A 57,671-nucleotide genomic window follows, 5' to 3' on the forward strand; every position below is an offset into this window, starting at 1 on the left:
CCCTAGTCGCCGAAGAAGGACTCTGGATCCGCTCCGGATGGGCAGGCAGGCCATGAAACACGCCCGGGTCATACACACTTTTTTGCCTATAAGCCATCGTTAACGCTGAAGGCCCCCGCCGAATCGGCGGGGGCCTTCATGGCATCGGCGGTTAATGCCGGTGAGCTTTGGAGCTGCTTCCTAGAGGGCGTTGACCTTCTTGGAAATAGCGGACTTGCGGTTAGCAGCGTTGTTCTTGTGAATAACGCCCTTGCTGACAGCCTTGTCCAGCTTGCGGCTGGCCGTAGCCAGAGCAGCGGTTGCACCGTCCTTGTCGGAGGACTCAACGGCGCTGCCGACTGCGCGGATAGCAGTCTTCAGCTCGGACCGGACAGCGATATTGCGCTGGCGGGCCTTCTCGTTGGTCAGGATGCGCTTCTTCTGGGACTTGATATTAGCCACGTATAAACTCTCTTTGTTGCGGACTGGTCGGTGAGGGCAGTCAGACCGGCCATTGACTGAGCGGCGTGGGGATACCGTAATGGCAGCCGGCCTGAGGTGCCCGTCGACCTGCGCGGACACACAGCTATAAATGTTAGCAGAAAAGCGCCCGGGGCTGCGTCCGCGGGGGGAGGCGGCGCGCCAAACACTAATTCCAGCCGCGCGTCTGTCTCAGCGCTGCCGCCACCTGGGAAAACTCACGTTCGCCCAAGACGGCTCCCTCGCGCCGGATATCCCGCGGGTCCAACTGCAGTACACGGTCGAGCTTCACCTCGCTGGGCCGTCCGCGGGAGTCCCAGGATCCATACCCTATGTCTACATAGTCCTCATGGCTGCTTGTTCCGTTGTTCCGGTCCTTGCTGGTCATCATCAATGCCAGCAGCCATTGGCCGTTACGACCTATCAGCAGCACCGGCCGGTCTTTGCCCTTGCTGTGGTCCTCTTCGTAAGGAACCCAGGTCCAGACGATTTCCCCAGGATCCGGTTCGCCGTCTGGACTGGGGGAGTAGGTCACGGAAGCCCTGCCGCGGAAGTCGCCGGGGTAAGGCACGCTCAGTCCTCCCCGGCCGCGTTCCGTTGCGCGGCCCGGCCGGCTGTAAGGCGCCCGCCCTCGGCCTGCAGCCGGGGGCTGGGATGTTGACGTGCGGTTGACCGCCCGGAAGACTTTTGCGGCACCGCGGAGCAGCCGGCTAATAGTGTTCACGTTGAAAGCCATGCACCAAAACTACCCGCCGAATCCGTACTTGCCGGGAAGAAACAAGGGGCATCTCATGGGAGACTGTTAACTTGGTATCTATCGAAGAGCCATCATCGAAGCCCCGTTAGAGAGTTAGGAAACCGCTGTGTCACCCATGGCCCGCACCGCACCGGTGCCTGCCGCCACAGATCCGGCGATCATCAGGAACTTCTGCATCATCGCCCATATCGACCACGGGAAGTCCACCCTGGCGGACCGGATGCTGCAGTTAACCGGCGTAGTTGAGCAGCGGGACATGAAGGCCCAGTACCTGGACCGGATGGACATCGAGCGCGAACGCGGTATCACCATCAAGTCCCAGGCCGTCCGTCTGCCGTGGGAACTCGACGGCAAGACCTACGCGCTGAACATGATTGACACACCTGGCCACGTGGACTTCACCTATGAGGTGTCCCGGTCCCTGGCTGCCTGCGAGGGCGCTGTTCTGCTCGTCGACGCGGCGCAGGGCATTGAAGCCCAGACGCTGGCGAACCTGTATCTGGCGATGGAGAACGACCTGACCATCATCCCGGTGCTGAACAAGATCGACCTGCCCGCGGCGCAGCCCGAGAAGTATGCAGCGGAGCTTGCCAACCTGATCGGTGGCGATCCCGAGGATGTGCTGAAGGTCTCCGGTAAAACCGGCATGGGAGTAGAGGCCCTGCTGGACAAAATTGTCCGCGACCTCCCCGCCCCGGTCGGCAATGCCGATGCCCCCGCCCGTGCCATGATCTTCGATTCGGTCTATGACACCTACCGCGGCGTCGTGACCTACGTCCGGGTGGTCGACGGTGAACTCAAGCCCCGCGAACGCATCCAGATGATGTCCACCAGGGCCAGCCACGAGCTGCTGGAAATCGGTGTCAGCTCTCCTGAGCCGGTACCGTCCAAGGGCTTGGGCGTTGGCGAAGTCGGCTACCTGATCACCGGCGTGAAGGACGTGCGCCAGTCCAAGGTCGGCGACACGGTCACCACCCTGAACAACCCTGCCCCGGAGTCCCTCGGCGGTTACGCGGATCCGAAACCGATGGTCTTCTCCGGTCTCTACCCGATCGACGGAGCAGATTATCCCGTGCTCCGCGACGCACTGGACAAGCTCAAGCTCAACGACGCCGCGCTGATTTACGAACCGGAAACCTCAGCCGCTCTCGGCTTCGGCTTCCGCGTGGGCTTCCTCGGCCTGCTCCACCTGGAAATCACGCGTGAACGCCTGGAGCGCGACTTCAATCTGGACCTGATTTCCACCGCGCCCAACGTGGTTTATGAGGTGACCCTCGAAGACAAGAAGGTCATTACGGTCACCAACCCCAGCGAATATCCGGACGGTAAAGTCTCCGAAGTCCGGGAGCCGATGGTTTCGGCTACCATCCTGGCTCCCAATGAGTTTGTGGGCGCCATCATGGAGCTCTGCCAGGGCCGCCGCGGCGACATGAAGGGCATGGACTACCTGTCGGAAGACCGGGTGGAGCTTCGCTACCGGCTGCCGTTGGCCGAAATCGTCTTCGATTTCTTCGACCTGCTCAAGTCCAAGACCCGCGGCTACGCCTCCCTCGACTGGAAGGCCGACGGCGACCAGGTCGCGGACCTGGTCAAGGTGGACATCCTGCTGCAGGGCGAACAGGTGGACGCGTTCAGCGCCATCACCCACAAGGACAAGGCCTACAGCTACGGCGTGATGATGACGGGCAAACTGCGCGAGCTCATCCCTCGCCAGCAGTTCGAGGTGCCCATCCAGGCAGCCATCGGCTCGCGCATCATCGCCCGCGAGAATATCCGCGCCATCCGCAAGGACGTGCTGGCCAAGTGCTACGGCGGCGACATCAGCCGTAAGCGCAAGCTGCTGGAGAAGCAGAAGGAAGGCAAGAAGCGCATGAAAATGGTCGGCCGGGTGGAAGTTCCACAGGAAGCCTTCATCGCAGCGCTGTCGTCCGACGAATCGAAAGACAAGAGCAAGAAGTAAAACCGAAGTGACTAAAATGACGACGACGACGGCGGTCACCTGTGCCTAGCATCCTGCCGCTGGGAGACCCGGCACCGGCCGATGGCTTGCTGCCGCCGCAGGCCGCTGCCGGCGCCCAGGACCGGGACTTCTGTCTCTACGTCCACATTCCGTTCTGCTCGGTGCGTTGCGGTTACTGCGACTTCAATACCTACACGGCCAAGGAGCTCGGGTCGGGTGCGTCGCAGGACGAATACGCCGGTACGCTCAACGCCGAACTCAATTTGGCGGCCATGGTGTTGCCAGCATCCGGGCTGCCCCGGCGCCCACTGTCGACGGTCTTTTTCGGCGGCGGTACTCCCACCTTGTTGCCGGCGTCGGATCTGGCGGCCATTCTGGCCCGTGCCACCGAACTATGGGGTCTGGCACCGGGGGCCGAAGTCACTACGGAGGCCAATCCGGACTCCGTCACGCCCGAATCGCTGCAGACGCTTGCGGCGGCCGGGTTTACCCGTGTTTCCTTCGGGATGCAGTCGGCAGTGCCCCACGTACTCAAGGTGCTTGACCGTACCCATGATCCGGAACGCGTTCCGCAGGCGGTGCGCTGGGCACGCGAGGCCGGGCTGCACGTCAGCCTGGACTTGATCTACGGCACTCCGGGGGAGTCGGTTGCGGACTGGGAAGCCAGCTTGGATGCCGCCATCGACTGCGAACCGGATCATATTTCGGCCTATGCGCTGATCGTGGAGGAGGGCACCAAGCTCGCTGCCCAGATCCGCCGCGGCGAAGTACCGGGAATTGACGACGACGACCACGCCACCAAGTATGAACTCGCCGAGGCGCGGCTGGCTGCCGCCGGCTTTGGCTGGTACGAGGTCAGCAACTGGGCCCGCACCGAAGCCGACCGTTGCCGTCACAATCTTTCTTACTGGCGTGGTGATGACTGGTGGGGTGCAGGCCCCGGGGCCCACTCCCACATGGGCGGCGTCCGCTGGTGGAACGTGAAGCATCCGGCCGCCTACGGCCAACGTCTGTCAACGGGAGTCTCTCCGGCGGCGGGTCGGGAAACCCTTGACGCCTCGACCCGCAAACTGGAACATGTGATGCTTCAGACCCGCATCATCGACGGTTTGCGGACACAGGAATTGGGCCCGCAGGGACGGAAAGCGGTAGCCGGTCTGATCGCAGACGGGCTAGTGGACGGACCGGCGGCTTTCGCCGGCACCGTCCGGCTCACCTTGCAGGGCAGGCTTCTTGCCGACGCCGTGGTCCGCCGCCTGCTGGAAGACTGACAGGCACACAGTGGATTAGCCCTTTCCGGGCGCCGACTGCCTGCCTAGTGGAGCAGGCGCAGATTCAACGAGTAGCGGTAGGGGCGGCCGCGGTTGACTGCGATGCCTGCCATCACGGAGAACACCGTGAGGAAGACCCAGATTGCGGCTGCAATGACGGCAAAGAAGCCGCTGATCACAGGCACCAGAATCAGGATGTTGGCAATAACAGCAACGATCGTTGGCGGAAGTGTGAAGTTCAGGGCTTCCTTCGACTCTTGGGCCGTGAAGGGGCCGCGGTCCTTGAAGATCAGGTAGATCACCAGCGAAGGAAAGCAGCCTAGGATGCCGCCGAAATGAGCCAGAGTGGCCCACTGACGGTCTTCGGACGGCGTCAGCGGCAGGGCTGAGGAAGAGGCGCTTTCATACTGCGTCCGGGGAGCCGGTTGACGATCCGGTTGCTTCTTGCGCGCGGGGTTGTCTGACACAGGACCTACCTCAGGAGAATTCGTTTTCGTTCTAATGGCTATTTACCTACGAAACTAAGATTAGCCGCAATGACCGGTAAACACCGGACTGGGGTCAATCTTCCGGCGCAGAATGGGGTTGCCGCCATGCGCATTCCTCAGGCGGTGAGGAAATCGATGACTTCTTCAACGCGTCCCAGCAGGGACGGTTCCAGGTCCGCGTAGGAGTTGACGCTGCCAAGCAAGCGCTTCCACCCGTCCGCGATGTCGATCTGGGTTTTGTTGGGCCACCCGAGGCCGGCGAGGATTCCGGTTTTCCAATCGGTTCCGCGCGGAACCACCGGCCATTTTTCCAGCCCGATGACGGCCGGCTTAATGGCCTGCCAGACATCCACATACGGGTGGCCGACAATCAGCACGTTGTTGCGTGCCGATGGAACTGCCATGGCGGCCTGGGCAATACGCCACTCCTTGGTGTCGGGCAGCAGGTGGTCTACCAGAATGCCCAGTTTTCGCTGCGGCCCCGGACTGAACGCCGTAACCGCCGAAGCCAGGTCATCGACGCCGTGGAGCGGCTCGACGACTATGCCTTCGACCCGAAGATCGTGGCCCCACACCTTCTCGACGAGTTCGGCATCGTGCTTGCCTTCGACCCAGATCCGGCTGGCCTTGGCCACCTGCGCGCGCAGTCCTTCTACTCTGACTGATCCTGAGGCCGTCCGCTGCGGACGTGCGACGGCGGCAGCGGCCATGGCAGGAACTACCTCCACGGGTTCACCTTCCAGCAGAAAGCCGAAGCCCAGGGGGAAGGAACGTTTCTTTCCCCGCCGGTCCTCCAGCGACACCAAGTGGACCCCGCCGGACTTCTCCACGCGCACCACCGCACCTACCCAGCCGCTTTCGACGTCCTCCAGTACCAGTCCGGGTTCGGCCCCGACCTTGCGAAGCTGACGCGACTTCGGAGCGGATAGATCCTGTGGTCCCCAGCCGTAGCTGCTCATCGGTTGTAGTCCTTCGGTCACGCAGCTATCGGGTAGCTGCTGGCGATCAGCGGAGCCGCCGATAGGTGCATGGCAGCCTGACAATGCTAACAACGTGCCAAAGGTATTAGACTTAGCACTTGGACGTGTTGAGTGCTAACCGGCATGTCTACTGCAGCCGTACGAAATCAGGAGGTGCCCAGTGAGCGAAGGCCGTCGGCTCGAGGTGCTGCGCGCTATCGTGGAAGACTACGTGCATTCGCGCGAACCCGTGGGGTCCAAAGCACTGGTTGACCGCCACCATTTAGGTGTTTCCTCGGCAACAATCCGCAACGACATGGCTGCTCTGGAAGAAGAAGGCCTGATTGTCGCTCCGCACACTAGCGCTGGCCGCATTCCAACGGACAAGGGCTACCGGCTCTTCGTCGACCGGATTTCGGATGTGAAACCGCTCTCCTCCGCAGAACGCCGTGCCATCCAAGCCCTACTCGAGAGCGCGGGCGACCTGGATGATGTCATGGATCGCACCGTGAGGTTGTTATCCCAGCTGACCAATCAGGTAGCCGTGATCCAGTATCCGCGGCTGGGGCGTGCTTGCACCAGGCACATCGAGTTTGTCCTGCTCGCACCGCAACAGGTCCTCGTTGTCTTGATTGCCGACAACGGGAAAGTTGAGCAGAGGGTCATTTCCCTGCCTGATCCCGTCACCGATGAAGAATTATCCGATCTCCGATCGGCCTATCTCTCCGAATTGGCCGGGCACCCCCTCGATTCGGTGGGCGGGCTGCTGCGGAACGGGTTGAAAGACGTCAGACCCGGCACGGAGGCTATCGTGCCACCGCTTTCAGCGGCCTTGGAAAATCTTGCTGCAGCCACACAAGAGGAACGTATCCTCATGGCCGGCACGGCCAACTTGGCCCGTTCCCCCATGGATTTCCCGTTGAGTATCGGACCCATCCTCGAGGCGCTCGAGGAACAGGTGGTCCTGCTTCGCCTGCTGTCGGAGATGCAGCAGGACGCCCGCGGGATTTCCGTACGCATTGGACATGAGAACCCGTACGGTTCGTTGGTGGAAACATCCGTGGTCGCAACAGGCTATGGTCCGGGTTCTTCAGCCAAGCTGGGCATCCTCGGTCCAACCCGGATGGATTATCCAACTACTATGGCCGCCGTGCGCGCCGTAGCCCGTTATTTGTCACGCATCCTTGCCGGATAGGCAGCCGGCCAACAAGCAGCAACATGGGCAGCGGGAGCCGCTGTCCGCAACCGATTCCCAGGAAGAGAAGTAATACAAGGTGAGCAACCACTACGACGTACTCGGTGTCAGCCGCGATGCCACTGCTGAGGAAATCAAGAAGGCCTATCGGAAACTGGCTCGCAAGCTCCACCCTGATGTGAACACCGGGCCGGAGGCTGCGGAACAGTTCAAGCAGGTCAGCCATGCGTACGAGGTGCTGTCGGACCCGCAGAAGCGGCGGGTATATGACACCACAGGCAATGAGAACGGCACGGACAGCGGCTTCGGCGGCGGCTATTCGGGTGCTGGGTTCGCCTTCCAGGATATTTTCGAAACCTTCTTCGGTGGGCAGGGCACTGCCGGACCGCCTTCGCGCACGCGCCGCGGACAGGACGCACTGATCAATGTCCGCATCGATCTCAAAGATGCCGTGTTCGGCGTCAACAAGAAGATCGAAGTGGACACCGCCGTCGTTTGCCCCACGTGCGACGGCAGCTGCTGCCGTCCCGGCACGAGCCCGCGGACCTGCGACATCTGCGGCGGTTCGGGCCAGGTACAGCGTGCCGTCCGCTCCATCTTGGGGCAGGTCATGACCGCCGCTCCCTGCGGAAGCTGCCAAGGCTTCGGCACGATCATTCCCGACCCGTGCAACGAATGTAATGGGGAGGGGCGCATCCGCAGCCGCCGCTCGCTGACCATCAAAATTCCGGCAGGTGTCGGAACGGGCACCCGGATCCAGCTGGCCGGGCAGGGTGAATCAGGTACGGCAGGCGGCCCCCAGGGCGACCTCTACGTCGAGATCCGTGTTGCCCCGGATAAGAATTTCATCCGTGAGGGCGACGACCTCCATGTGACGATGGCGGTACCCATGACGGCTGCGGCCCTCGGTACGGATGTGGACATGGACACGTTCGACGGGACGCAGTCGCTGAACATCAAGCCTGGTACCCAGGCGGGCGAGGTCATCACCCTCAAGGGGCTTGGGGTGACGCATCTGCGGGGCTACGGCCGCGGCGATCTGAAGGTCCATGTGCACGTGGAAACGCCCACCCGACTCGATTCCGAGCAAGAGGAACTGCTGCGCCAGCTGGCGGCGTCGCGCGACGAGCAGTTCACCGAGGGCAAGCTTGCGGGCAGCGGCAGCGGCGTTTTTGCCCGGCTGCGGGACAAGCTCGGCAATCTCTAACAGTGACCAATCCCGTTTTCTTCACCGAACCTGGAGCACTGGCGGAGGTGGCATCCGGTGAGGAATTCGTCCTGACCGGTGCCGAGGCCAGGCATGCTGTCGCGGTTAAGCGTCTGAGCCCCGGCGAGAGCGTGGACGTCGTGGACGGACGGGGCATGCGGCTTTCCGGAACGGTCGTCTCGACGGGTACGGAGAGCCTGACCGTCTCCGTCGAGACAGTTGCCCCGGAACCCGCGGCACCCTTCCGGCTTACGCTCGTCCAGGCGTTGGCCAAGGGCGACCGTGATGAACTTGCGATCGAAGCTGCCACGGAATTGGGTGTGGACGAGGTAGTTCCCTGGCAGGCCGAACGGAGTATTGTCCGCTGGCGCGACGCCAAGGCTGCCAAGGGGATGGCGAAGTGGGAATCGACTGTCCGGTCCGCCGCGAAGCAAGCGCGCCGCGCCACAGTTCCTGACGTCGCGCCGCTGGTTGATTTGAAATCGCTCTGTGGACGTATCGGCGAGAGCAGGTTGGCGCTGATCCTCCACGAGGACGCGCGGCTGTCGCTGGCAGAAGCGGTCCAGAGAAGCGGATTGGAATCGGAAGCAGACCTGGAGCAGAGCATTCTCATGATCGTCGGGCCCGAGGGCGGCATGAGTCCCCGCGAGGTCGAGCAGATGCGTCAGGCGGGGGCGGTGCTGGTGATCCTGGCCCCGCATGTGCTCAGGTCCTCAACTGCCGGGCCGGCCGCCGTCGCGCTGCTCAGCGAGCGGCTGGGCCGCTGGAACTGAACGCCGTCTGGCCCGCTTACCTGACCGTGAAAACCTTGCTGTCAGCATTCTGAGGCTCCTCGGTACGGCCGCTCGTGTCCTCGTGGAAGACCGTAACCCGGTATGTGCCAGGATCGAGCTCCTGGCTGAACCGGAACTCACCGGTTTCACCCGCAGCTGAGTCAACCTGCACCGTACCCTCTTCGAGGATGGTTCCTTCACCGGTGTCTTCCGCCGACTCCAGCCGCGAAATGCGCCAGGACAATTGGGATTCAAAGGCTACACCGCGCCCGTAGACCTCCACCCGTCCTTCAGCGGAAGCTCCATGCTGTGGATCAATGATCCAGATCGGTGCACTGAGATTGGCGTCGCGGGACATCGGCTCGCCGAGCTCCACATGACCGAATGCCTTGTAGCCGGAATGCCCGTCAACCAGGATCACGACGTCGAGCGGGTTTTCCGCGGTACTCAAACCGGCATTGGCAGCTGCCGCGGTGGCGGTGTAGACCAACTGCTGCACTGCACGTTCCGCAATCCCGGCATCCACATCGGCCTTAAAAGCGTCGGAGGAGATGTCCAGCGTAATGACGGATCCGTTGGTGATGGAGGCTCCGACTTTTGACGCAGGCTGCCAAGGATTGAAGTAGTCCGGGTCCAGCGGCTGCAGCTTGGTGACCGCGCTGATTGCACTAGTGATCGGATCACCAAGATCCTCCGCTTCGCGGAACTCGCGGTAGAGGAACACGGTGTCGGCATTAGTGCCCAGCCAGTAGACCGGGGACAAAGCAGTACTTTGCAATGTTTCCACCGGAGCACTGGTCACCAGGGGACTGCTCTGGATGCTCGGCTGGCCGCTGCCCGCCGGCATGGAAGTTTGGCCGTTCGGACCGTTACCGGAAGGCATGCAACCAATCATGACCATGGAGCCAAGGGTCAACACTGCCAGCCACGCGCGGAATCGGCGCGGGGCTGTATGGTGCGGCCGGTGGTGTTGCTCTCTGGAAATGACCGGATTCCTCCTCAACTCATGGCGGCGTCCTGTACGCGAACGGAAGTCTGATGGCGGCACCTTCTGGTACCTGAAAAACCAGCTTGGCATACTGCCGGCGTCCAGACGCGCGGTTGGGCCGTCTCTCAACCGGACTGATGCACGATTGAGACAGGATCGATATCTACCGGTCATGCATGGATTTCGGGAACGACATCCGGCCGTTGCCGTAGCATTGAGATGTACAGCAATCCCACACAACAGTCGTACTAGCTAAGGGGAGATGGAAGGCCTGCCGGCCGCTTTATGTCGGAAACACGTCTGGATGTGGATCCGCTCGGATCCAGTAACCGTTCCATCCACTTTGAATCGTCGGAACATATGGTCAAGGCACTCGGAGCCCAGGATGAGGTGCTCCGGCTCATAGAATCCGAGTTCAGCGACGTGAATCTGCATGTACGCGGCAACGAACTCTCCATCTCCGGCCCGCCTGCTGCCGTCGACCGCACGGAGCGCCTGCTGGAGGAAATCCGCACCCTGGCTGCCAATGACACGCGTGTGTCGCCGCAGGTAGTTGCACAGTTGCTGCGCATGCTCAGCGAGCAATCAGTTGCCAGGCCGGCCGAAGTGCTGACGCTGAACATTCTTTCTTCGCGCGGACGGACCATCCGCCCGAAGACGCTGAATCAGAAGAACTACGTGGACGCCATCGACAACAACACCGTTGTCTTCGGCATCGGCCCGGCGGGAACGGGCAAGACATATCTGGCCATGGCCAAAGCCGTCCAGGCCCTGCAGCACAAGGAAGTCAACCGGATCATCCTGACGCGTCCGGCCGTTGAAGCGGGGGAGCGGCTCGGCTTCCTGCCCGGCACGCTCAGTGACAAGATCGACCCCTACCTGCGTCCGCTCTATGACGCACTGCACGACATGATGGATCCGGATTCCATTCCACGGTTGATGGCAGCGGGCACCATTGAGGTCGCCCCTTTGGCATATATGCGCGGCCGGACCCTCAACGATGCGTTCATCATTCTGGATGAAGCGCAGAACACCACCCCGGAACAGATGAAGATGTTCCTGACCCGGCTGGGCTTCGGCTCGAAAATGGTAGTGACGGGCGACGTCACGCAGATCGACCTTCCGGGCGGCACGAGCTCCGGACTCAAGATCGTCAGTGAGATCCTGCAGGGTGTGGATGACGTCAATTTCTCCATGCTGGAGGCTTCGGACGTGGTCCGGCACCGGCTGGTCAGCGACATCGTCACCGCGTACGGCCGTTGGGACGACGAACGCCGGAAGCCCTCTACAGCCCGGCGGCGGCGGACGGAACAGGAGAGCTAGCACGTGGCCATCGAAGTCAACAACGAGACAGAGTACGACGCCGACGAAGCCGGCCTGGCCCGCCTCGGCCGCTATGTGCTCGAAAGCCTCTATGTGCACCCGGAAGCCGAACTCTCCATCATCCTGGTCGACACGGACGCCATGGAACGGCTCCACATTGAGTGGATGGACGAACCGGGGCCCACGGATGTGCTCTCCTTTCCCATGGACGAACTACGGCCGGGCACAGCGGCGCAGCCCAGTCCCGCCGGGGTCCTTGGCGACATTGTCATCTGCCCGCAAGTCGCGGATGAGCAGGCCAAAAAGGCTGGCCACAGCATTGGCGACGAGATGCTGCTGCTGGCCACGCACGGCCTTCTGCACCTGCTCGGCTACGACCACGCCGAGCCGGAAGAGGAGCAGGAAATGTTCTCCCTCCAACGCCAACTGCTCGCTGCGTTCCTGGGCAAGGAAGCGCCCACGGAGACCACGCGTTGATCATTGGGTCCCTGGCCGGCATGGCGCTGGCCTTCACGCTCTTCGCGGCAGTACTTACCGCCGCTGAGGCAGCGTTTACCTACCTACCGCGGCAGGAAGCCGAACAGCTTCTGGCCAGCGGGCGCGTACGTACGTTGGCGATGGTGCTCCAAGCGCCGGTAGCCCACATGCACGCCCTGCGGTTCTGGCGTGTCTGGTTTGAAATGGCGGGCGCCGTTGCGGTCGCCCTGCTTTTCCATGACCTGCTGGATAACATCTGGCTGGCGGGACTGCTCGCCACGGTGACCATGGCGGCGGTGGGCTTCGTGCTGGTTGGCGTTTCGCCACGCCAGTTCGGCCGCATCCACGCTCCCGCCGTGGTTAAGGCAACGGCTCCCGCCATACGCTTCCTGTGCGGAATTCTCGGCCCGGTACCCGGCTGGCTCGTGCGCCTGGGCAGCGCAATCGCGCCGAATGCCCCGCGGGCAGATGCCGCTTTCTTCTCTGAGGAGGAGTTCCGCGACCTTGTGGACCGTGCCAGCGAGGCGGAAATGATCGAAGACGCGGAAGCGGAACTCATCCACTCGGTCTTCGAGCTGGGCGATACCAAGGTGCGCGCCGTGATGGTGCCGCGCACCGACATGCTCACTATCGATTCCGGCTCGACCCTGCAGCAGGCGATGTCCCTGTTCCTGCGTTCGGGTTATTCACGCATCCCGGTCATCGGCGAGAATGCGGATCAAGTGCGCGGTATCCTCTATTTGAAGGATGTAGCCGCGCGGCTCCATTCGAGGCCCGGAACGGCGACGACGACCATGGTTGATGAGGCTTCCCGTGATGTACGGTATGTGCCGGAGTCCAAAGCGGTCAGCGACCTGCTCAAGGAGCTGCAGCGTGAGTCTACCCATGTGGCTATCGTCATCGACGAATACGGGGGCACTGCAGGTCTGGTCACTTTGGAAGACTTGATTGAGGAAATCGTTGGCGAAATTGTCGACGAGTATGATTCCGAGAGTCCCGAAATCGAGCCGCAGCCGGACGGACGATACTTGATCAGCGCACGCACCAGCATTGACGACGTCGGCGAACTCTTCGATCTGGATCTGGACGACGAGGAAGTCGACACGGTCGGCGGATTGCTGGCCAAAACCCTGGGACGGGTCCCCATCGTCGGCAGCCAGGTGGAGATCGATGGTCTCCACCTGTATGCCGAAAGGCTTGAGGGCAGGCGGAACCGCGTCTCGCATGTCCTTGTATGGTTCCAGCCGCCCACAGACCAAGAGAATTCAGTGGCTGCCGACAACGGCGCCGCTGCCGCCAGCCAGGCACCCGCAGGTGCGGAATCGGAGACAGAACGATGAGTCCAAACAAAGGCAAAGTTGTTGCCATGGCAACCGAAGGCTGGCCGGAGAACTACCGTGCCGGGTTTGTCTCGCTCGTGGGGCGGCCGAACGCCGGCAAGTCGACACTGACCAACGCGTTGGTGGGGCAGAAGGTGGCCATCACCTCGTCCAAGCCGCAGACCACCCGGCACACTATCCGCGGCATCGTACACCGCGAGGATGCCCAACTGGTGCTGGTGGATACGCCGGGGCTGCACCGGCCGCGGACGCTCCTGGGACAGCGCCTGAACGATCTGGTCGCCGACACGCTCTCTGAGGTAGACGCGATCGGCTTCTGCCTCCCCGCAAACGAGAAAATCGGTCCCGGGGACCGCTTTATCGCCAACCAGCTGGCCGCGTTGGCGAACAAGCCGGTCATCGCGCTGGTCACCAAGACCGATCTGGTGGACCGGGCTGCGCTGGCGGAGCAGCTGCTGGCCGTCACTGCACTGGGCGCCGAGGTCTTTCCGGATGGTTTTGCCGATGTCGTTCCCGTCTCGGCAGCCGACGGCTTCCAGGTCGACACGGTTACCGATGTGTTGATTTCGCGCATGCCGCTGTCTCCGCCGCTGTATCCCAGCGGTGAGTTGACTGATGAGCCGGAGGCGGTGATGGTAGCCGAGCTGATCCGCGAGGCTGCTTTGGAGGGCGTCCGGGACGAGCTGCCGCACTCTTTGGCCGTGGTGGTGGAAGAGATCGTTCCGCGCGAGGGACGCAGTGAGGACAGTCCATTGCTGGACGTCCGGGTCAATCTCTTCGTCGAACGCTCAAGCCAGAAAGCCATTATCATCGGCAAGGGTGGCGCGCGGCTTCGCGATGTCGGCACCAAGGCACGGCGTGGCATCGAGGCACTGCTGGGTACGCGGGTATACCTTGATCTTCATGTGAAAATTGCCAAGGACTGGCAACGGGACCCGAAACAGCTGGTCCGGCTCGGCTTCTAGCAGTCCACGGGAACTTTTCACCGCGTCTGCCCGTAAAATATGTAGCAATCTATTGACTTAACCGTAGTGAGGGGGAACATCCGTGGGTCGTCGCGGCAGTTCCAGTGATGATCCACTGTTCCAAGATAGCGGTGCACCGGGTCAGCCTGTGCGTGGGGGACAAGCCCCCCAGCCCCGGCGCGACACCGCCCGGCATCTGCGCTCCTCCAAGCGCATGGGTTGGCTGAAAATCGTTGCGGTGGTCCTGGCCTGCGCTTTGATCGCAGGAATCGGCGTCGTCGTTGTCAAAGTCATGGGCCTGCGCGCGAGCCTCACCGCCGAGCCGCTTAACCTGGGCACCGGTGCAACCGGCCTGCCGGTGGATCTGAGCACCGACCCGGTCCAGATCCTCATTCTCGGCACCGATTCCCGCGACAATACGGGCGGCGCATACGGCAAGGATCCCTCGTCAGACGGCAAAGGTAACTCCGATGTCATGATGCTGATGAACCTTTCCGCGGACCGGGAGCGGGTGACCGTGGTCAGCCTGCCGCGGGACTTGCTGACCGATATTCCCACCTGCGAGGATCCCCAAACCGGGGAGGTATATCCCGCACAGGAGTTCGCCCAGTTGAACACCGCCTTGAGCTACGGCGGTCCCGGGTGCACGGTCGCGGCCGTCAATGAGCTGACCGGGATGGAAGTCGACCACTTCATGATGGCGGACTTCAATGCGGTCAAGGAGCTCTCCGAAGTCATCGGCGGCGTCGAAGTCTGCGTTAATGAGCCGATTAACGACACCTATTCCAACCTGGTGCTGCCCGCCGGCGTCAGTTCAGTGCAGGGCGAGCAGGCGCTGGCGTTCCTGCGGACGCGCCACGCGTTCGGAGACGGCGGAGACCGCGGCCGCATTCGCGCGCAGCAGAGCTTCCTGGCCTCGATGGCCCGCAAGATCATGTCCGAGGGCACGCTCACGAACGTACCCCGGCTCTACAATATCGCCGATGCGGTGGCAAGGAACCTCACGGTCGACGAAGGCCTGACCGAAATCACCAAGCTGCTGGCTTTGGCCGATCGCCTCAAGAATGTCGACCTGGGCAAGGTAGCCTTTGTCTCGCTGCCCACGTCGCTGTATGAGCCGAATCCGAACCGTCTGGTCATGGACGATGTAGAAGGGCAGAAGCTGTTCGAAATTCTGAGGAACGACCGCGACGTGACCGCTGGTTCCGAGCCTGAACCTCCCGCTTCCCCCACCGAAGCTCCGGAGGAGACGGCCGAGCCTGAACCGGAAGAGACGCTCTCCTTCGACCCATCGGTGCAGCCGGTGCAGGTCGTCAACGGATCCGGTGCCGAAGGCCGCAGCGAGGAGGTCGCTGAACAGCTGCAGTTGCTGGGGTATCTGCTCAGCGCTCCGGCGGAAACCGTGGCTGGGGCCGAGAGCACCAGCCCTGCCACCCAGATCTTCTATTCAGCCGGCTTCGAGGACGTTGCGCGTGCCCTTGCGGAAGAGCTGAACGTGCCCAAGGCCAACGTCCTGTCGTCCGAAACCCGTTACGGCGTCACGGTTTCTGTCGGGAAGGACTTCACCACCGGTGAGAAGCTGGATCCGACCGGGGGAGTGAGCGGTAACTTCACCGGGCAGACCGCAGACCAGGTTACTTGTCAGGGTGCCGGCGGCTTCTAGATCCAGGTGCAAGCCGCTACTGCACCAACGCACGTTAAATGCTGTGGGACCTGCCGGAAAGGCAGGTCCCACAGCATTTATGGGGCCAGAGCGGTCACCAGATCCGTACGCGCTCCGATGGAGCGAGCCATAGTTCGTCGCCCTCGCTAACCGAGAAGGCGTCATGGAACTCGTCCATGTTGCGCACGATCTGGTTGCAGCGGAATTCGTTCGGTGAGTGCGGATCGATGGTCAACCGCCGTACCGATTCTTCGGTCCTGATCTTCTGGCGCCAGCATTCGGCCCACGAATAGAAGAACCTCTGGTCGCCGGAGAGACCGTCAATCTCGGGCGCCGGCTCCCCGTTAAGGCTCAGCCGGTACGCCTTGAACGCAATGATCAGACCACCGAGATCGCCGATGTTTTCGCCCAGTGTCAGTTCGCCGTTGACGGTATTGCCGGGGGCTTCTTCCGGGCTCAGGACCGAGAATTGGTCCACCAGGCGGGAGGTGAGCTGCTCAAATGCTTCCCGGTCGCCGTCTGTCCACCAGTTGCGCAGCGCGCCCGTGCCGTCGTACTGCGAACCCATGTCGTCGAACCCGTGACCGATTTCGTGGCCGATGACGGCGCCGATGGCCCCGTAGTTCGCCGCCATGTCTGCATCCGCATCGAAGAACGGCGGCTGGAGGATGGCCGCGGGGAACACGATCTCATTCATCGTCGGCATGTAGTAAGCATTGACCGTCTGCGGAGTCATGTGCCACTCCTCGGCGTCAATCGGGCCTTCCAGTTTCGCCAGGTTGCGGCGGACCTCGAAAGCATTCGCCTCCAGCACGTTCTGCCACACATCATAACCGGCGGCGAAACCGGAGTAGTCGATCCATTTGGTTGGGTAGCCGATTTTCGTCCGGAAGGCCGCAAGCTTTTCCAGCGCGCGCTCAATCGTCTCTGCACTGAGCCAGGACAGGGAGGTGATGCTCTGCCGGTACGCCTCGATCAGATTGGCGACCAGTTCCTCCATCCGCTGCTTGTGTGCCGGTGGGAAATGCCGGTCCACGTATTCGCGGCCGATAGCTTCTCCCAAAGCGCCTTCCACGAACGCCACGCCCCGCCTCCAGCGTTCTTTCAGTTCCGGAATGCCGCTCAGCGTCTTGCCGTAAAAACTGAAGTGGGTGTCAACCGCCTCCGCGTGCAGGTAGGGTGCCGCCGCGGTCAGCGCCTGCAGCCGGAACCAGGATTTCCAGACTTCCAAGGGCTCATCTTCGAGCAAGCTGCCAAGCGTCTTCACGAAATCCGGCTGGCACACCACGACTTCGCTCACGTCCTTGCCCTCCGCGCCCAGGCCGGCAAGCCACGACCGGACCCAGGGCAAGGCTTCGGAGAGCTCGCCTACAGTGCGGAGGTTGTACGTCTTTTGCGGATCACGGCAGGAGACCTTGTCCATGTGCCCGGCCGCCAGCTTGTGCTCGAGCGAGATCGCGGCGTCCGCTTCGCCGGAATCGAATCCGGCCAGTTGCAGCAGCCGGACGGCGTAGGCGTGGTAAGCGGTCCGGATGTCGGCAAAATCCTCGTCGCGGTAATAGGCCTCGTCCGGCAGTCCCAGTCCCGACTGATAGAGGTAGACGAGATAGCGGGTGGGATCTCCGGCGTCGTTATTGACAAAGAACGCCAGCGGGAAGGCTGCCCCGTTGCGGGTGAACTCCGGCAGCAGCGCCAGCAGCGCGTCCCGGTCCGAAACGGCGTCGATAGCGTCGAGTTGCGGCTGGACCGGTGCGAACTTCTTCGATTCGATCGTCTTCGTATCCATAAATCCTGAATAGAGCAGGCCGATCTTGCCAGCCGGTGACTGCGGGCCAGGGCTGGTTGCCGACTCTTCGACGATCTCGCGCACAGCGGCTTCCGATGCATCCCGCAGGGCGGTGAACGACCCTTCCAACGGCCGGTCCGCCCGGATGACTGTCTCCGAGAGCCATTTCCCGTTAACGTGCCGGAATAGATCATCCTGCGGACGGACCGCGGGATCAACGTGGGTCAGGGCAATGCCGGAATGAACCAAGGCAAACTTCCTTTCGTAACGGACCGCTGACACGGTTTCCCCTTCATCCTACGCACCGTGCTAATGTGAAATTGTGCGCGCAGATCTGCTTCTTCTTAGCTGCCGCGGCGAGGCCACGCGAACTTCTGTTTGACAGGCCGAACCCTCGCTGCGGAGTTCGTGTTGCCCGGCCAAAATCTCAAAAAGAACTCTGAAGAAAAGGCCAACGAACATGCGTAACGCACAGAAGCCCTCCGGAATGCCCATCCATAAGTACGTTCCGTTCCAGGACCAGATCACCGTTGAACTGCCCGACCGCACCTGGCCGGACAAACTGATCACCGCCGCCCCGCGCTGGTGCGCTGTGGACCTGCGCGATGGCAACCAGGCCCTGATCGACCCGATGAGCCCCGAACGCAAGCACAAGATGTTCGACCTGCTGGTGCGCATGGGCTACAAGGAGATCGAAGTAGGATTCCCCTCCGCCTCCCAGCTGGACTTCGACTTTGTCCGCCAGCTGATCGAAGGCGACCGGATTCCGGACGACGTGACCATACAGGTGCTGACCCAGTCCCGCGAGCACCTGATCGAGCGGACGTACCAGTCCCTGGAAGGCGCCGACCGTGCCATCGTCCACCTCTATAACTCCACTTCCGTCCTGCAGCGCCGCGTGGTCTTCAACCAGGACATGGACGGCATCGTCGATATTGCCCTGCAGGGCGCACGGCTGTGCCGGAAGTACGAAGAGGGCCTGAAGGGCACCGAGGTGACCTACGAGTACTCGCCGGAGTCCTACACGGGCACCGAGCTTGAGTTCGCGGCCCGGATCTGCAACGCCGTCACCGATGTTTTCGAAATGTCGCCCGACCGCAATGTCATCCTGAACCTGCCGGCCACCGTCGAAATGGCCACCCCCAACGTTTACGCGGATTCCATCGAATGGATGTCCCGGAATCTGAACAACCGCGAAAACGTCATTCTCTCGCTGCACCCGCACAACGACCGGGGTACCGGCGTGGCCGCCGCCGAACTGGGTTACCTGGCCGGTGCGGACCGCATCGAAGGCTGCCTGTTCGGCAACGGAGAGCGGACCGGCAACGTGGACCTGGTGACGCTGGGCCTGAACCTGTTCAGCCAGGGCATCGACCCGATGATCGACTTCTCGAACATCGACGAGATCCGCCGCACAGTGGAGTACTGCAACCAGTTGCCGGTGCCCGAGCGTTCGCCCTACGGCGGCGACCTCGTCTTCACGGCGTTCTCGGGCTCCCATCAGGACGCCATCAAAAAGGGCTTCGAGGCCATGGAGAAGGATGCCGCCGCCGTCGAAAAGACGGTTGACGAGATTCCCTGGGCCGTTCCTTACCTGCCGGTTGATCCCAAGGACCTGGGCCGCAGCTACGAGGCAGTCATCCGCGTCAACTCCCAGTCGGGGAAGGGTGGTGTGGCGTACCTGCTCAAGAACGAACACAGCCTGGACCTGCCGCGCCGTGCCCAGATCGAGTTCTCCGGCGTCATCCAGCGGCGGACCGACACGGTCGGCGGCGAAGTCAGCGGCGCGCAGTTGTGGGAAGTCTTTACTGACGAATACCTGCCGACGCCGGAGCGCGTCTGGGGCCGGTACTCGCTCGGCTCGGTCAAGACGGACACGGCCGAGGACGGTTCAACGCACCTGACGGCGACGATGGTCATCGACGGCGTGCAGCACCGGCGCAGCGGGGAAGGAAACGGCCCGATCGCGGCCCTGCTGGATATCTTCAGCCAGGACGGCGTGGATCTGCGGGTCCTGGATTACACCGAACATGCGCTCTCCGAGGGCGGCAACGCACGGGCTGCGGCCTACGTGGAATGCGCCGTGGGGGAACGCGTGCTGTGGGGCGTCGGTATCGACACAAATACCACGATGGCTTCGCTGAAAGCCGTGATCTCGGCAGTCAACCGCGCGGTGCGGGACGCCGCGGCTACTTCCCCCGCCGCCGCCAGCTGACACGCGCCGGCCGAGATTGATGCAACCGGCTCCCCGGGCCGACCTGGCTCCGTGCTGTTGTGCGGAGCCGGGTCCGCCGGTGGGACAATAGCTACGTGTCCAACAGATCCTTTGCCTCCCGCACCTACCGGGACGAAGGCGTTATCCTCCGCACGCACAAGCTCGGCGAGGCAGACCGCATCATTATCCTGCTGACCAAACGCCATGGCCAGGTCCGGGCGGTTGCCAAGGGAGTGCGCCGCACGAGCAGCAAATTCGGTGCGATGCTGGAGCCTTTCATGGTGACGGACCTGCAGTTGGTGAAGGGGCGGAATCTCGACATCGTGACGCAGGCCCAGATGCTGGGGCCGTACGGGCGGGACATTGCCGCCGACTATCGAAAGTACACCTCGGCAGCCGTTATCTGCGAGACTGCCGAGAAACTGACCGATATCGACGGGGAGTCCACCTCCGCGCACTATGCGCTCGTCATCGGTGCGTTGTCGGCGCTAAGCCGCAACGTCCATGCACCCGAACTGATCCTGGATTCTTACTTGCTGCGGGCACTCGCCACAGCCGGCTGGGCTCCGAGCTTTACGGACTGCGCGCGTTGCGGAGAGCCAGGGCCGCACGGTGCCTTTTCGGCCCCGCTGGGCGGTGCGGTGTGCCATGGCTGCCGGCCGCCGGGCTCGGCGTCACCCGCACCGGCTACGATGACGCTGCTGGCAGCTTTGCTGAGCGCCGACTGGCCCGCGGCAGACAGTTCCGTGACCGGGGCCCGGAACGAGGCGGCCGGGCTGGTCGCCGCCTATCTGCAGTGGCATCTGGAACGATCCCTGAAGTCCCTCAAACACGTGGAGAGAGTGTGAGTCATAAAACCCCGCGCAGTCCCGATCCGCACCCTTCGGGCGCCACGCCGCCGGCGGTTCCGGCAACATTCGTACCTGAGCACGTGGCGATCGTGATGGATGGAAACGGCCGCTGGGCGAACCAGCGGGGATTGCCCCGCACCGAAGGCCACCGGGCGGGTGAAGCAGCACTGCTCGACGTTATGGCGGGTGCCATCGAGATCGGGGTCAAGCACGTTAGCGTCTACGCTTTTTCGACGGAGAACTGGAAGCGCTCTCCGGATGAAGTGCGTTTCCTGATGGGGTTCAGCAAAGACGTGCTGCGCCGTCAGCGGGACCAGCTCGATGAGTGGGGTGTCCGCATCCGCTGGTCCGGCCGGCGACCCCGGCTCTGGCAGTCCGTTGTCAAGGAACTCGAGGTGGCTGAACAGCAGACCATCGGCAACAGCACCTGCACGTTGAACATGTGTGTGAACTATGGTGGCCGCGCCGAGATCGCCGATGCAGCCAAAGCCATTGCGGCCGACGTCGCTGCCGGCCGGCTGAAGGCGTCGTCGGTCTCGGAGAAGACCATCGGGCGATATCTGGACGAACCGGACCTGCCCGACGTGGATCTGTTCCTGCGCACCTCCGGCGAGCAGCGGTTCTCCAACTTCATGCTCTGGCAGTCCGCCTACGCCGAAATGGTCTTTATGGACACTCTGTGGCCGGACGTGGACCGGAGGACGCTCTGGGAAGCCATCGAGATTTATGCCCGCCGGGACCGCCGTTACGGTGGCGCAGTGGACGCGGCGAAACCGGCGGGGCGGACGGCACGCTAGCCGCCCAGCACGTAGGCTTTGATCCACCGTTCGAGCCGGCGGTATGCATCCGTCCGGACCTCGGATTTGGAGAGAAAGACGTCGTGCAGGGCAGAATCGATCCGCTCGACGGTCACGCTTGAGCCGAGCTTGACGGCGCTGGCGGCCATTGTCTCGACGTCAAGGACTGCATCTGCAGACTTCATTTCCTCATGCCACAAGGGGCCGTAGACGCTCCTGGCAGATGTCAGCACGAGGATGGGTACGTCAATGTTGAGGCCTTTGTCCACGGCGGCCTGTCCCTGCCAGATGGCGCTAAGCCAGCCGGCCCGGACGGGAAATGAGTACTGCGGGCGCATCTTCGGGTCCAGATCCCATTCTCCCTCGGCCTCGCTGCTGATGCTGCGCCAGTAGAAACCGCGGGCCGGGAGCCGGATTTCGGCTTCCGGCCTGATCCGTGAAATCGGATCGATGACGGTGGCGGCAGCCCGGCGTACCAGGGAGCTCCGGTGCATTTCTAGCCAGGGGCTGTTCAGTACCAGGGCGTGCACGGCGCCCGGATTGCGGTCCGTCCACAACGCCGCCACCAGACCGCCGGTGGAATGGCCCATCAGGATGGTCTTCACCACGCCAGGCTGCAGGTCCAGCCGGGAGGCGGTGTCCTCCCGCACGGCATCCATTGCGGCTGCTATCTCGCCGTCGTAGTCGGCAAGGTCGCTGGCATACCCAGCCAGGTCGCCCGCGCCCGCGGTCCTCGCGCCGGGATCCGCACCTTCGGGGGCGGGAGCGCCTTCGTCGTTCTCTTCCTGCTCAGCAATGCGCAGATTACGCCCGTGGTTGTGGACGTCTAGCGCGTAGAAGGAAATGCCTTGCCGGTGCCAGAAAGCGGCGAGTTCGGCATTGAAGAAGTAGTCGCTCCAACCGTGCAGGTACAGCACGGCCTGTGGACCGGGCGGTATGCCCGATGCCTCGGGCAGGTGCCGGACAAGCGTTGCACGCCGGCGGCCGCCGTCAGCGGCCGGCACCTCCAAAGTCGCCGATTCAAAACCCGCGCCGAGAATGTCCTCGGTCCAGACCGTTGGCATGCGGCTCCTTCCACTTCTTGCACTCATGCTAAGCCTTTCACCCGGCTGGTTTGGTTGCCGGGGCAATTACCGTAAAACTAGGATCATGCGCCTGTACCCCCTGTTCTTTCGTGCCGCCTTTTCCTGGATGGATCCCGAGCGTGCCCACACCATCGGCTTCCGGCTGATCCGTCTGGCCCACAGTGCCGGTGCCGGCTCCCTGCTGCGGCGTCTGACCGCCCCCGACGCTTCGCTGCGGACCCAGGCGTTGGGCCTGTCGTTCCCGTCGCCCTTCGGCCTGGCGGCGGGCTTTGATAAGGAAGGCCACGGCATCGAAGCGCTGTTCGACCTGGGCTTCGGCTGCGTCGAAGTCGGCACCATCACGGGCTCAGCCCAGCCTGGGAATCCTCGTCCGAGGCTTTTCCGGCTGGTTGAGGACAGGGCGGTAATCAACCGCATGGGCTTCAACAACGACGGCGCAGCGGCAGTTGGACCGCGCATTTCCGCGGCACAGCGGTCGCTGCAGCGCCGCCTGGGCACCAGCCGTCCCGTGATCGGCGTGAATATCGGCAAAACCAAGACGGTGGAACTCGATGACGCGGTGGAGGATTATCTGAAGAGCACCCGCTTGCTCGCGCCCAACGCCGATTATCTGGTGGTCAACGTCAGTTCGCCCAACACTCCGGGACTGCGGTTGCTGCAGAGCGTTGACACGTTGCGGCCGCTGCTGAAGGCCGTGGGGGAGACGGCCGATTCCGTGGCTCGCAGGCATGTGCCGCTGCTGGTCAAGATTGCTCCCGATCTGAGCGACGAAGATATCGACGACGTGGCGCGTCTAGCGCTCGAGCTGAAACTGGACGGCATCATCGCCACCAACACCACAATTTCGCGTGATGGCTTGAAGTCCGACGCCGACAAAGTCGCCTCCTGTGGCGCCGGAGGCCTTTCCGGCGCCCCTCTTAAGCGACGATCCGTTGCGGTGCTGCGGCGGCTGCGGACCGCCGTCGGGGATTCGTTGACGCTGGTAGCCGTCGGGGGAGTCGAAACGGCGGAAGATGTGCAGGAGCGGTTGGACGCCGGCGCTACCTTGGTCCAGGGCTACACCGCGTTTCTTTATGAAGGTCCGTTCTGGGCCGCCCGTATCAACCGCGATCTGGCACGCAGCCGCAAGGCAGCCGCAGTTTAGCTGCCAGCGGCTCCCAATCGCTGACTGGCCGGTTGAAGCGCCTGCGCCGCCTGGGAGCTGGGGGCGGTTAAAATACCGGGGGCCGGATCGTCATGGTCCGGCCCCCGGGAGGTTTTACTGGGGTGGTCGCCTAAGAGGGGTACTGGCCGCGCTTAACCTGCGGCTTGGGCAGACGCATCCGGCGCAACTGCAGTCCGCGCATCACGCCGTACCAAACGGCGCCGCGTTCCGACTCCCCGAACTTTGCCACCAACCGCTTCTTGAGCTGGCGTCCCAGGATAAAGGCGTCAATCGCGACGCAGGCGAGCAGAATCCAGAAACCGACCAGAATGATGGCCTGGACGTTCAGGTCGCGAATGAAGCTGAGTACAACGAAGATCAGTGCGAACACGATCAGGAACTCGCCGAGGACCCAACGGGCGTCAACGAAGTCGCGGACGAAGCGCTTCTGCGGCCCCTTGTCGCGGAACGGCAGATGGCGCTCGTCCCCGGTGTCCATGGCCTGGCGCATACGGATCCGTTCTTCGCGCTGCGCATCCCGGCTGGCGGCCCGTGCCGCTTTACGGTCGTTCGGAACGAGCGGACGCTTGCGCGCGGCTTCCTGGGCCTTCCGTTTGGGCGTCGGCGCGCCTTTGCCCGGCACCTGGTCCCGTTCAGGGACGGCCTGGGCCTGCTGGTCTACGGTTTCCTGGGGCGAGGGAGCCTCTTTTTTTCGTCCAAACACCCCTACAGAATACCTTGCAGTCCTTGCCGCCCGTGCCGCGGCCGAGGGTAGGGTGGCCGGTATGACAAGTCCTTCTGATTCCGGCCATCATCCGGCGGCAACAGGCGCTCAGCCTGTCGACATCGACGCCCTCGCCGGGGCAGTCGACGCCAGGATGGGCCAGACCATTATGTCCTTGAAAGAACTCGTCGCCATACCAGGCATCGCCTGGGAGGCGTTCGACCCGGCCGAGCTGGCAACCAGTGCCGAAACCGTTGCCGAACTGATACGCGGCCTGGGCCTGACCGACGTACAGATCCTCAGTCTTTTCAACGGAGAGACCGAAGGTGGTCCCGCTGTGGTGGCCCGGCGTCCGGCCGCCCCAGGCAAACCCACAGTCCTCTTGTACGCGCACCATGATGTCCAACCCCCTGGGGACCCGGCGCTTTGGAAAACCGAACCCTTCGCCGCAACCGAAAAGGACGGGCGGCTCTTCGGCAGAGGCGCGGCCGATGATAAGGCCGGCATCATGGTCCATGTCGCATCTCTGGAGGCGCTGCTGGCGACAATGGGGGAAGACTTCGGCGTCGGCGTCACGTTCTTCATCGAAGGGGAGGAAGAAGCAGGTTCCCCGACGTTCCGCACGTTTCTGGAAACGCACCAGGAACTGCTCCGCGCGGACATCATCATCGTCGCCGACTCAGCCAACTGGAAAGTAGGGGTACCTGCCCTCACCACGAGCCTGCGCGGGCTGGTAGACGGGGTTATCGACCTGCGGGTACTGGAACACGCCGTGCACTCGGGTATGTTCGGCGGACCCTTGCTGGATGCGCCCACGCTCATGGCTCGGCTCATTTCGACCTTCCACGACGACGCCGGTGAAGTGGCCATCGAGGGACTTGTCTCGGCGGGGCCCGCGACCGTGGACTATCCCGAGGAAGATTTCCGTCGGGACAGTTCGGTACTGGAGTCAGTGCAGCTGGCAGGGACAGGAAGCATCGCAGACCGGCTCTGGAACAAGCCGGCGCTGTCGGTCATTGGCATGGACGTGCCAAGCGTGGCATTGAGCTCCAACACTCTCTTGCCCTCCGCGCGCGCAAAAATCAGTGTGCGGCTGGCGCCTGGCCAGGATCCTGATGCAGCCATGGAAGCCATTGCCGCCCATGTCGGCAACCATGCTCCCTTCGGGGCTGAAGTGTCCTTTGTACCCGGGGAACGAGGCAACGCATTCGCCACCGACACAAACGCCTCGGCTGCCCAGGCCGCGCTCTGGGCACTTGGAACAGCGTGGAATACACAGCCGGTCGAGGCGGGCATGGGAGGGTCAATACCATTCATCGCTGATCTGACCGAGCTGTTTCCGCAGGCGCAGATCCTGATTACGGGCGTCGAAGATCCCGATTCACGCGCCCATTCTGCGAACGAATCGCTCCATCTGGGTGATTTCCGCAATGCGGTGCTGGCCGAGGCGCTGTTGCTGGCACGCCTAAACGTTGCCGGCCAATGAATCGGTTCGTATCGGCTTCGCGGAAGCCGCCATCACGGCCGCAGATTGGCCGGTTGCCCGAAATAACTGCCCGGGTCGTAACATAGAAGGGGAGCCAGAGCACCGCTGAGTGATAGCAGCAGGTCACCTGCTGGCCAGTCAAAGATAAGGAATAGCAATGAGTGAAACCACCAGCACTGCAACCGACACCACAACCCAGACCGAGGCTGAACTGCCTACGCACGAGGTTGCCCTGAGCGACGTTGCAGCCGGCAAGGTCCGCAGTCTGCTCGAACAGGAGGGCCGCACAGATCTTCGTCTGCGCGTTGCCGTACAGCCCGGCGGATGTTCGGGGCTCATTTACCAGCTCTACTTCGACGAGCGCATGCTGGACGGGGACGCAGTGCGCGACTTCGATGGTGTTGAGGTCATCGTGGACAAGATGAGTGTTCCTTACCTCAGCGGTGCTTCGATCGACTTCGAGGACACCATTTCCAAGCAGGGCTTCACCATCGATAACCCGAATGCCGGTGGGTCCTGTGCCTGTGGAGACTCGTTCCACTAGAACGGGCCCTGTAGGCGGCCCGAGGGCCGGGATCCGACGCCGACGCACGGAGGCAATCTGTCACATCCACGTCATCGGTGAGGGTAAGCTCTACAGTGAGTAGTAAAACTGAATATGCGTGCGCGGTCTCAGCGCGGAAATCTCCGTGCCGCGTGCGCATCACTTGCACGAAACAAGAGGAAGGGCCGTCTGTGAGTTCGCACGACCGAACCGGCAGTCGGCGCGCCAGGATCACCAAGGCTACGGGCCTTGGCGCAGTGGGCGCGCTGTTGTTGACGGGATGTTCAGAAGAAGTCCGAATGGGATGGTTGCCCACTGAACGGGGTACAACCAACCACTCCGATCGGATCATCGATTTGTGGGTGAACTCCTGGATTGCCGCACTGGCCATCGGCGTCATCACTTGGGGCCTGATTATCTGGTGCATCGTGGCGTACCGCCGCCGGAAGAACGAGACGGGTTACCCGCGCCAGATCAGCTACAACCTGCCGTTGGAAATCTTCTACACGGCTGTACCGTTGGTCATGGTTATGGTGCTGTTCTACTTCACCGAAAAGGACATGAGCGCCATCACGGCCCGGGAGGACAACCCGGACCAGATCATCGATATCCGCGGTAAGCAGTGGTCCTGGGACTTTAACTACGTCACGGAAGACAAGTACTTCTCAGGCGTTCAGGCACATCTGACCGGCGAAACCGGTATCCCGGAGACTCTGCCCACTCTTTACCTGCCGGTGAACCAGAGCGTAGAGCTGCAGCTCAACTCCCGCGACGTCATCCACTCCTTCTGGGTACCTGCGTTCCTGCAGAAGGTGGACATGATCCCGGGCAAGACCAACTACATTACGTTGACTCCTCAGCGTGAAGGCGTCTTTGATGGAAAGTGCGCCGAACTTTGCGGCGAATACCATTCGGAAATGCTGTTCCGCGTGGAGGTCGTCTCCGAGGCCGAATTCGAGCAGCGCATGAGCGAGCTTGAAGACGGTCAGATCGGTGAGGAATATGACCGTAACCCGTACGCCGAATCGGCTGAGTAAGGAAGGCAGGGAGAACTAGTGTCTACTTACGAGTACACCGCCGATGAAACCGGCACCACAGTAGCGCCGCGCGTCGTTCCCCGCTCCAAGGGACGCATCGTCGTCAACTGGATCACTTCGACTGACCACAAGACCATCGGGTACATGTACCTGATTGCGTCGTTCATCTTCTTCTGCCTCGGCGGCGTGATGGCGCTGGTCATCCGTGCCGAGCTGTTCGAACCCGGTATGCAGATCCTGCAGACCAAGGAGCAGTACAACCAGCTGTTCACCATGCACGGCACGGTCATGCTGCTGATGTTCGCAACGCCGCTGTTCGCCGGCTTTGCCAATGTGATCATGCCGCTTCAGATCGGTGCACCGGATGTTGCCTTCCCGCGCTTGAACGCTCTGGCCTTCTGGTTCTTCCTTTTCGGCAGCACCATCGCAGTTGCTGGTTTCATTACCCCGCAGGGTGCGGCGTCCTTCGGCTGGTTTGCCTATGCGCCGCTGTCCAGCACGACGTTCTCGCCCGGCGTGGGCGGAGATCTCTGGGTCTTCGGTTTGGCGTTGTCCGGTTTCGGTACCATTCTTGGCTCGGTCAACTTCATTACCACCATCATCTGCATGCGTGCCCCGGGCATGACCATGTGGCGTATGCCGATCTTCACCTGGAACACGCTCGTCACGGCGATCCTCGTGATGATGGCGTTTCCCCCGCTGGCTGCCGCGCTGTTTGCGTTGGGAGCGGACCGACGATTTGGGGCCCACATCTTCAACCCGGAGAACGGCGGCGCCATTCTGTGGCAGCACCTTTTCTGGTTCTTCGGACACCCAGAGGTCTACATCATCGCCCTGCCGTTCTTCGGCATCGTCTCCGAGATCTTCCCGGTGTTCAGTCGCAAACCAATCTTCGGTTACAAGGGCCTTGTGTACGCGACGATTGCCATTGCTGCCTTGTCTGTTACTGTCTGGGCGCACCACATGTACGTGACCGGCTCGGTCATGCTGCCGTTCTTCGCCTTCATGACCATGCTGATCGCAGTGCCTACCGGCGTGAAATTCTTCAACTGGATCGGCACCATGTGGCGCGGATCGATCACGTTCGAGACGCCCATGCTTTGGAGCATTGGCTTCCTGGTCACCTTCCTCTTCGGCGGCCTGACCGGTATCATCCTGGCGTCACCGCCGCTGGACTTCCATGTGTCGGACACTTACTTCGTCGTCGCGCACTTCCACTATGTAGTCTTCGGAACCGTGGTCTTCGCGATGTTCGCCGGTTTCTACTTCTGGTGGCCGAAGTGGACGGGCAAGATGCTCAACGAACGCCTCGGCAAGATCCACTTCTGGCTCCTGTTCCTTGGCTTCCACGGCACCTTCCTGATCCAGCACTGGCTCGGAGTCATCGGCATGCCTCGTCGCTACGCGGACTACCTTCCCGAAGACAACTTCACGGCGATGAACCAGTTCTCCACCATCTCCTCGTTCGTGCTCGGCGCGTCCCTGATTCCGTTCTTCTGGAACGTGTACATCACGTGGCGGAATGGCAAGAAGGTCGAGGTCGACGATCCCTGGGGCTTCGGTGCGTCGCTGGAGTGGGCGACTTCCTGCCCGCCGCCGCGTCACAACTTCACGTCCTTGCCTCGGATCCGTTCCGAGCGGCCTGCCCTGGACCTGCACCATCCGGAGCTCGCTCCCAAACACACGCCGAAGCAGCCCGCTCCGGCCGCCCAGGTCTTCGGACCGGCCGACCGAGAGGATGCATAGCGCATGAAGGTTGAATCCTGGCTCTTTATCGGACTCGCTCCGTTCTTTGCGATCGTCGCCGTGGTCTACGGTTTCATGGTCGATTGGCAGGAACACGTCGGCTATCTGGCGCTGCTTCTGACGGCGGGTCTTTCAGTGATGATCGGCGGATACCTGTGGTTCACCGGCCGTCGTGTTGGTGCTCGTCCCGAGGACCGGGTGGATGCAGAAATCCACGAAGGTTCCGGCGAGCAGGGGCACTTCAGCCCCTGGAGCTGGTGGCCGCTGGTGTTGAGCCTCGCGGCTGCAACCGGCTTCCTCGGCCTGGCCGTGGGCTTCTGGATCACCTACATCGGTGTCGGCCTGTTGATCGTCGCACTTATCGGTTGGGTTTATGAATACAGCCGCGGAGATCACGCACACTAAGTGAATACTGACCAAAGGGCCCGGAGCATCATGCTCCGGGCCCTTTGGGTTTAACGGCACCGGACTGAAGCTGAATGTCCGCACATCCCGCTCGTCGCGAACGAGACACCACGTGGTTCCAGACGGGCGTGCGGCGGCAACAACATGGAGCGGTGGTCTAGACCGGGCTAGAATAGTGTCGTTGCATCGGCTCGGAGCAGGGGAGTGTCTTGGTATCTAAAGCAGCAGCGGCGATTCCCGGAGAAATCGATGATGCTTCCAGAACCTCCAAGCACGTTCAATTGCGGGAGATACTCCGGCGTCATGCGAAAGAGAATTGTGAGCCTGGGGGACCGTTTCCGTCTGAAAGGGAACTCACCGAACGTTTCGGCGTGGCACGTATGACAGTGCGACAGTCCATTGATTCGCTGGTCGCCGAGCAGGTGCTGGAACGCATCGTGGGACTGGGGACTTTCGTGAGCCAACCCAAACTGGATCTGCAGGTGAAGCTGACTTCCTACAGCGAAGAGATGCAGCGCCGCGGCATGGTCCCGGACGCACGCGTCTTGAGCTTTGAGCAGATCGGCGCCGCCCCGCTGGTTGCACGGGAGCTGCAGATCGAGGAGGGGCAGCCTGTGGTCCGTTTTCGCCGGCTGATGCTAGCCGATGGCGATCCAATGAGTGTGGATGAGAACTTCATTCCTGCCAGCCGGGTTCCTGGCATTCTGGATGATCCACCTCCCACCTCCCTCTACAACGTTCTCAGTGAGCGCTATGGGTTGGTGATGGAATGGGGCGAAGACACCATCGAAGCCACAGCAGCGCAACCATCTATAGCCAGATTGCTGAACGTCGACATCGGCGCCCCGTTGCTCAAGATTCAACGCCACGCCTATGTATCGAGGACGATGGTGGACTTTTCAATTTCGTATTATCGTGCCGACCGCTACAAGCTGTGGGTGCCTCTCCAGCGGCCTGGCGGACGGTCGCCACGCTCCTACAACGTCAAGCGGTTCTAGGGCCCTGCTAGGCCGCGGGGATGGCCTGTGAGCATATGCCTACCTGTACGCTCGCGGGGCGGAGGCTCGAGCTGAAGCGGCATTAGTGATGGGTGCCGGACCATCGAGCCATTATTCTCCGCTAACTTAATTTATGGGTTAGCGGTGGAAACCGCGCAGGTGACCAGAGTTCCATCCACGCTCCTCATCATTCGCGGTTGCCTATCCACAGACGCGTGAATTAAAACGGAGGGCGGCTCCGGACCACCGGTCCGGAGCCGCCCTCCGTTATGTTGCGGATCAGTGGCTGCTGATTTCAGCCTTGCTTTCTGCGGTTTCGACTTCGTCGTGGCCGCCATGGCTATGGGCGGCTGCGAGTTCGGCCGGTGTAACCGGAGCAACGCGGTCCTCGAAGAAGAATCGGGACAGGCGTCCACGAAGCTTCTCCGTGCCGGAGATTTTTCCATTGGCGGCTGGCTCTGCCGGCTGGACCTCTGGGGATTCGAAGCTGACCAGGCGGTGCAGCTTGTAGTCATCCAGCGGCGCATGGACCTCGATGAATTCACCGTGCGGGAGACGGACGATACGTCCGGTCTCGCGGCCATGGAGAACGATCTCCCGGTCCTTGCGCTGCAGGGCGAGGCAGATTCTCCGGGTCACAATGAACCCGATGATCGGCCCGATGAAGAACAGCGCGCGGAGCCAGTAGGTGACATCGTTCAGAGACACGAGGAAGTGTGTAGCAATGAGGTCGGAGCTGGCTGCTGCCCACATGACGCAGTACCAGATCACGCCAGCCACACCGGTTGCGGTACGGAAGGGAGCGTTGCGCGGACGGTCCAGGATGTGGTGTTCGCGGGTGTCCTTGGTTACCCAGCGTTCGATCCACGGCCATGCAAACATGAGGCCGAACAGGATTCCGGCAGGCACGAGGGCCGGGAGCAATACGTTCAGCGACAGGGTGAAGCCGCCGAAGATCACGTATTCAAACGGGAAGCCCCAGAGGACACCTGGCATGAGTCGAAGCGCACCGTCCACGAATCCGATGTACCAGTCAGGCTGAGTACCGGCGGAAACAGGGGAGGGGTCGTAGGGCCCGTAATCCCAGATCGGGAGGATCTGGAAGTTAGCTGCGATGACTGCAACCACACCGAAGACGATAAAGAAGAAACCGCCGGCCTTCGCAGCGTAGACCGGTCCGACAGGGAAGCCAACGACGTTGGTTTCCGTGCGGCCCGGGCCGGGGTACTGCGTGTGCTTGTGGATGACAACCATAAACAGGTGAATGGCGATCATCAGAAGGATCAGCGCGGGCACCACGAGAATGTGCATCACGTAGAGGCGTCCCACGATGGCCGTGCCCGGGAACTCGCCCCCGAAGATCAACATGGACAGGTAAGTACCGACGAGCGGAATCGCCTTGATAACTCCATCGATGATCCGCAGACCGTTGCCGGAGAGAAGGTCGTCCGGCAGCGAGTAACCGGTGAAGCCTGCCGCCAGAGCCAGGATCAAGAGGACACAGCCGACGACCCAGTTGAGCTCACGCGGACGACGGAAGGCGCCGGTGAAGAACACACGGAGCATGTGAACCGATACTGATGCAACGAAGAGCAGCGCAGACCAGTGATGCAGCTGGCGCATAAAGAGTCCACCGCGGATATCGAAGGAGATATCCAGGGTCGAGGCATATGCGACGGACATTTCTACACCCTTGAGGGGGACATAGGATCCGTCATATTGCGTATGTGCCATCGAGGGATCGAAGAACAGCGTCAGGAACGTTCCCGACAGCAGCAGAATGACGAAGGTGTACAGCGCAACTTCGCCGAACATGAATGACCAGTGGTCAGGGAAGATCTTGCGGCCGAATTCCTTGACGATGGATGAACCGCCAACTCGAGTATCTACGAAGTTGGTGACACGTCCGAGACTGGTTTTCGGCTGATAGGTATCAGATGATGTCGAAGCACTCATGATTAGCCACGCTCCCAGAAGCTAGGTCCGACGGGTTCGTGGAAGTCGCTGGTTGCAACCAGGTATCCCTCGTCGTCGACGCTGATGGGCAGCTGCGGCAAGGCGTGTGTGGCCGGACCGAAAATGACTTTGCATTCCTGGGTCAGGTCGAACGTCGACTGGTGGCAGGGGCAGAGCAGGTGATGCGTCTGCTGCTCGTAAAGAGCGACCGGGCATCCCACGTGGGTGCAAATTTTGGAATAGGCAACGATGCCGTTGTAGTTCCAGTCTTCGCGGCCGGGGGATACATGGAGGTCCTCCGGATTGAGACGCATAAGCAGGACGACGGCCTTGGCCTTTTCTTCCAGCTTGTGCTCAGCTTCGTTCAGGCCTTCCGGAATCACGTGGAAAGCCGATCCGATAGTGACATCGGACGCCTTGATCGGTGTACCGCTCGGGTCGCGGGTCAGGCGGACTCCTGCATCCCACATCGTGTGCCTCAGCACATCGGGATTGAGGTCATCTGAGAGGTCGCGCAGGATCCCGATGGCCGGCAGTGGCGCGAGAATCATGGCACCCAGCAGTGTGTTGCGTATCAGCGGACGGCGCTTGATGCCCGTTTCCTCAATGATCTCCGTGACCATCGTTTCCGCAATCACGCGGTCTTCTTCGGTGCGGACGGCGTGGCGCTCTTCGGCGATCTCGTGATCGGGCATCAGGGTCTTTGCCCAGTGGACAATACCTACGCCAATTCCGAGCATGGCAAAGGCAGTGCCCATACCGAGCAAAAAGTTCTGCAGTCGCAGCGTTGCAATGGTCTCATCCAAACGGATGGCAAAGTATCCCACGAAGAAAAGCAGGGTACCGATGATGGAGATTACGAACAGAATCGCAACCTGTTTCTCGGCACGCTTTTCGGCCCGGGGATCCTTGTCGGCAAGGCGCGGGCGATGTGGCGGAAGTCCAGGATCCTGGAACTTCTCCACTTCGCTCTGACCAGCCGTAGCAACGGTGCCCGAGGATTTCGGACTGCCGTGACTATGGTCGCCCATGATCCCTCTCATCCTTCTCTTGATATGTCTCTAAAGATATTCAGTGCGTGTGTTGTCAGTAGTTTCCCGACGGCCCTACGGCCGCCGGGAGGAGATCAGGATGACCGCTGGGTCAGCCAGATCGTGAAGGCGATGATGACTCCAAGGCCCGCTGTCCAGATCAGGAGGCCTTCGGAAACAGGGCCGAGCGATCCTAGGGAATTACCACCGGGTGATCCCTGTTCTTCAATGGTATTCAGGAAGGCGATGATGTCCTGCTTGCCTTCGGGGGAGATGTTGGCATCGCTGAAGACAGGCATGTTCTGCGGGCCGGTCACCATGGCTTCGTAGATGTGCTTCTCGCTCACGCCAGCGAGTGCTGGTGCGTATTTGCCGCGGGTGAGAGCACCGCCGGCTGCTGCAGCGTTGTGGCACATGGCGCAGTTGACTCGGAACAGCTCGCCGCCGGCAGCGGGATCACCTTCGCTGGCATCGAGGTACTGTTCCTCGGGAATGGCCGGACCGGCGCCCAGCGAAGCAACGTAGGCTGCCAACTGCATGGTCTGCTCGTCATTGAACTGCTTGGGCTTCTGCTGTGCCTGTGGGCCGGTCATCTGCATCGGCATACGACCCGTGCCGACCTGGAAGTCGACGGCTGCTGCGCCGACACCGATCAGAGAAGGACCTGCCTGATTTCCGTGGGCACCTTCCGGAGCGCCAACTGCACCCAACCCGTGACAAGTGGCGCAGTTTGCAACGAAGAGCTTTTCGCCCTCTTCGATGTCCTGTGCCGAGTATGTGGTGGTTGTCGCCTGGGCCTCGTTGACCGTACCGGCTACGGCGTAAAGACCGCCGGTAACCAGCAGACCCATAAGCAACAGGGCAATGGCCGCCAGCGGATGTCGCCGCTTTTGCGAAAGTGCCTTCACTTCGTGGTTCCTAACTCTGTGGTGCGTGTGCGTCGAATGCAGCTTCTTGAAATTCTGTCCTTCGTAGAAGAACAGTCAAGTAAGGCTTACTTCAGGAAGTAAATGATGATGAACAGTGCGATCCAAACCACATCGACGAAGTGCCAGTAGTAGGAGGTAACGATCGCTGAGGTCGCTTCAAAGTGCCCAAACTTCTTCGCGACATAGGCGCGGCCGATGATCAGCAGGAATGCGATCAGGCCGCCAGCGACGTGAAGACCATGGAAGCCTGTAGTGATGTAAAACGCCGAGCCGTAGGCATTCGAGGAAAGCGACACTCCTTCTGACACGAGCATGGCGTACTCATAAGCCTGCACCGACACAAAGATGGCGCCCATGAGGAAGGTGAGCAGGAACCACTCGACCATTCCCCATCTGGCGACATTGAAGGGGCTGCCGGTTCGGCGGGCCTGAAGGCGTTCGGCCGCGAACACGCCAAACTGGCAGGTGAAGGAGCTGGCTACCAGGACGATGGTATTGACCAACGCGAACGGAACGTTGAGTTTTTCCGTTTCGGCGGCCCACATCTCTGGTGAGGTGGCTCGCAGGGTGAAGTACATAGCGAAAAGGCCGGCGAAGAACATCAGCTCGCTGGAAAGCCACACAACGGTTCCGACGGAAACGAGGTTTGGACGGTTCAGCGTAGGATGCGCCGGGGTACTGGGGGCGTGGGTTGCAGTTGTCACATAGTCATTATGTCTATAAATCCGCCCAGTTCACCAATGCATCGGAACGCGTGGCGGGCGCCGAACGTTCCCAACCCCCGGTATTCCGCGGATTGTCGGCAAAGTTAATATTCAGGCAGTTTCTACAATTCGTAGATAACCTAGGTGTGTGAGCCCTATTAGTGATGCCAAGACTGCCCTTCAATGGCCCGTTCTGATCTCGGCGCTGATCGCCGGCGACGACCTCAGCCGAGAGCAAACTCACTGGGCGATGAACACGATAATGGCCGGCGAAGCCACCGACGCTCAGATGGCAGGGTTCCTGGTGGCGCTCCGGGCGAAGGGCGAGACGGTCGACGAACTGACCGGCTTGGTCGATGCGATGGTCAGCAATGCCCGCCCGATTGACATACCGGGCGAGAAGCTCGACATCGTCGGAACCGGCGGCGACCGGCAGAACACCGTTAACATCTCTTCGATGGCCGCACTCGTATGTGCAGGGGCCGGAGCACGCATCGTCAAACACGGAAATCGTGCTGCCTCTTCGTCTTCGGGGTCAGCGGACGTTATCGAAGCACTCGGCGTGCGCCTGGATCTCCCCGTCGACAGGGTGGCTCAAGCCGCGGTCGAGGCCGGCATCACTTTCTGCTTTGCCCAGGTATTCCATCCGTCCATGAGGTATGCGGGTACCGTTCGCAGTGAGCTCGGGGTGGCTACGGCATTCAACTTCATGGGCCCCATGACGAACCCGGCGCATCCGACTGCATCCGCAATCGGCGTCGCCGACGCCAGGCTGGCCCCCCTCATCGCGGGCGTCCTTGCTACTCGTGGGCAGCGGGCACTGGTCTTCAGGGGAGGGGACGGTCTTGACGAGCTCACCACCACCGGCCCATCGACGGTTTGGGAGGTCCGGGACGGCAAGGTAACTGAAACGGAACTCGACCCGCTCGATCTAGGTATCGCGCGCGCCACGCTCGATGACCTGCGTGGAGGGGATGCGGCTGCCAATGCGGAAGTAGTCCGGCGCACACTGGCGGGAGATCACGGTCCGGTGCGTGACGCCGTCGTTCTTAACGCTGCTGCTGCCTTGGTCGCATTGGACGAGTCCGCCGAAGGAACCCTTCAAGAAAGGCTGGCGACGGGCCTCGCGCAAGCTGTTGAAGCCATTGACAGCGGAGCAGCCGCTGCGGCATTGGACCGTTGGGTCAAGGTCACGCAGTAGCAACGGGTCGAAGAAAACGTAAAATGCGCGTGGGCCGGAGGATGCTTGCTCCGGCCCACGCGCATTGGTCAAGTTAGTGGTCGAATCCCAAAGAGAAGGCCGCATCGAGGTCATGTTGGGAATAGGCGCGGAAGGCGATCTGCGTCGTCGTGGCTTGCACGCCCTCAACCTTGGAGAGCCGGTCCGCGATCACATCGGCAAGATCCTCATGCTTGGTGACCCGGGCAACGGCAATTAAGTCCCATTCACCGGTAACCGAGTAGACCTCGCTGATGCCTTCGATCTCCGAAATCTCCTGCGCGGATTCCGGAATCCGGGATGCATCGGTCTGGATGAGTACAAACGCTGTAACCACTTTTGCTGCCTTTCATCGCACCATTTATGCCTACAACCGAGGTTATGCCAAGGTCCGGCTTTTGCGTATCTTCATGACCAGCGCCGCGACCAGGCGCCAGCCGACAATAAATACGCCCAGTACCAACAGGGTCACGATCTGGAACGACACCGCGAGTCCTCCGCCGGCAAGTCCGCGCAGGAGGAGTCCGAAAACGACCGCGGAAAGCCAAACAACGACGGCGGCCAGCCACAGCGCCAGAGGCCGGCGCCAGGCTCGGCCAAGGAGCCAGCCGATAGCAGCGCCGCCGGCAAAAGGCGCGGCGGTCAAGAGGATTCCCGGCACGTCCAGGCCGTGTTCGTGGGTGTCGCGTCCGATCGCTGCAAAAAGGACGATGCACGCGATGTCTCCGGCGGAAGCGAGGACTATGCTGGCCGTAGATTGTCGGGGAGCGATTGCAGAAGTCTTCACGAATCAAGCCTACGTCCCACCTCGGCACTTCCTAGCGACGGTCGGGGCGATGGAGGACTCGGAGGAATGGTGAAAATCACACAGATTGCCCAGCATGCCTCGGACCTCGACCGGGCCCGGGCGTTCTACGGGGACTTGCTTCGGCAGGAAGCAGCGGCCGTTTTTGACCCGCCGGGACTGGTCTTTTTCATGCTCGACGGCGTCAGGTTGCTCCTGGAAAGGGAAGCGCCTTCCGCGCTCATCTATTTGCAGGTACATGATCTGCACTCGGAGATCACAAGGCTGAGGGACGCCGGAGTTGAAGTAGTGGCGGAGCCGCAGCTGATCTTCCACCATGACGATGGGACGCTGGGGCCTGCCGGCAGCGACGAATGGATGGCTTTCATCAAGGACTCCGAAGACAACACCATTAGCTTGGTAAGTCAACCATTGAACTAGCCTTGTCTGCTGATAAACAAAGCTGTAGCATTGTTAGTATGCTCACAAGGATGACGTGTTGTTGTGTACGTATTGACCGTTGATCAGCGTAAGTCCAGGACGCGGGAGGACCTCGTTGGCCCGGTGATGGATGAGCTTAACAAGGATGCCCTGCGGCCGTTGATTCTCCCGTTTGACCGAACGGCAGGCGATGAGATGCAAAGTCTTATGGATGATGCTTCCGTCGCCTTGAGCATCGCGATGGAATTGGCCATCAGCGGTCATTGGAGCGTTGGTATCGGTATTGGGGAAGTGCGAAAGCCTTTGCCGGATAATACTCGGGCTGCGTCAGGGGAGGCATTCGAGCGTGCGCGCACGGCAGTGACGGCTGCTAAGAATGCCTCCGGGAATATCGCCGTTTCGGGTCAGCGCCCTATGGCTGCACAGGCGGAGGCATTACTGCAGTTGCTGGTCTCCGTGGCGCGAAAACGCAGTGCCATGTCAGTTGAGGCGGGTATTCTGAGCGACCAAGGCCTGACGCAGCAGCAGATTGCCCGCCAACTGGGGATTAGCCAGCAGGCCGTCTCCAGCAGGCTTCAGAGCGGGTTGTGGCAAGAATCGCGAAGGGTCCAAGCGGTCGCAGAGTCCCTTCTGGAAGGTGCAAATCCGTGAGTCTAGCCAGTCTGATTCTGCTGTGTCTGGCTGCGCTCATAGCGGTTCCGATGTACGGGGAGCGGTTCCGCGGCGGCGGGAACGCCCGCTTGTATTCACTCAGTGCTATTTCGCTTCTCTGGTTGGGAGTGGCGGCGTTGCTGGCCAGTATCAGCGAGGGTGGTCTGGGAGGCGGCGTCTATGCATTTGCCGTGGCCGCCGCCGCCGTGGGCGGCGGGCCGCTGACTGTCAGTATCCTCACCCTGTCTTTCAACGCCTTGCACCCGGAGAACCGGGAGAAAGCTGAGAAGGAGCCTGTCCTTCGAGGGGGTGCTTGGATCGGCGTACTGGAGCGGACAGGCATCTCCGTTACGCTGCTGGCTGGCTGGCCGGAGGGACTGGCGGTAGTACTGGCGGTGAAAGGTCTCGGCCGATACTCCGAACTCGGCCAGTCCGGCGCTGCGGAGCGGTTCATTCTAGGAACCTTCGCCAGCGTGCTCTGGGCAGCGGCTGCCAGCGGAATCGCCGTATTGCTCCGGTAAGAGGCGCGACGTTGCTTCGCGTCGTCGCTGTTTTGTGGGGCTGGTAGCGACGGCGGGGGATCGGTGCCATTGCGGTTGAACCGGACGTATGGCATAACAGGCACATGGCCGCCGTCGACCGAATTCAGGCAGAAGTGTCACTCAGTTGCTCGGTTGCCCATGCGTGGACAGTATTCGTGCATGAAAAAGGCCAGTGGTGGCCGGAGATGGACTTCTGGCCGGTTGCGGGCTCGCTACTGACGGAGCACTGGGAACTGGACGGCGTTTCGTTTCAGGCCACCGGAGTGGTCGAAGACGTGGTCGAGGGGCGCCGGCTCGTCTTTTCATGGCGTGAGAGTGATTGGGAACGTCCGACTACTGTCGAGTGCACCTTTGACTCAGACGGAATGGGAGCACGGATCTGCCTCAGTGAATCAGGGTTCGCTGCGCTGTCTGATGGAGAGTCGCTTGCAGCCGATCATCGTGCGGGTTGGGCTTATCACCTGCAGACGCTCAAACAGCATGTGGACGAAACCAGTACGCCTTACGGCATGGGGGAGAGGCAATCAACAGAGGGAGTGCCGGGGCCGTCGTCGCAATGACAGTACGATGCCGGATGGTGCCCGTATTTCTCGCGACCGGAGTCGGCTGGCACGACATGCGACGGCGATAGTTAGAGGTTGTGGGTGGGACCAGGGGTTTCGTCGTCCTTCAGCGGCTGCAGCTTGCTGTCCGGCGGGTAGAGGTTGGACCCAGTGCGGTCCTTCAGCGTCAGAGTGGCGATCAGCGAGGCCGCCACGAGCAGGAATAGGTATGTCGAGACGGCGACGGTGGTGTTGAACGTGCCCACCAGCGCGGTGGCGATCGTGGGGGCGAAGGCCCCGCCGAGCACCGCACCCATCGCGTAGCTGATGGAGGCGCCGCTGAGCCGGATCCGGGCCGGAAACAGCTCGGCGTACAGGGCCGGCAGCGGTCCGTAGGACAGCCCCATGACCGCGCCAAAAACCACCAAGGCGGCGACGACGAGGATCATCTCGGCGGTGTCGATGAGCAGGAAGAGCGGGTATAGCCAGGCGAGCATGCACGCCCATCCTATGATGTACATCTTGCGGCGGCCGATGCGATCGGAGAGTACCGCGGAGACCCAGGTTGAGACCAGCCAAGCCACCGAGCCGAGGGTGATGATGTTGAGGATGGTATCGGCGTTCAAGTCCAGCTGTCTAGTGGCGTAGCCCAGGATGAAGCCGCCGGTGAGCATGTAGCCGGCAGCGTTATTGCCCATGAAGATGAGCGTGGCCTGGATAACCTTCTTAGGGTGATGGCGGAAGAGGGTGGACAGCGGCGCGGTCTCAGTCTGTTTCGTGGCCTCCAGCTCATGGAACACCGGAGATTCCTCGACCCGGGTGCGGATGTAGTGGCCGATCAGGATCAGAACGAAGCTCAGCAGGAATGGCACCCGCCAGCCCCAGGCCAGGAACTGCTCGTCGGTGAGCGTGGCGGCGAAGACGGCTGTGACCCCGGAGGCCAGAAGCATCCCTGCGGGAACGCCCAGCTGCGGAAAGGCTCCAAACTTGCCGCGGTGTTCGGCCGGGGCGTGTTCGACAGCCATCAGCGCCGCCCCGCCCCATTCTCCGCCGGCGGAGAATCCCTGGACGATGCGCAGGAACACCAGCAGGATCGGGGCCCACACCCCGATTGTGGCGTACGTAGGCAGGACGCCGATGAGCGTGGTACCTAGACCCATGAGGATCAAGGTGATGATCAGCACTACCCGGCGGCCATACCTGTCGCCCACCCGGCCCATGATGACGGCTCCGAGGGGGCGGAACAGGAAGCTGATGCCGACGGTGGCGAACGAGACGATCGAAGCCATGGTTCCCTGTAGCGGGGAGAAGAACAGCGGGGCGAGGACCAGGGCGGCGGCGTTGGCATAGATGAAGTAGTCGTACCACTCCACCGTAGTGCCGATCATGGTAGCCCCTGCCACCCTGCGCTGTTGAGGGGTCATGCGGCCGGTCTCTGTCGGTCTGGCGTTCACGACGACTCCTTCGTCCGGAAGCGACGGGCTCGCGCGGGGAGGGCCGACCGCCGGGTATTCGGTCAACAGGTGGCGGAGAGAATGATGGCCGGCGTCATTGCCCGCGACACGCCCAGTCTACGGCTTGCGCGTCGCGGAATGATAGGGCGCGGTGCTCCACGACGCGACGCAGCCCGTGGGCGCCATCCAAGAGCGGACGCCGGTGGTCCCCTTGGCCGGGGCTCGGTCACGATCCGGCAAAGAACCTGATCTTTCGACAGTGCATCTGGCAAGATTGCGAGCATGATCGAGATGCCTCGGCCGCCCGAGCCACCCTCCCTGCCACAGGAAAAAATCCGGGAGCTGATCGCCTATGCCGACGGGATGGCCATTTTCATGGAGGCTGAAGTGGAACTGATCAACGAGCTGGGCAGGTCGGCTAGCGGGAACGATTTGGCACGGATTATCGAGGGCTGGAAGTTCACCGCCCTGGCCCTGCGTGAAAGCTACGACGGCCAGCTCTGAGGCGGGCAATTGCGTCCTCCCGATCAGCGGGCCACGCCATCAAGTGCCTCCTATATCCCGCGCATGCCGCGGAATCGAACGTGGATCGTCGCAAAAATAGGGCCGAATACCACGCGGTCACTGACCTCTTGGGGGAGACCAACCCACCCGGCCTTCGTCGTCTTTCCTGCCGCAGACCGTGACGCGGGACCCGGACGGCACCATCAGGGAGATCAAGGAGCAGAGCGGCAAGGACATCTGGCTGTGGGGGAGCTTGAAGCTCATGCACTGCCTGTTGCACACCGGCGTTGTCACGAAGTCTGGATGCTGGTCTGCCCGGCGTCAGGAGGCAAGGCAACGAAACATTTCTCGAGGATCGGCAGGACCTGAAGCTGGTAGAGGGGATCGTCGCGTATCCGGCGGAGGGCTTCATCGCATCAGCCTTCCCGAGAAGCGGCGAGTGACGCAGGTGGCGGGCAGCGCCATAGGGGGAGTGCCGGCGAGAGTGCCTTCCTCGGCAGGCCGCTTCAGTATTAGAGTGCCAAGGAGCGGTGATCGACCTAATCCCGAGAAGGAGCCGACATGCGCAAGTCCGCGGCAGCGATCTGGCAAATTGTGCATTCCGAAAGGCGGCGGCTCGCGGCTGATCTCACTGAGCTGCGCAACGACCAGTGGCGCGTCTCGTCTCTCTGCCCGGGATGGGATATCCACGATGTCCTCGCGCATCTGGTCGACACGGCACTGACCGGCCGGGTCTCCTTCGTCCGTGACCTGCTGATTGCCCGCATGGACTTCGACCGGGCAAATGTGAACGGCATTGCCCGAGAGAAGCGGGAGGATCCGCAGGACACACTCGGCGCGCTACAGGAAGCTGCATTCCTCAGGCGCACACCGCCGGCGAACCTCTCAACACGCCTGGTCGAGGCCATCGTGCACGGAGAGGATATACGCCGGCCCCTGGGCATCGATGCTACCCCGAACTTGCCGTCGCCCAAGCCTTGGCCTACCAACTGCGCACCCCTGTCTCCTTTGGAGGCGGACGCGAACGGGCAGCAGGATTGCGACTGATCGACAGGAAGACCGGCGCAAGCTGGGGGCAGGGTGACGAGGTCGAGGCCGACTCTATCGACCTGCTGCTGGCACTCTCCGGGCGCCTGGTGCCCCAAGAGAGGCTCAAAGGCACCGGCGCATCCCGACTGGTCGCGGCGGCAGCAGTCACATCAACTGCGCATGAATCGGGTCACCGAGGAGAAGTGGACGAAGCGATATGACGCGATGGCAGACCGACCGGCTCTGGGCGTTGGCGCACGCCGAGCGAGCCGCACTGGCAGAAGACCTGTCGGGCCTCAGCGCCGAGCAATGGAGGCACGGCACTTTGTGCGGTCACTGGGATGTCGAGCAGGTCGTGGCCCACCTCACGGCCGCTGCCACCTTGAACCAGTGGCAGTGGCTTCGCAGCATGCTCGGCGCGCGTTTCCGCCCCGACGCGCATAACCAGCGTCGGCTGACGGAGCGGTGCGGCCGGACACCGGCAGAAACGCTGGACTTGTTCCATACTATTGTCAAAAATACAACGGCACCTTCCGGACATATACCCGCCTACCTTGGCGAGGTCGTCGTACACGCCCAAGACGTCCGCCAGCCCCTGGGGATTCACCGCGCACCGAGTGTCGAGGCGTTGACACCAGTGGCCGAATTTTTCGTCCGCCGCAACTTCACCGTCGCCAGCCGGACGAACGTCGCCGGCCTGCAGCTGCGGGCAGATGACGGCCTGTTCGCCGCGGGTAGCGGTCCTTTGGTGACCGGTTCGACCCTTGCTCTGGTGATGAGCATGGCCGGCCGCGAAATTTATCTCGACGAGCTCGATGGCCCGGGCGTGCAGACCCTGCGGATGCGCCTCCAAGGTGCCAAGGCTTCTCATCACTCATTCAGAACCACCCGCGACCACGAGGGGGAGCCTCAGTGATTGCATAAGATGCGATAGCCAAAGTACTACTTGACATAATGTAGATTATCGGCGAATTATTTGAGCGGCTGGGAGTGGCGGAATGCCATCGTTGCTCGGTGGCATATAGGCGATGCGGTGGGAACTTCGGTTCCGTCCGACGGCGACGCCTACACCAGAACTTTGCTGATGCTATTCACGGTGCGATCCGTGTAGTCGATCAACGACGACGATTGATGGCGTTACTTTGCATGGGCGTATTTCTGACCGCGTGCGTGGTTTTCAACGAGTAAACCTGCAGAGGCATTACTCCATGCGTGTTGGCTTGGATAATCCCAAATCAGCACAACTTGACATAACTAGTGCATCACCCTTGTAAGTCCGGTCGTCGTCGGTGGCCCCACATGGTCCAGCGGCCTGACCTGGCCGCAGGACCTGCTGAGCAATTTGCTGCGGGGCCGTCTTCAGATGGCGAGCAGGTTGAGGGACGCGTCGTGGTGCTGGTCCGGGATGTCAGCGCCGCCATTCGGTAGGCGACGCGCCACCACTCCCCCGGCCATAATCCGCCGTGAGTCGGGGCGGCGACGACGCGCAGCACGGTAGTCGCCGCCCTTGGAGATCAAGCGCCCACGTAGGTGGCGAGATGCTCGCCGGTGAGGCCGGCGCGGGTGGCAACAAGCTCGGAGGGTGTTCCCTCGAAGACGAGACGGCCGCCGTCGTGGCCAGCGCCGGGGCCGAGGTCGATGATCCAGTCGGCATGCGCCATGACCGCCTGATGGTGTTCGATGACGATGACCGATTTGCCGGCGTCGACGAGTCTGTCGAGGAGGCCGAGGAGTTGCTCGACGTCGGCCAGATGCAGCCCGGTGGTCGGCTCGTCGAGGACGTAGATGTCACCCTTTTCCGCCATCTGGGTGGCGAGCTTGAGCCGCTGCCGTTCGCCGCCGGAGAGCGTGGTGAGGGGCTGGCCGAGGCTGAGGTATCCCAGTCCGACGTCGGCGAGCCGGTCGAGGATTTTGTGGGCGGCAGGCGTGCGTGCCTCGCCCTCGTTGAAGAACCCCTCGGCTTCTGTCACCGACATTGCGAGTACTTCGGCGATGTTCCGGCCGCCCAGCGTGTATTCGAGCACTGCTGCCTGGAACCGCTTCCCCTCGCAGTCTTCGCAGGTGGATTCCACAGTGGCCATCACGCCGAGGTCGGTGTAAATGACGCCGGCGCCGTTACAGGTGGGACAGGCACCTTCCGAGTTGGAGCTGAAGAGCGCGGGCTTCACGCCGTTGGCCTTCGCGAACGCCTTGCGGATCGGCTCGAGCAAGCCGGTGTAGGTGGCCGGGTTGCTCCGCCGTGAGCCACGGATTGCACCCTGGTCGATCACCACCACACCGTCGCGCCCGGCAACCGAACCGTGGATCAGCGAGCTCTTGCCGGAACCGGCGACACCGGTGACAACACACAGCACCCCCAGCGGGATGTCGACGTCGACGTCCCGGAGGTTATGTGTTGACGCGCCGCGTACCTCCAGCGCGCCGGACGACTGGCGCACTGTTTCCTTGAGGCTCGCCCGGTCATCGAGGTGGCGGCCGGTGATGGTGTCACTCCCCCGCAGCCCCTCTACGGAGCCCTCGAAGCAGACGCTGCCGCCCGCGGTGCCCGCTCCGGGCCCAAGGTCGACGACGTGGTCGCCGATCGCGATCGTCTCCGGCTTGTGCTCGACGACGAGCACCGTGTTGCCTTTGTCCCGCAGCTGCAGCAGCAACTGGTTCATCCGCTCGATGTCGTGCGGGTGCAGGCCGATGGTCGGTTCGTCAAAGACGTAGGTGACATCGGTGAGCGATGACCCGAGGTGGCGGATCATCTTGGTGCGCTGTGCTTCGCCGCCGGACAGGGTGCCGGCGGGCCGATTGAGCGAGAGGTAGCCCAGTCCGATCTCTTTGAAGGAGTCCAGCAGGTGCTGCAGCCCGTTGAGCAACGGGGCCACCGACGGCTCATCGAGGTCCCGGATCCATTCGGCGAGATCGCTGATCTGCATCTCGCAAAGGTCCGCGATGTTCTTGCCCTTGATCTTTGAGGACAGGGCTTCCTGGCTCAGCCGGGTGCCGTCGCACTCGGGGCAGGTTGTAAAAGTCACCGCCCGCTCCACGAACGCACGGATGTGCGGCTGCATCGCCTCGACGTCCTTGGAGAGCATGGACTTCTGGATCTTCGGGATCACGCCCTCGAAGGTGAGGTTGACCCCTTCCACCTTGATCTTTGTCGGCTCCGAGTAGAGCAGTTTGTGGAGCTCCTTTGGGGAGTACTTCCCGATCGGCTTGTCCATGTCCAAGCCGGCACCACTGAAGATGCGTCCGTACCAACCGTCCATGCTGTACCCGGGAACCGTGAGAGCGCCCTCGGCGAGCGACTTGGTGTCGTCGTACAGCGCTGTCAGATCGAAGTCGTTGACGGCGCCCATGCCCTCGCATCGCGGGCACATGCCGCCCAGCCGGTTGAAGGTCGCCTTCTCTGCCTTGGTCTTGTTACCGCGCTCGACGGTGATCGCTCCGCTGGCCTTCACCGTAGGCACGTTGAAGGAGTAGGCATTGGGTGAGCCGATATGCGGATCGCCAAGCCGGCTGAAGAGAATGCGCAGCATCGCGTTGGCATCGGTCGCGGTGCCAACGGTGGAGCGCGGGTTGGCGCCCATCCGCTCCTGATCGACAATGATCGCGGTTGTCAGGCCCTCCAGATAGTCGACGTCGGGGCGCGCCAGCGTCGGCATGAATCCCTGCACAAAGGCGCTGTAAGTCTCGTTGATCATGCGTTGGGACTCCGCCGCGATCGTGGCGAAGACCAGCGAACTTTTGCCCGAGCCCGAGACACCCGTGAAGACCGTCAACCGGCGTTTCGGGAGCTCGACGCTGATGTCCTTGAGGTTGTTCTCGCGTGCGCCCTGTACACGGATCAAGTCGTGGCTGTCTGCAAGGGGCAGCGCAGGCGACTGAATATCCGTGTTGGTGACCATGCTCATCGTGTCTCCATCTGTCATGGGGACGCCGCGGCTGTCTTCGACGGCGTCGTCCGGATCGGTCTAACCAGGTTCGTGCGGTGCTTCAACGGTCCACTGTCTACCTTAATCGACGTCGCCGCCCTCGTGATTTGAACGTACGATGGCTGCATGTGGACGGACCGGCAGCTCCTGCCGTTACAGGGCAGGAGCTGGCGGACATTCCTGCTGTTTCTGGTGGCGGTTTTTTCGCTGGCATCCTGCAGCTCCGGCGCTCCGGAATCTCCCCGCGACGCCGCATCCCCGGATCCGTCCGGCGGCCAATCCATCCAGCAGGACGGGCCTCCGGCCACCGTCGAGCAGCTCAGCGCGTCTGTTGGGGCCGCGGACGGCACCAACGACGACGACGACGTTGTGCTGCTGACAGTGGCGAACAAGTCCGAGGCAACCGTGCTTGTCCTTGCCGTGACCCTGTACTCACCGCGCTTCAGCGGTGGCACGGACTGGGTGCCGGACAGGGCCGGCGGAACGCGGCTCAGCCCCGGGGACAGCCTGTCCGTACCTGCCGCCTTGCAGCCTGTCCGCTGTCAGGAGGACCCGGATCACTCCGAGGCGACCATTGCCATCACCGTGGACCGGGCCGAAACGGGATCGATGACCGTGGAAGTCGCCGCCGCAGATCCGCAGGGCGTGTTGGAAGCCCGCTACCGGACCGGCTGTTCCAGCAGCGCCTGAGCAAACGCGCCTGAGCAATGCGCCGGAGCCAGTGCCTGGCAGCCTCCGCCCAAAGCAGCCTCCGCCCAGGGCGCCGGTCGCCTGGGACGTGGATAGGATCAAGGCTGACGGACATTACCGGAACGGACGGAGAAACGCATCGTGTCAGGACTGAGGGCAGCCGACATCCGCGCAGCAGTGGCAGCAGCGCTGGAGCGGGAGCAGCTGCCGCAGATCGTCCAGCTGGGACACCCGGTCCTGAGGCAGGCTGCGGTTCCCTATGACGGCCAGATCGAGGACGCCGAACTCCAGGCCCTGCTGGAGCTGATGCGCCGGACCATGCATGCCGCACCGGGGGTCGGCCTCGCGGCACCGCAGATCGGCATCCCCTTGCGCCTGGCGGTATTGGAAGATCCAGCCACCGTGGGGCCCGAGATAGCTGGCGCACGCCAACGGCAACCGCTGCCGTACTTTGCCGCGATCAACCCGCACGTCCGCACCATCGGCGAGTACACGGCGTCGTTCTTTGAAGGCTGTTTGTCCTTTGCCGGCTACCAGGCCGTCGTGGAGCGTCACCGGATAGTGGAACTCGAATATCTCCGCGCGGACGGAACGGTCAGGACCGAAGAGTTCACCGGCTGGCCGGCACGCATTGTGCAGCACGAAACGGACCACCTTGACGGCGTGGTTTACATCGACAAGGCCGCCACCCGCTCGTTGTGCACCAGCGCGGAATACAGCAGCCGCTGGGGGCAGCCGACCATCGAGCACGCCCGCCAGGAACTGCGCTTCTGAGTTCAGCCGGCGGCCGGTTCCAGTTCCGCGGTTTCGCCCGACCGCTCGGGCTGCCCGGCTTGGTTCCGGGCAGTGGGCAGGTAGGTGGCCCACCAGCGCAGGATCTCGTCGAACCGCTGCTTGCGGTGCCACGGCGTCCCGGCGCGCGAAAGCTCGTGGTTCTCCCCGGGGAAAATCAGCAGTTCGGCCGGCACACCGTGCTGCTTGAGCGCCACGTAGTACCGCTGGGCCTGTTCCAGCGGGCAACGCAGGTCTTCCTCCGAGTGGATGATGAGCGACGGCGTCCTGACGTTGCCGATCTGGGCAAACGGGTTCTGGCTGCGGATGCCCTCCTCATCGGTCCCCGTGTATTCGCCGGAGAAGAACCAGCCGATGTCGCTGGATCCCACGAACGACGGCGGATCCAGGTAGCCGCGCTCAATGATCGCGGCCGCGAAACGGTGGTCCTGGGAGATTGTCCAGGCGGTGAGGTAGCCGCCGTAGGAACCGCCCATCACACCCACCCGGTCGCGGTCCAGCTGCGGATACTTCTCCTGCGCACCCTCCAGGAACGCGAGCACGTCCACCAGATCCACCGTACCCATGGCTTCCTTGATGGCCCGGCCATGCGCCTGCCCGTAGCCGGCGGCGCCGCGTGGATTGCACATCAGCACGGCATATCCGGCCTCCACGTAGACCTGGGCCTCGTCGAAAAGCCCCCAGCCGTACTGGGCAAAGGGTCCGCCGTGGATGTTCAGCAGTACCGGATTCGGGCCCTCCCCCTCTGGCAGCAGCACCCAGCCGTGCACCGGGTACCCGTCGGCGGCGGTGAAGGTCTCCTCCCGCAGCTTCGCCAGCGGCGATGCAGCGCGCAGGGCAGCGGAAAAATCGGTGCGGACATGCAGGCCCTCCGGGGTCACGAGCCCCACATCCCCGGCGGTACCGGGATCGGTGAAACTCACGACAAGCGATCCGGCCGCGCTGCCTGCCCCGGTCACCTGGCGTTGGCCGTTCACCAGAACCTGCAACTCTCCCGCGGCACTCACGCGCAGCAGTTCCACGGATCCGCGCGTGCTGTTCATAACGACGACGGCGTCATCGGCCACCGCGACCAGCTCACCGCTGGTTGCGCTCAGGTCGATGGTCTCGGCGTCGGTCAACCTGTGGGCCGGAGCGCTGGTGTCCGTGGGCGCCACGTAGAGGCCGGTGTTTCGTGCCACGAAGTCCGTGCCGCTTTCGCCGAGTTCATTCCCGAGGAAGAAGAGCCAGCGGCCGTCGGGACTGGGCGCCGGTAGGTCGGCGGTAATGCGCTGCGCCGGCTGATCCCGCAGGTTCGTGTGCTTGCGCAGATCCAGTCCGTCCGTGTCGATGGAGTAGATGTCCGAGACCAAATCGCTGTCGGCCTCTGCATGCAGGGCGGCGCTGAAGTAGATGCGGCCGCCGTCGGCTGAGTACCGCGGCGGCTGATGGTCCGCCGCTCCGTGGGTCAGCTGGACAGGCTCCGGCACCGGCTGGAATTTACGGCCCTCATCTTCAGCCTGCTTCTTCGCCCGGCCTGTCGGGGTTATCGGCGGTTCGGCCTGCAGGTCGGGCGCAGCCAGGCGGAAGAGCTGGGCGCGCTTGTCGTTGGTGTACCCGGCTCCGTTCAGGCGGTACTTATAGCCGGTGATCAGCCGGGCGTCCTCCGCGTCGGGGCCGAGTCCCTCCACGGTGCCGTAACGTCCTTCTTCTGGTACCGGTGCGGCAAAGACCAGACACGCCGAATCCGGCGACCACGCAAAGCCGGAAACACCGAGCTTCCGGTCAGTCAGCTGGACTGGTTCCCCTCCCCTGCCCTCGACGGCGAAAAGCTGGGGCGCTTCCCCGGGTGCAGCGCGCAGGAAAGCCAAAGTGCCCCCGTCGGGCGCAAATTTCGGGGCGATATCGCGGAAGCCGCGGGTCACGCGGCGCGGTGCACCGCCGTCGTTGTTCAGCGGTATCTCCCACAACTGTCCGACATAAGCGTCGGCAGCGAAGTCCGGGCGGGTAACGGACACCACCGCGCGTTCCCCCTCGGGATGGACCGTCGGCGCGGAAACGGAATTAAGTAAAACAATCTCTTCAGACTTCATCTTTGTGAGCTTAGTCTCACGCCAGGTGCTTGGGCGAGTCACCTTTCGGTAACGCAGGTGGCCGCCGTCTCGCTAGGATCGGTTTATGCCTTCACTCAGCGTGCCCTTGGAATGCGTCGACCTCCTGCTGTGCCCGGTGTGTGCGGAAGACATGCGGCCCAACGAAGGCTCGATTGCAGGTGGGATCAGCTGTGCGGCAGGCCATCGCTTCGACGGCGCCAAACAGGGGTACATCAACTTGCTCACTGGACGCGGCACGTCTTTCATTCCGGACACCGCAGAGATGGTTGCGGCCAGATCCGCCTTCCTTGATGACGGGCATTATGACCCGTTGCTCCGGCAGGTTGCCGGAACCGTCTCGGGACTGTTGGAAGGCGTTGAACGGCCGGTCATCGTCGATGCCGGGGCCGGCACCGGGCACTATTTGACTGCCGCCGTTGGAGCCGTGCCTGCCGCCAGAGCGGTGGCGCTGGATCTGTCCAAGTTTGCCCTCCGCCGCGCAGCGCGTTCCGTTCCGCAGGCGCTGTGCCTGGTGTGGGATCTCTGGCGGCCGCTTCCCCTGGCCGGCGGTGTCGTCGATCTGATCATCAACGTATTCGCTCCGCGCAATGCCGAAGAATATGCACGGATCCTCAAACCGGGCGGCCACCTGCTAGTGGTCACCCCGGCGCCCGGACACCTCGACGCCCTGAGGGCACGGCTCCCCCTGCTCGCCGTGGACGAGGACAAGTCGGACAAGCTCGCCGCTTCCCTGGCGCAGGACTTCACACCGGTGTCCGCGGACTCCCTGTCGGTGCCTATGCAGCTCAAGGGTGAAGATATGCGGAATGTGGTGATGATGGGTCCGAACGCCCACCATGCCGGCACAGCTCTTGAGCAGGTTGATGGAGCGACTGTGCTCCCGGAACCGGAGACACCGCTGGCAGTCGAAGCCCGATTTACCCTCAGCGTTTTCCGAAAGAGTGCCCGCTAGCGTCGTCGGACGCAGGGTCCGTTGCTCGTACTGCGCCTGCTGTGGTCACGAGTTGGCCACAGTTTCCGTGTAACAGCGAAGTTCGGGCTGGAAAGGGCCACAAATGCAGGCAAATCGGGCATGATGGTGCTGTGGACCACATGTCCTCTGTGGCAGATTCGTGGTCCCGCGTGTCTACCTGCAACAGGGGGAACTGATGTTTGAATGGCTCGTCATCAACAGCTGGGTCCTCTGGCTGGCCCTGTTCCTTATTCTGGCGATCGTCGAGATGATGACGCTCGACCTATTCTTCGTCATGATGTCCTTCGGGGCGCTGATCGCCTTATTTACCGCATTGCTCGGCTGGCCGTTCTGGATCCAGGTGGTCGTATTCTGCGTCGTTGCGCTGCTCATGGTTCTCGTGGTGCGGCCCATAGGGCTACGCCATTTGCGTCGCGGTCCCCGTGACCAGGCCACTAACGTCGACCGGTTGATTGGCGAATCGGCCATGGCACTGGAGCCGGTCACGGACCACTCAGGCATGGTCAAGATCGGTGGCGACACCTGGACGGCACGTTCGAGCGACGGCTCGCCAATCCCCGCGGGCGCCCGGGTAGCCGTGGCACGCATCGAAGGGGCCACCGCCGTCGTCTACCCTGCCGCGGAACCGGGCCCTTATCCGGCGCAGTAAGCCGGGCAAACATCCCACCGGCGCATCAACGCACTCAGCCTCACGGATGGCTCAGCATCCGGTCCAACGGCTGATGCGAATAACAACTGAAGGGGAGCTATGGATACCAATATCGGCATCTGGATAGTGCTGCTGGTCCTGATCATTTTCGTGTTCATTGTGTTGGTTCGCGCCGTCCGGATCATTCCGCAGGCGCGTGCGGGCGTAGTCGAACGTTTGGGCAAGTACCAGCGCACACTCAACCCCGGATTGACCATCCTGATCCCGTTCGTTGACCGGCTCCTGCCCCTGCTGGATCTGCGCGAACAGGTCGTGTCGTTTCCGCCGCAGCCCGTTATTACCGAAGACAACCTCGTCGTATCCATTGACACGGTCATCTATTTCCAAGTGACCGATCCCCGTGCCGCGACGTACGAGATCGCCAACTACATCCAGGCCGTCGAACAGCTGACAACTACCACGCTGCGAAACGTCGTGGGCGGGCTGAACCTTGAAGAGGCGCTGACCTCCCGGGACCAGATCAACGGCCAGCTGCGCGGTGTACTGGATGAGGCTACCGGCCGCTGGGGTATCCGCGTTTCGCGGGTGGAGCTCAAGGCGATCGACCCGCCGCACTCCATCCAGGATTCCATGGAAAAGCAGATGCGTGCAGACCGGGACCGGCGGGCGGCCATCCTGACAGCGGAAGGTGTAAAGCAGTCACAGATCCTCACCGCTGAAGGTGAACGACAGGCCGCCATCCTCAAAGCTGAGGGAGATGCCAAAGCAGCGATTCTCCGTGCCGACGGTGAATCGCAGGCGATCCAGAAGGTCTTCGATGCCATCCACAAAGGCAATCCGACCCAGAAACTGCTCGCGTACCAGTACCTTCAGACGTTGCCCAAGCTCGCGGACGGATCCTCCAACAAATTGTGGATCATCCCCAGCGAAGTCGGCGAGGCGCTCAAAGGTATCGGCAGTGTCTTGGGGGCTGCGACGCCCGACGGGTCAAGCTCTGATGGTGCCGACGGCGGTCCGGGCGAAGACCGCGCCAGTTCGACTCGAGGCCTGCTGTGAAATGTTCGCCTTTACCCATGCGGCCATTCCGGACTATAATTGGTTGTTTGCCGCGAAGCTGATGCCCGCTGCCGACCGGGAACAGTTGATGGTCCGGAAGCGTTGAAGGTAGTGCGGGTCATGCCGGGACGGTGCATTTCACCGCCCCACCATAAGACAAGAGGGAGAGATCATGAGCGATCGTAGCCTGCGGGGTATGCGTCTCGGAGCGCAGAGCATGGAGACGGAATCCGGTGTCGAGCCGGCGCCGCGTCAACGCGTGGAATACCGTTGCGAGGATGGCGAACAGGTCTTTGTTACCTTCGCCGCTGAGGCTGAGATCCCCCCGACCTGGGTTTCCAAGACCGGCAAGGAAGCGTTGCTCGTCAATGGCGAAAAGCCGGACGACAGCAATGAAAAGGCCGTCCGGACCCACTGGGATATGTTGCTGGAACGCCGCTCGGTCGAAGAACTGGAGCAGATCCTCGAGGACCGGTTGAACATTCTGCGTGAACGCCGCGGTGAACGCCGCTCCGCCTAAAAGAGGCATAGCTGAGGGAGGAGACCGGAAACGGTCTCCTCCCTCAGCGTTTAAGCCTTACCGGTCAGCTTGCGCCAGCGGGAACGGAGTCCCCATTTCGTGACAAGGATGATCGATTCAAGTACGATACCGCCACTCATCTTCGAGTCCCCGAATTCGCGTTCCACGAAAGTGATCGGTACTTCCCGGACGTCGAGTCCGGCCTTGAGCGTCTTCCAGGTCAGGTCCACTTGGAAGCAGTAGCCGACGGATTCGACCGATTCGAGATCGATCTTCTTCAGCGTCTCCGCACGGAAAGCATTAAAGCCACCGGTTATGTCCTTGACCTGGACGCCGAGCAGGATCCGCGAATACAAGCTGCCGCCGAGTGAGAGCAGCTTCCGGTGCAGCGGCCAGTTGACGACCTTGCCTCCCCGGATCCACCGCGAGCCTTTGACCATGTCCGCACCGCGATCCAGGGCATCCAGCAGACGCTGCAACTCTTCGGGCTGGTGGGAACCGTCGGCATCCATTTCGACCAGAACGTCATAGCCCGCGTCGAGACCCCAACGGAATCCGGCGATGTAGGCTGCGCCCAGTCCTTCCTTGCCCTGCCGGTGCAGGACATGGACGGCGCTGTCTGCTGCAGCTGCCGCGTCCGCCGCCGCTCCGGTGCCATCGGGAGAGTTGTCATCGACGACCAGGACGTCTGTGGCGGGGGCTACGGCCCGGAGCCGGTCCAAGGTTCGAGGCAGGGACTCAATCTCGTTGTACGTCGGAATGATGGTCAGGACCCGCACTCAGCTGCCTTTCGATCTCGCTACTGTTGCCGCATAGTATGGCGCGGGCATGTCCGCGGGACCGGCCGAACGCCAACGGTCCAGTATATGTCATCGTTCCTTGGTCCAGTCGCGCAGAGCGGACAGCGTCGGCAGAAAAGAGGGTAGGTTCGCGCGCCTTCGGGCCAGGAACCGGATCCACGAAGCGGACGGAACCTGTTTTCTACTGACGCGCAAACCTACCCGTTGGAAGCACCGGACATCCAGCCCCCGGGCAGAATCTTACTCTGCCGCCGACGTGCACCGGTCTGGTCCGGAGCCCGGCCTGGGCCATTGGCTTATCTAAAAACGACCCATTGAGCTAAAAGCTTACGTGGTCAGGACTGGGTGTCAATGTGGCCTTGACCTGCGCATTCTCCCATTTCTGCAGGTCAGTACGGCAAGTCGGAATACGCCCGCCTTGGAGAGTATTTTCCAGCTATTCCGTCGGGCCACCGGCCCGTGCACCATCAGGAAGCCGGGTGAAGGTCTCCGTCGTAGATTACGTACCCGTCCACCACCGTGCGCGAACATACGGGCAGGGCGTCGGTGTCCAGCGAGGGCAGCATGGGTGTGCCGGCCCGCGCGTCCGTGCTCCAGGACGAAACTCTGCTGTCGGCCGTCTGGATGGAGAGCTCGGCCACATCCCACACGGCGAACGTGGCCGGTGTGCCGGGGGCCAACTGGCCCTGCATGGGGTTGGGCTCTCGCGCCGCCCGCCAGCCGGCTCTGGTATGGGCAAGGAAAGCAGCCCGTGCCGAGATCCGCTGTTCCGGGTTGTGATGTTCCAGACAAGCTTTTACCGTCGCCCATGGGCTCTGCTCAGTGACTGGTGCGTCCGATCCCAGGCAGACTGGAACGCCTGCCGTCTGGAGTGTCCCGATGGCATTCATACCTAGGGATGTCTGCGCTCCGAGCCGGGATGCGTACATCCCGTTCGTGCCGCCCCAATAGGCGTCGAAGAGCGGCTGCATGCTGGCAGTGATTCCGAATTCCAGCAACCGGTCGACTGCCCCGGACGACATCATCTCGACATGCTCGAACCGGTGCCGGGCCGAGCGGACCGCGGCACTTCCCACGCGGTCGGCTGCAACCTGCAGAGCCTCGATGGCCAGGTCGAGCGCTGCGTCACCAATGACGTGGAAGCCGCCTTGGATCCCCTCAATGGAACAGAGTTCGAGGTGCCGGGCGGCTTGCTCCACGGTGAGGAATAGCTCTCCCGCTTCGCCAGGCCGGTCTTGGTAGCCGCCGTGCACACAGGCCGTGTGTGAGCCGATGGACCCGTCAATGTTGAGGTCGCCGGCCAGACCCTTGAGTTTGTGTCCGAACAGCTGCAGGATATCTTGCAGCTGCTCCGCCGACTCCGCTAGCTGGCCCCAGTACGGAAGGATCCTGGGAAGCGAACGGTGTTCGTCGTCCGCTAGTGCAATCAATCCCAGCAGGTCCTCGGCCGGAGCAATATGTGGGGCACCCATTTCCGCCAGTGCCACATACCCTCGCGAGGCGGCGTGGTTCAAGGCCAGACGCTGTACCTCCCTCCGGCGGGCGGCCGATGGGTTATGCGCCGCTGAGCGGACCAGTTGGAGTGCGCGGGAACGGGCCCGTCCCTTGCCGTCCCAGCCTTCCTCAGCCTGCAACCCGAGCCTTGCGGCGAACGAGGCGGAAACGGCTCCCGAGTGCACGTCAACCCGGCTGAGGTACACGTCCTGTCCCCCGCCGGCGCGCTCAAGTTCGTCAGCTGTCGGCGGCCGGCCTTCGGGCCAGCGGCTCTCATCCCAGCCATGCCCGAGGACCGGGGACTTGCCTGAACCCGCAGCGCCGGCAACGGTGTCGAGGAGTTCGGCCAAGGAGTTGCAACGGGACAAGTCGAGCGAGGTTAGAGCCAGGCCGGCGTCTGTGACATGCGCATGCGAATCCACGAACCCCGGGGCGACAAGCCGGCCCTGCAGGTCGATGATCTCCATCTTGCTGTCCGCGATTGACGTGGCTGCCTCTTCGGAGCCGATCCAGGCTACCGTTCCGCCGTCGACCAGCATTGCGGTGGCGTAGGGATCCGCAGGACTGTAAACGGACCCGTTGCGGTACAGCGAAAGACCGGATGCTGCCGCGCGTTCGGGCAGCTGGGACTCACTCATGAAACTCCAATCAAAGGTAAATCAACAAAAAAAGTTCATCACTGGAATCCGTTGGCGCAGTGCCGACGATCGGGCCGTGCAGTGGACCAGTCGCCGTTCTGATGAACGGCTTCCCTATTCGGCTACTGCGGAATATGCGACCACACCGCGCCGGACCAGAACGATTGCCTGCCGGCTGAGTGTCGCCATCCTGGGGTCGATGTCGGGCACCTTGACCAGTTGGTCAAGCAGATCGATGACCTGTTTGGCCCAACGCACGAAATCTCCTGCCGCGAGTTCAGTCCCTTGGAGGGCGGCCAGCAGGGACCGTCCCTGCGCCCACTTGTACATGGGCCAGATGAGGCCAAGTTCTGGTTCGCCGCTGAGAGGCAGCTTGTGCTGTTCCTCCCTGTCGGTCAGGACCGACCACTCTTTAACCGCAATATCGACCGCTGTTTCCAGCGACACGCTCGGCATTTTCGGACGAATTCCGGTCTCCTCCCGTTTGGCTTGGAAAACCAAGCAGGAGACAAAAGTGGCGAATTCGGCGGCGTCCAGATCTTCAAAAGCACCGTTTTCAATACACAACGCCACGAGCAGGTCGCGATCGCCGTAAATCCGGCGGAGTCTGTTGCCGGCCGTACTGATTGTGACTCTTCCGTCCGGATGAGTTTCGAGGTAGTGATAGGTGTCCAGCAGGTCGCAGACGCGGTCAAAAGTTTTCGCAATGGTATTGGTACGGCCTTGGATCTGCCCCATCAACTGGTCCGTCTCCCGCCGGAGCTTCCACCAGCGTTCGGACCAGCGGGCATGGTCTTCGCGGTCGCTGCAGCCATGGCAGGGGTGGGACCTAAGTTTCCGGCGCAGCTCCGTGATCTGTTGTTCCTGCCGTTCCGAACCCGGCAGCGCAAAACTCTGCCTGTCGCTTCCCCTCCGAGGCGGCCTGTTTTCATGCAACGCGTTACGCAGCGACGACGCCAGATCACGGCGTTCCTTGGGGCTGCGGCTGTTGAACGTCTTCGGCACCCGGATAGTGGAGAGGACCTCGACCGGCCCTTCGAGATCCTGCGCCGAAATTCGCCGAATCTGCTTGTCCATCGTCAAGACTGTGGGCCGCGGCTCGAAGCCGGACGCATCCGGGGTCAGGATCACGGCGTATCCCTCGCTTCGGCCGCCGGGAATATCGATGATGTCGCCCCGTCGCAGGCGTTCGAGGGAAGCGGCGGCCGCGGAACGCAAGTGCCGGGTCCGGGACTTTGCCGATTGGGTTTCCACCTCTTTCAGCTCCCGCCGCAACCGCGCGTACTCAGTGAAGTCGCCGAGATGGCACGTCATGGATTTGGCGTACCCGGCCAGAGACTCTTCCCGGCTGCGCACTTGCTTCGCCAGGCCAACCACAGACCTGTCCGCTTGGAACTGGGCAAAGGAGGTTTCCAGGATTTCGCGAGCCCTTGGCCGGCCGAACTGGGCGATGAGATTGATCGACATATTGTAGGTCGGGCGGAAGCTGGAATTAAGCGGATAGGTGCGGCGCGAGGCAAGACCGGCCACCGCCGCAGGATCCGTTCCCGGCTGCCACAGGACCACCGCATGGCCCTCGACGTCGATACCTCTGCGGCCTGCCCTACCGGTCAG

The 57,671-nt window shown here is 62.3% G+C and carries 54 protein-coding genes (1 of these 54 running past the window's edge); 34 read left to right on the forward strand and 20 right to left on the reverse strand.

Translation table 11 applies throughout. The features are described 5' to 3' along the window. Positions 1-180: 180 nt before the first annotated feature. Both rpsT and AC5RWO_RS19870 read right to left on the reverse strand, forming a co-directional pair. Positions 181-441, reverse strand: coding sequence for a 30S ribosomal protein S20 (gene rpsT, locus AC5RWO_RS19865; protein ID WP_139003478.1), 261 nt, complete (start codon positions 439-441; stop codon positions 181-183). A 187-nt stretch (positions 442-628) separates the two neighbouring features. Next, a complete protein-coding gene (locus AC5RWO_RS19870) occupies positions 629-1,030 on the reverse strand; it encodes a type II toxin-antitoxin system PemK/MazF family toxin (RefSeq protein ID WP_498733442.1) in 402 nt (133 codons plus the stop codon). Positions 1,031-1,322: 292 nt separating this feature from the next. Between AC5RWO_RS19870 and lepA the strand changes: the two genes are divergently transcribed. Both lepA and hemW read left to right on the forward strand, forming a co-directional pair. Continuing rightward, the gene (gene lepA / locus AC5RWO_RS19875; RefSeq protein ID WP_498733444.1) at positions 1,323-3,176 is read left to right on the forward strand and encodes a translation elongation factor 4; all 1,854 of its coding nucleotides are present in this window, start codon (positions 1,323-1,325) and stop codon (positions 3,174-3,176) included. 41 nt (positions 3,177-3,217) lie between these two features. After that, complete coding sequence (gene hemW, locus AC5RWO_RS19880) at positions 3,218-4,447, forward strand: radical SAM family heme chaperone HemW (RefSeq protein ID WP_498733446.1); 1,230 nt, start codon at positions 3,218-3,220, stop codon at positions 4,445-4,447. Between the two features lie 44 nt (positions 4,448-4,491). Here hemW and AC5RWO_RS19885 read toward each other — a convergent pair whose 3' ends face one another. Both AC5RWO_RS19885 and AC5RWO_RS19890 read right to left on the reverse strand, forming a co-directional pair. After that, a complete protein-coding gene (locus tag AC5RWO_RS19885) occupies positions 4,492-4,914 on the reverse strand; it encodes a DUF4870 domain-containing protein (RefSeq protein WP_074702298.1) in 423 nt (140 codons plus the stop codon). Positions 4,915-5,051: 137 nt separating this feature from the next. Further along, the gene (locus AC5RWO_RS19890; RefSeq protein WP_498733448.1) at positions 5,052-5,894 is read right to left on the reverse strand and encodes a DUF3097 domain-containing protein; all 843 of its coding nucleotides are present in this window, start codon (positions 5,892-5,894) and stop codon (positions 5,052-5,054) included. A 181-nt stretch (positions 5,895-6,075) separates the two neighbouring features. Between AC5RWO_RS19890 and hrcA the strand changes: the two genes are divergently transcribed. From hrcA to AC5RWO_RS19905, 3 genes are all read left to right on the forward strand, one after another. Next, positions 6,076-7,089, forward strand: a complete 1,014-nt coding sequence (gene hrcA, locus AC5RWO_RS19895) for a heat-inducible transcriptional repressor HrcA (RefSeq protein ID WP_498733450.1) — start codon at positions 6,076-6,078, stop codon at positions 7,087-7,089. A gap of 79 nt (positions 7,090-7,168) precedes the next feature. Beyond that, positions 7,169-8,296: a molecular chaperone DnaJ gene (gene dnaJ, locus AC5RWO_RS19900; protein WP_498733452.1), complete on the forward strand. Its 1,128-nt coding sequence runs from the start codon at positions 7,169-7,171 to the stop codon at positions 8,294-8,296. A 2-nt stretch (positions 8,297-8,298) separates the two neighbouring features. After that, positions 8,299-9,069, forward strand: coding sequence for a 16S rRNA (uracil(1498)-N(3))-methyltransferase (locus tag AC5RWO_RS19905; protein WP_498733454.1), 771 nt, complete (start codon positions 8,299-8,301; stop codon positions 9,067-9,069). A 16-nt stretch (positions 9,070-9,085) separates the two neighbouring features. On the opposite strand, the gene AC5RWO_RS19910 is transcribed toward AC5RWO_RS19905, so the two are convergent. Next, positions 9,086-9,952, reverse strand: coding sequence for a Gmad2 immunoglobulin-like domain-containing protein (locus AC5RWO_RS19910; RefSeq protein ID WP_498733456.1), 867 nt, complete (start codon positions 9,950-9,952; stop codon positions 9,086-9,088). 390 nt (positions 9,953-10,342) lie between these two features. On the opposite strand from AC5RWO_RS19910, the gene AC5RWO_RS19915 reads away from it, so the two are divergent. From AC5RWO_RS19915 to AC5RWO_RS19935, 5 genes are all read left to right on the forward strand, one after another. Further along, complete coding sequence (locus AC5RWO_RS19915) at positions 10,343-11,380, forward strand: PhoH family protein (protein WP_139003488.1); 1,038 nt, start codon at positions 10,343-10,345, stop codon at positions 11,378-11,380. Positions 11,381-11,383: 3 nt separating this feature from the next. After that, positions 11,384-11,857 (forward strand): rRNA maturation RNase YbeY, encoded by a 474-nt coding sequence (ybeY, locus tag AC5RWO_RS19920; RefSeq protein WP_498733458.1) that lies wholly within the window; start codon positions 11,384-11,386, stop codon positions 11,855-11,857. Positions 11,858-11,877: 20 nt separating this feature from the next. After that, entirely contained in the window at positions 11,878-13,197 is a 1,320-nt protein-coding gene (locus AC5RWO_RS19925) for a hemolysin family protein (RefSeq protein WP_498733573.1), read from the forward strand. Further along, positions 13,194-14,162 carry a GTPase Era gene (gene era / locus AC5RWO_RS19930; RefSeq protein ID WP_498733460.1) on the forward strand — a complete coding sequence of 323 codons (969 nt, stop codon included), beginning with the start codon at positions 13,194-13,196 and terminating at the stop codon, positions 14,160-14,162. Before AC5RWO_RS19925 ends, era begins: the two co-directional genes overlap by 4 nt. Before the next feature lie 214 nt (positions 14,163-14,376). Continuing rightward, a complete protein-coding gene (locus AC5RWO_RS19935; RefSeq protein WP_498733462.1) occupies positions 14,377-15,825 on the forward strand; it encodes an LCP family protein in 1,449 nt (482 codons plus the stop codon). 94 nt (positions 15,826-15,919) lie between these two features. Here the strand turns inward: AC5RWO_RS19935 and AC5RWO_RS19940 are convergent, their stop codons facing one another. After that, positions 15,920-17,860, reverse strand: coding sequence for a M13 family metallopeptidase (locus tag AC5RWO_RS19940; RefSeq protein ID WP_498733464.1), 1,941 nt, complete (start codon positions 17,858-17,860; stop codon positions 15,920-15,922). 211 nt (positions 17,861-18,071) lie between these two features. On the opposite strand from AC5RWO_RS19940, the gene leuA reads away from it, so the two are divergent. The 3 genes from leuA to AC5RWO_RS19955 all read left to right on the forward strand — a co-directional run bounded on the left by leuA (position 18,072) and on the right by AC5RWO_RS19955 (position 21,474). Continuing rightward, entirely contained in the window at positions 18,072-19,826 is a 1,755-nt protein-coding gene (gene leuA / locus AC5RWO_RS19945; RefSeq protein WP_498733466.1) for a 2-isopropylmalate synthase, read from the forward strand. 95 nt (positions 19,827-19,921) lie between these two features. Next, a complete protein-coding gene (gene recO, locus AC5RWO_RS19950; RefSeq protein ID WP_498733468.1) occupies positions 19,922-20,674 on the forward strand; it encodes a DNA repair protein RecO in 753 nt (250 codons plus the stop codon). Then, positions 20,671-21,474 (forward strand): isoprenyl transferase, encoded by an 804-nt coding sequence (locus AC5RWO_RS19955; RefSeq protein WP_498733470.1) that lies wholly within the window; start codon positions 20,671-20,673, stop codon positions 21,472-21,474. Before recO ends, AC5RWO_RS19955 begins: the two co-directional genes overlap by 4 nt. Here the strand turns inward: AC5RWO_RS19955 and AC5RWO_RS19960 are convergent. Continuing rightward, complete coding sequence (locus tag AC5RWO_RS19960) at positions 21,471-22,538, reverse strand: alpha/beta hydrolase (RefSeq protein ID WP_498733472.1); 1,068 nt, start codon at positions 22,536-22,538, stop codon at positions 21,471-21,473. The two genes, AC5RWO_RS19955 and AC5RWO_RS19960, sit on opposite strands and share 4 nt — an antisense overlap. An 85-nt stretch (positions 22,539-22,623) precedes the next feature. Between AC5RWO_RS19960 and AC5RWO_RS19965 the strand changes: the two genes are divergently transcribed. Then, positions 22,624-23,703 (forward strand): quinone-dependent dihydroorotate dehydrogenase, encoded by a 1,080-nt coding sequence (locus AC5RWO_RS19965; RefSeq protein WP_498733474.1) that lies wholly within the window; start codon positions 22,624-22,626, stop codon positions 23,701-23,703. Between the two features lie 130 nt (positions 23,704-23,833). On the opposite strand, the gene AC5RWO_RS19970 is transcribed toward AC5RWO_RS19965, so the two are convergent. Then, positions 23,834-24,427 (reverse strand): DUF3043 domain-containing protein, encoded by a 594-nt coding sequence (locus AC5RWO_RS19970; RefSeq protein WP_498733476.1) that lies wholly within the window; start codon positions 24,425-24,427, stop codon positions 23,834-23,836. A 61-nt stretch (positions 24,428-24,488) separates the two neighbouring features. Between AC5RWO_RS19970 and AC5RWO_RS19975 the strand changes: the two genes are divergently transcribed. From AC5RWO_RS19975 to AC5RWO_RS20000, 6 genes are all read left to right on the forward strand, one after another. Beyond that, positions 24,489-25,913 carry a dipeptidase gene (locus AC5RWO_RS19975; RefSeq protein ID WP_498733477.1) on the forward strand — a complete coding sequence of 475 codons (1,425 nt, stop codon included), beginning with the start codon at positions 24,489-24,491 and terminating at the stop codon, positions 25,911-25,913. A 157-nt stretch (positions 25,914-26,070) separates the two neighbouring features. Continuing rightward, positions 26,071-26,457: a HesB/IscA family protein gene (locus AC5RWO_RS19980; RefSeq protein ID WP_074702333.1), complete on the forward strand. Its 387-nt coding sequence runs from the start codon at positions 26,071-26,073 to the stop codon at positions 26,455-26,457. A 191-nt stretch (positions 26,458-26,648) separates the two neighbouring features. Then, positions 26,649-27,494, forward strand: a complete 846-nt coding sequence (gene ctaC / locus AC5RWO_RS19985) for an aa3-type cytochrome oxidase subunit II (protein WP_498733479.1) — start codon at positions 26,649-26,651, stop codon at positions 27,492-27,494. An 18-nt stretch (positions 27,495-27,512) separates the two neighbouring features. Continuing rightward, positions 27,513-29,240: an aa3-type cytochrome oxidase subunit I gene (gene ctaD / locus AC5RWO_RS19990; RefSeq protein ID WP_498733481.1), complete on the forward strand. Its 1,728-nt coding sequence runs from the start codon at positions 27,513-27,515 to the stop codon at positions 29,238-29,240. Positions 29,241-29,243: 3 nt separating this feature from the next. Beyond that, a complete protein-coding gene (locus tag AC5RWO_RS19995; protein ID WP_498733483.1) occupies positions 29,244-29,645 on the forward strand; it encodes a cytochrome c oxidase subunit 4 in 402 nt (133 codons plus the stop codon). A 209-nt stretch (positions 29,646-29,854) separates the two neighbouring features. Then, positions 29,855-30,643: a GntR family transcriptional regulator gene (locus AC5RWO_RS20000; protein WP_498733485.1), complete on the forward strand. Its 789-nt coding sequence runs from the start codon at positions 29,855-29,857 to the stop codon at positions 30,641-30,643. Between the two features lie 279 nt (positions 30,644-30,922). Here AC5RWO_RS20000 and qcrB read toward each other — a convergent pair whose 3' ends face one another. The 4 genes from qcrB to ctaE form a co-directional block, all read right to left on the reverse strand. Further along, positions 30,923-32,599: a cytochrome bc1 complex cytochrome b subunit gene (gene qcrB, locus AC5RWO_RS20005; protein ID WP_498733487.1), complete on the reverse strand. Its 1,677-nt coding sequence runs from the start codon at positions 32,597-32,599 to the stop codon at positions 30,923-30,925. Between the two features lie 2 nt (positions 32,600-32,601). After that, a complete protein-coding gene (qcrA, locus tag AC5RWO_RS20010) occupies positions 32,602-33,630 on the reverse strand; it encodes a cytochrome bc1 complex Rieske iron-sulfur subunit (RefSeq protein WP_498733489.1) in 1,029 nt (342 codons plus the stop codon). A 95-nt stretch (positions 33,631-33,725) separates the two neighbouring features. After that, positions 33,726-34,538, reverse strand: a complete 813-nt coding sequence (qcrC, locus tag AC5RWO_RS20015) for a cytochrome bc1 complex diheme cytochrome c subunit (protein ID WP_498733490.1) — start codon at positions 34,536-34,538, stop codon at positions 33,726-33,728. An 86-nt stretch (positions 34,539-34,624) separates the two neighbouring features. After that, a complete protein-coding gene (ctaE, locus tag AC5RWO_RS20020; protein WP_498733492.1) occupies positions 34,625-35,263 on the reverse strand; it encodes an aa3-type cytochrome oxidase subunit III in 639 nt (212 codons plus the stop codon). A gap of 148 nt (positions 35,264-35,411) precedes the next feature. Between ctaE and trpD the strand changes: the two genes are divergently transcribed. Further along, positions 35,412-36,464 (forward strand): anthranilate phosphoribosyltransferase, encoded by a 1,053-nt coding sequence (gene trpD / locus AC5RWO_RS20025; protein WP_498733494.1) that lies wholly within the window; start codon positions 35,412-35,414, stop codon positions 36,462-36,464. A 73-nt stretch (positions 36,465-36,537) separates the two neighbouring features. Here trpD and AC5RWO_RS20030 read toward each other — a convergent pair whose 3' ends face one another. Together AC5RWO_RS20030 and AC5RWO_RS20035 are read right to left on the reverse strand one after the other, a co-directional pair. Beyond that, positions 36,538-36,819, reverse strand: coding sequence for an Lrp/AsnC family transcriptional regulator (locus AC5RWO_RS20030; RefSeq protein WP_498733496.1), 282 nt, complete (start codon positions 36,817-36,819; stop codon positions 36,538-36,540). Between the two features lie 42 nt (positions 36,820-36,861). Beyond that, on the reverse strand, positions 36,862-37,269 hold the full coding sequence (locus tag AC5RWO_RS20035) for a DUF3054 domain-containing protein (protein WP_498733498.1): 408 nt from the start codon (positions 37,267-37,269) through the stop codon (positions 36,862-36,864). A gap of 66 nt (positions 37,270-37,335) precedes the next feature. On the opposite strand from AC5RWO_RS20035, the gene AC5RWO_RS20040 reads away from it, so the two are divergent. The 4 genes from AC5RWO_RS20040 to AC5RWO_RS20055 all read left to right on the forward strand — a co-directional run bounded on the left by AC5RWO_RS20040 (position 37,336) and on the right by AC5RWO_RS20055 (position 39,460). Next, a complete protein-coding gene (locus tag AC5RWO_RS20040; RefSeq protein WP_498733500.1) occupies positions 37,336-37,707 on the forward strand; it encodes a VOC family protein in 372 nt (123 codons plus the stop codon). A 63-nt stretch (positions 37,708-37,770) separates the two neighbouring features. After that, positions 37,771-38,358: a sigma factor-like helix-turn-helix DNA-binding protein gene (locus AC5RWO_RS20045; protein ID WP_498733501.1), complete on the forward strand. Its 588-nt coding sequence runs from the start codon at positions 37,771-37,773 to the stop codon at positions 38,356-38,358. Beyond that, positions 38,355-38,879, forward strand: coding sequence for a hypothetical protein (locus tag AC5RWO_RS20050; protein ID WP_498733503.1), 525 nt, complete (start codon positions 38,355-38,357; stop codon positions 38,877-38,879). Before AC5RWO_RS20045 ends, AC5RWO_RS20050 begins: the two co-directional genes overlap by 4 nt. A gap of 104 nt (positions 38,880-38,983) precedes the next feature. Next, positions 38,984-39,460, forward strand: coding sequence for an SRPBCC family protein (locus AC5RWO_RS20055; protein WP_498733505.1), 477 nt, complete (start codon positions 38,984-38,986; stop codon positions 39,458-39,460). Between the two features lie 71 nt (positions 39,461-39,531). Here AC5RWO_RS20055 and AC5RWO_RS20060 read toward each other — a convergent pair whose 3' ends face one another. Continuing rightward, complete coding sequence (locus AC5RWO_RS20060; protein ID WP_498733575.1) at positions 39,532-40,866, reverse strand: MFS transporter; 1,335 nt, start codon at positions 40,864-40,866, stop codon at positions 39,532-39,534. Positions 40,867-41,178: 312 nt separating this feature from the next. Here AC5RWO_RS20060 and AC5RWO_RS20065 point away from each other — a divergent pair, with 312 nt between their 5' ends. The 3 genes from AC5RWO_RS20065 to AC5RWO_RS20075 all read left to right on the forward strand — a co-directional run bounded on the left by AC5RWO_RS20065 (position 41,179) and on the right by AC5RWO_RS20075 (position 43,345). Further along, entirely contained in the window at positions 41,179-41,400 is a 222-nt protein-coding gene (locus AC5RWO_RS20065; protein ID WP_498733506.1) for a hypothetical protein, read from the forward strand. A 561-nt stretch (positions 41,401-41,961) separates the two neighbouring features. Continuing rightward, positions 41,962-42,447 carry a maleylpyruvate isomerase family mycothiol-dependent enzyme gene (locus AC5RWO_RS20070; RefSeq protein WP_498733508.1) on the forward strand — a complete coding sequence of 162 codons (486 nt, stop codon included), beginning with the start codon at positions 41,962-41,964 and terminating at the stop codon, positions 42,445-42,447. Positions 42,448-42,646: 199 nt separating this feature from the next. Further along, entirely contained in the window at positions 42,647-43,345 is a 699-nt protein-coding gene (locus AC5RWO_RS20075) for a maleylpyruvate isomerase family mycothiol-dependent enzyme (protein ID WP_498733510.1), read from the forward strand. Positions 43,346-43,943: 598 nt separating this feature from the next. Here the strand turns inward: AC5RWO_RS20075 and AC5RWO_RS20080 are convergent. After that, positions 43,944-46,331 carry an ATP-binding cassette domain-containing protein gene (locus tag AC5RWO_RS20080; RefSeq protein ID WP_498733512.1) on the reverse strand — a complete coding sequence of 796 codons (2,388 nt, stop codon included), beginning with the start codon at positions 46,329-46,331 and terminating at the stop codon, positions 43,944-43,946. Positions 46,332-46,478: 147 nt separating this feature from the next. Between AC5RWO_RS20080 and AC5RWO_RS20085 the strand changes: the two genes are divergently transcribed. Both AC5RWO_RS20085 and AC5RWO_RS20090 read left to right on the forward strand, forming a co-directional pair. After that, positions 46,479-47,042 (forward strand): hypothetical protein, encoded by a 564-nt coding sequence (locus AC5RWO_RS20085; RefSeq protein WP_498733514.1) that lies wholly within the window; start codon positions 46,479-46,481, stop codon positions 47,040-47,042. Between the two features lie 141 nt (positions 47,043-47,183). After that, the gene (locus tag AC5RWO_RS20090) at positions 47,184-47,816 is read left to right on the forward strand and encodes a peptide deformylase (protein ID WP_498733516.1); all 633 of its coding nucleotides are present in this window, start codon (positions 47,184-47,186) and stop codon (positions 47,814-47,816) included. A gap of 2 nt (positions 47,817-47,818) precedes the next feature. On the opposite strand, the gene AC5RWO_RS20095 is transcribed toward AC5RWO_RS20090, so the two are convergent. Continuing rightward, positions 47,819-49,906: a S9 family peptidase gene (locus tag AC5RWO_RS20095; RefSeq protein WP_498733518.1), complete on the reverse strand. Its 2,088-nt coding sequence runs from the start codon at positions 49,904-49,906 to the stop codon at positions 47,819-47,821. An 85-nt stretch (positions 49,907-49,991) separates the two neighbouring features. On the opposite strand from AC5RWO_RS20095, the gene AC5RWO_RS20100 reads away from it, so the two are divergent. The 4 genes from AC5RWO_RS20100 (at position 49,992) to AC5RWO_RS20115 (ending at position 53,125) form a co-directional block, all read left to right on the forward strand. Then, positions 49,992-50,879: a putative RNA methyltransferase gene (locus AC5RWO_RS20100; RefSeq protein ID WP_498733520.1), complete on the forward strand. Its 888-nt coding sequence runs from the start codon at positions 49,992-49,994 to the stop codon at positions 50,877-50,879. Positions 50,880-51,075: 196 nt separating this feature from the next. Then, complete coding sequence (locus AC5RWO_RS20105) at positions 51,076-51,549, forward strand: NfeD family protein (protein WP_498733521.1); 474 nt, start codon at positions 51,076-51,078, stop codon at positions 51,547-51,549. Positions 51,550-51,648: 99 nt separating this feature from the next. Then, a complete protein-coding gene (locus tag AC5RWO_RS20110; RefSeq protein WP_498733523.1) occupies positions 51,649-52,605 on the forward strand; it encodes an SPFH domain-containing protein in 957 nt (318 codons plus the stop codon). 172 nt (positions 52,606-52,777) lie between these two features. Further along, positions 52,778-53,125, forward strand: a complete 348-nt coding sequence (locus AC5RWO_RS20115) for an RNA polymerase-binding protein RbpA (protein WP_074702362.1) — start codon at positions 52,778-52,780, stop codon at positions 53,123-53,125. 50 nt (positions 53,126-53,175) lie between these two features. Here the strand turns inward: AC5RWO_RS20115 and AC5RWO_RS20120 are convergent, their stop codons facing one another. The 3 genes from AC5RWO_RS20120 to AC5RWO_RS20130 form a co-directional block, all read right to left on the reverse strand. Further along, a complete protein-coding gene (locus AC5RWO_RS20120; RefSeq protein WP_498733525.1) occupies positions 53,176-53,904 on the reverse strand; it encodes a polyprenol monophosphomannose synthase in 729 nt (242 codons plus the stop codon). 488 nt (positions 53,905-54,392) lie between these two features. Continuing rightward, positions 54,393-56,057: an amidohydrolase gene (locus AC5RWO_RS20125; RefSeq protein WP_498733527.1), complete on the reverse strand. Its 1,665-nt coding sequence runs from the start codon at positions 56,055-56,057 to the stop codon at positions 54,393-54,395. Between the two features lie 114 nt (positions 56,058-56,171). Next, positions 56,172-57,671: the 3' portion of a DEAD/DEAH box helicase gene (locus AC5RWO_RS20130; protein ID WP_498733529.1), read on the reverse strand. The gene runs 1,329 nt beyond the window's last position; 1,500 of the gene's 2,829 nt are visible here — the last part of the coding sequence; its start codon lies off the right edge, out of view; its stop codon occupies positions 56,172-56,174.

The sequence above is a fragment of the Arthrobacter sp. B055-34 genome, assembly GCF_059090425.1.

What these genes read in the sequence shown, in the direction of transcription:
- AC5RWO_RS20085 (WP_498733514.1), top strand. Translation starts at nt 46,479, where the DNA reads ATGTGGACGGACCGGCAGCTCCTGCCGTTACAGGGCAGGAGCTGGCGG.
- AC5RWO_RS19925 (WP_498733573.1), top strand. Translation starts at nt 11,878, where the DNA reads ATGGCGCTGGCCTTCACGCTCTTCGCGGCAGTACTTACCGCCGCTGAG.
- AC5RWO_RS20110 (WP_498733523.1), top strand. Translation starts at nt 51,649, where the DNA reads ATGGATACCAATATCGGCATCTGGATAGTGCTGCTGGTCCTGATCATT.
- AC5RWO_RS19915 (WP_139003488.1), top strand. Translation starts at nt 10,343, where the DNA reads ATGTCGGAAACACGTCTGGATGTGGATCCGCTCGGATCCAGTAACCGT.
- AC5RWO_RS19890 (WP_498733448.1), bottom strand. Translation starts at nt 5,894, where the DNA reads ATGAGCAGCTACGGCTGGGGACCACAGGATCTATCCGCTCCGAAGTCG.
- AC5RWO_RS20075 (WP_498733510.1), top strand. Translation starts at nt 42,647, where the DNA reads ATGACGCGATGGCAGACCGACCGGCTCTGGGCGTTGGCGCACGCCGAG.
- AC5RWO_RS20080 (WP_498733512.1), bottom strand. Translation starts at nt 46,331, where the DNA reads ATGAGCATGGTCACCAACACGGATATTCAGTCGCCTGCGCTGCCCCTT.
- AC5RWO_RS20100 (WP_498733520.1), top strand. Translation starts at nt 49,992, where the DNA reads ATGCCTTCACTCAGCGTGCCCTTGGAATGCGTCGACCTCCTGCTGTGC.
- qcrA (WP_498733489.1), bottom strand. Translation starts at nt 33,630, where the DNA reads ATGGGCGACCATAGTCACGGCAGTCCGAAATCCTCGGGCACCGTTGCT.
- AC5RWO_RS19995 (WP_498733483.1), top strand. Translation starts at nt 29,244, where the DNA reads ATGAAGGTTGAATCCTGGCTCTTTATCGGACTCGCTCCGTTCTTTGCG.
- AC5RWO_RS20105 (WP_498733521.1), top strand. Translation starts at nt 51,076, where the DNA reads ATGTTTGAATGGCTCGTCATCAACAGCTGGGTCCTCTGGCTGGCCCTG.
- era (WP_498733460.1), top strand. Translation starts at nt 13,194, where the DNA reads ATGAGTCCAAACAAAGGCAAAGTTGTTGCCATGGCAACCGAAGGCTGG.
- AC5RWO_RS20115 (WP_074702362.1), top strand. Translation starts at nt 52,778, where the DNA reads ATGAGCGATCGTAGCCTGCGGGGTATGCGTCTCGGAGCGCAGAGCATG.
- AC5RWO_RS20125 (WP_498733527.1), bottom strand. Translation starts at nt 56,057, where the DNA reads ATGAGTGAGTCCCAGCTGCCCGAACGCGCGGCAGCATCCGGTCTTTCG.
- qcrB (WP_498733487.1), bottom strand. Translation starts at nt 32,599, where the DNA reads ATGAGTGCTTCGACATCATCTGATACCTATCAGCCGAAAACCAGTCTC.
- leuA (WP_498733466.1), top strand. Translation starts at nt 18,072, where the DNA reads ATGCGTAACGCACAGAAGCCCTCCGGAATGCCCATCCATAAGTACGTT.
- AC5RWO_RS20040 (WP_498733500.1), top strand. Translation starts at nt 37,336, where the DNA reads ATGGTGAAAATCACACAGATTGCCCAGCATGCCTCGGACCTCGACCGG.
- AC5RWO_RS20095 (WP_498733518.1), bottom strand. Translation starts at nt 49,906, where the DNA reads ATGAAGTCTGAAGAGATTGTTTTACTTAATTCCGTTTCCGCGCCGACG.
- AC5RWO_RS19980 (WP_074702333.1), top strand. Translation starts at nt 26,071, where the DNA reads ATGAGTGAAACCACCAGCACTGCAACCGACACCACAACCCAGACCGAG.
- AC5RWO_RS20055 (WP_498733505.1), top strand. Translation starts at nt 38,984, where the DNA reads ATGGCCGCCGTCGACCGAATTCAGGCAGAAGTGTCACTCAGTTGCTCG.
- AC5RWO_RS19965 (WP_498733474.1), top strand. Translation starts at nt 22,624, where the DNA reads ATGCGCCTGTACCCCCTGTTCTTTCGTGCCGCCTTTTCCTGGATGGAT.
- AC5RWO_RS19975 (WP_498733477.1), top strand. Translation starts at nt 24,489, where the DNA reads ATGACAAGTCCTTCTGATTCCGGCCATCATCCGGCGGCAACAGGCGCT.
- AC5RWO_RS19935 (WP_498733462.1), top strand. Translation starts at nt 14,377, where the DNA reads ATGGGTTGGCTGAAAATCGTTGCGGTGGTCCTGGCCTGCGCTTTGATC.
- AC5RWO_RS20070 (WP_498733508.1), top strand. Translation starts at nt 41,962, where the DNA reads ATGCGCAAGTCCGCGGCAGCGATCTGGCAAATTGTGCATTCCGAAAGG.
- AC5RWO_RS20065 (WP_498733506.1), top strand. Translation starts at nt 41,179, where the DNA reads ATGATCGAGATGCCTCGGCCGCCCGAGCCACCCTCCCTGCCACAGGAA.
- AC5RWO_RS19960 (WP_498733472.1), bottom strand. Translation starts at nt 22,538, where the DNA reads ATGCCAACGGTCTGGACCGAGGACATTCTCGGCGCGGGTTTTGAATCG.
- AC5RWO_RS19910 (WP_498733456.1), bottom strand. Translation starts at nt 9,952, where the DNA reads ATGCCTTCCGGTAACGGTCCGAACGGCCAAACTTCCATGCCGGCGGGC.
- AC5RWO_RS20060 (WP_498733575.1), bottom strand. Translation starts at nt 40,866, where the DNA reads ATGACCCCTCAACAGCGCAGGGTGGCAGGGGCTACCATGATCGGCACT.